The organism is Empedobacter sp. ULE_I140, from assembly GCF_053482575.1.
This window is the reverse complement of sequence record NZ_JBQMTX010000001.1, coordinates 115,343-173,013: the sequence shown is the minus strand read 5'-3', so window position 1 is coordinate 173,013 and position 57,671 is coordinate 115,343. Positions and strand designations below refer to the sequence as shown.

Annotated in this window: 53 protein-coding genes and 1 pseudogene (1 of these 54 cut by a window edge); 29 read left to right on the top strand and 25 right to left on the bottom strand. The window is 32.1% G+C overall.

Features of this window, described 5'->3' with window-relative positions:
- Positions 1 to 1,136, top strand: the 3' portion of a protein-coding gene (locus tag ACTS9J_RS00795) for a hydroxymethylglutaryl-CoA synthase family protein (RefSeq protein ID WP_448352703.1). 190 nt of this gene lie to the left of the window's left edge; the window shows 1,136 of its 1,326 coding nt (coding positions 191-1,326); its start codon lies off the left edge, out of view; its stop codon occupies positions 1,134 to 1,136.
- A gap of 34 nt (positions 1,137 to 1,170) precedes the next feature.
- Here ACTS9J_RS00795 and ACTS9J_RS00790 read toward each other — a convergent pair whose 3' ends face one another.
- Positions 1,171 to 2,595, bottom strand: a complete 1,425-nt coding sequence (locus tag ACTS9J_RS00790) for an MATE family efflux transporter (RefSeq protein WP_448352702.1) — start codon at positions 2,593 to 2,595, stop codon at positions 1,171 to 1,173.
- A 199-nt stretch (positions 2,596 to 2,794) separates the two neighbouring features.
- On the opposite strand from ACTS9J_RS00790, the gene ACTS9J_RS00785 reads away from it, so the two are divergent.
- From ACTS9J_RS00785 to ACTS9J_RS00770, 4 genes are all read left to right on the top strand, one after another.
- A complete protein-coding gene (locus ACTS9J_RS00785; RefSeq protein WP_291068818.1) occupies positions 2,795 to 4,909 on the top strand; it encodes a prolyl oligopeptidase family serine peptidase in 2,115 nt (704 codons plus the stop codon).
- Between the two features lie 83 nt (positions 4,910 to 4,992).
- Positions 4,993 to 5,838 (top strand): hypothetical protein, encoded by an 846-nt coding sequence (locus ACTS9J_RS00780; protein WP_448352701.1) that lies wholly within the window; start codon positions 4,993 to 4,995, stop codon positions 5,836 to 5,838.
- 72 nt (positions 5,839 to 5,910) lie between these two features.
- Complete coding sequence (locus tag ACTS9J_RS00775; RefSeq protein WP_448352700.1) at positions 5,911 to 6,831, top strand: hypothetical protein; 921 nt, start codon at positions 5,911 to 5,913, stop codon at positions 6,829 to 6,831.
- Between the two features lie 10 nt (positions 6,832 to 6,841).
- Entirely contained in the window at positions 6,842 to 7,891 is a 1,050-nt protein-coding gene (locus tag ACTS9J_RS00770) for an NAD(P)-dependent alcohol dehydrogenase (protein WP_286486698.1), read from the top strand.
- Between the two features lie 62 nt (positions 7,892 to 7,953).
- On the opposite strand, the gene ACTS9J_RS00765 is transcribed toward ACTS9J_RS00770, so the two are convergent.
- Both ACTS9J_RS00765 and ACTS9J_RS00760 read right to left on the bottom strand, forming a co-directional pair.
- A complete protein-coding gene (locus ACTS9J_RS00765; protein ID WP_180905617.1) occupies positions 7,954 to 8,175 on the bottom strand; it encodes a hypothetical protein in 222 nt (73 codons plus the stop codon).
- Between the two features lie 30 nt (positions 8,176 to 8,205).
- A complete protein-coding gene (locus ACTS9J_RS00760) occupies positions 8,206 to 8,463 on the bottom strand; it encodes a hypothetical protein (protein WP_286495840.1) in 258 nt (85 codons plus the stop codon).
- Between the two features lie 306 nt (positions 8,464 to 8,769).
- On the opposite strand from ACTS9J_RS00760, the gene ACTS9J_RS00755 reads away from it, so the two are divergent.
- Positions 8,770 to 9,852 (top strand): hypothetical protein, encoded by a 1,083-nt coding sequence (locus ACTS9J_RS00755; protein ID WP_286495841.1) that lies wholly within the window; start codon positions 8,770 to 8,772, stop codon positions 9,850 to 9,852.
- Positions 9,836 to 10,465 carry a hypothetical protein gene (locus ACTS9J_RS00750; RefSeq protein ID WP_180905620.1) on the top strand — a complete coding sequence of 210 codons (630 nt, stop codon included), beginning with the start codon at positions 9,836 to 9,838 and terminating at the stop codon, positions 10,463 to 10,465. Before ACTS9J_RS00755 ends, ACTS9J_RS00750 begins: the two co-directional genes overlap by 17 nt.
- On the opposite strand, the gene ACTS9J_RS00745 is transcribed toward ACTS9J_RS00750, so the two are convergent.
- The 3 genes from ACTS9J_RS00745 to ACTS9J_RS00735 all read right to left on the bottom strand — a co-directional run bounded on the left by ACTS9J_RS00745 (position 10,405) and on the right by ACTS9J_RS00735 (position 12,871).
- Positions 10,405 to 10,962, bottom strand: a complete 558-nt coding sequence (locus ACTS9J_RS00745; RefSeq protein ID WP_280049495.1) for a 5-formyltetrahydrofolate cyclo-ligase — start codon at positions 10,960 to 10,962, stop codon at positions 10,405 to 10,407. The two genes, ACTS9J_RS00750 and ACTS9J_RS00745, sit on opposite strands and share 61 nt — an antisense overlap.
- A 371-nt stretch (positions 10,963 to 11,333) precedes the next feature.
- Positions 11,334 to 11,564, bottom strand: coding sequence for a ferredoxin (locus ACTS9J_RS00740; RefSeq protein WP_038336269.1), 231 nt, complete (start codon positions 11,562 to 11,564; stop codon positions 11,334 to 11,336).
- A 14-nt stretch (positions 11,565 to 11,578) separates the two neighbouring features.
- A complete protein-coding gene (locus tag ACTS9J_RS00735; protein ID WP_280035167.1) occupies positions 11,579 to 12,871 on the bottom strand; it encodes a peptidase U32 family protein in 1,293 nt (430 codons plus the stop codon).
- A 153-nt stretch (positions 12,872 to 13,024) separates the two neighbouring features.
- Here ACTS9J_RS00735 and ACTS9J_RS00730 point away from each other — a divergent pair, with 153 nt between their 5' ends.
- Both ACTS9J_RS00730 and ACTS9J_RS00725 read left to right on the top strand, forming a co-directional pair.
- Positions 13,025 to 13,366 carry a DUF4377 domain-containing protein gene (locus ACTS9J_RS00730; RefSeq protein WP_219034657.1) on the top strand — a complete coding sequence of 114 codons (342 nt, stop codon included), beginning with the start codon at positions 13,025 to 13,027 and terminating at the stop codon, positions 13,364 to 13,366.
- Between the two features lie 39 nt (positions 13,367 to 13,405).
- Complete coding sequence (locus tag ACTS9J_RS00725; protein WP_280035170.1) at positions 13,406 to 14,179, top strand: TrmH family RNA methyltransferase; 774 nt, start codon at positions 13,406 to 13,408, stop codon at positions 14,177 to 14,179.
- A 60-nt stretch (positions 14,180 to 14,239) separates the two neighbouring features.
- Here ACTS9J_RS00725 and ACTS9J_RS00720 read toward each other — a convergent pair whose 3' ends face one another.
- From ACTS9J_RS00720 to ACTS9J_RS00700, 5 genes are read right to left on the bottom strand one after another with little or no spacing between them, the layout of a single operon-like run.
- Complete coding sequence (locus tag ACTS9J_RS00720) at positions 14,240 to 15,154, bottom strand: hypothetical protein (RefSeq protein WP_448352699.1); 915 nt, start codon at positions 15,152 to 15,154, stop codon at positions 14,240 to 14,242.
- Between the two features lie 29 nt (positions 15,155 to 15,183).
- Positions 15,184 to 15,657 (bottom strand): ribonuclease HI, encoded by a 474-nt coding sequence (gene rnhA, locus ACTS9J_RS00715; protein ID WP_038336544.1) that lies wholly within the window; start codon positions 15,655 to 15,657, stop codon positions 15,184 to 15,186.
- Between the two features lie 3 nt (positions 15,658 to 15,660).
- The gene (locus tag ACTS9J_RS00710; protein WP_448352698.1) at positions 15,661 to 17,511 is read right to left on the bottom strand and encodes a M1 family metallopeptidase; all 1,851 of its coding nucleotides are present in this window, start codon (positions 17,509 to 17,511) and stop codon (positions 15,661 to 15,663) included.
- On the bottom strand, positions 17,508 to 18,254 hold the full coding sequence (locus tag ACTS9J_RS00705) for a lysophospholipid acyltransferase family protein (protein WP_416411136.1): 747 nt from the start codon (positions 18,252 to 18,254) through the stop codon (positions 17,508 to 17,510). Before ACTS9J_RS00705 ends, ACTS9J_RS00710 begins: the two co-directional genes overlap by 4 nt.
- Before the next feature lie 55 nt (positions 18,255 to 18,309).
- Positions 18,310 to 19,935: an alpha/beta fold hydrolase gene (locus ACTS9J_RS00700; protein WP_448352697.1), complete on the bottom strand. Its 1,626-nt coding sequence runs from the start codon at positions 19,933 to 19,935 to the stop codon at positions 18,310 to 18,312.
- 166 nt (positions 19,936 to 20,101) lie between these two features.
- Between ACTS9J_RS00700 and pgi the strand changes: the two genes are divergently transcribed.
- On the top strand, positions 20,102 to 21,754 hold the full coding sequence (pgi, locus tag ACTS9J_RS00695) for a glucose-6-phosphate isomerase (RefSeq protein ID WP_448352696.1): 1,653 nt from the start codon (positions 20,102 to 20,104) through the stop codon (positions 21,752 to 21,754).
- Between the two features lie 46 nt (positions 21,755 to 21,800).
- Here the strand turns inward: pgi and ACTS9J_RS00690 are convergent, their stop codons facing one another.
- The 8 genes from ACTS9J_RS00690 to ACTS9J_RS00655 all read right to left on the bottom strand — a co-directional run bounded on the left by ACTS9J_RS00690 (position 21,801) and on the right by ACTS9J_RS00655 (position 29,265).
- Complete coding sequence (locus ACTS9J_RS00690; protein WP_416402561.1) at positions 21,801 to 23,039, bottom strand: MFS transporter; 1,239 nt, start codon at positions 23,037 to 23,039, stop codon at positions 21,801 to 21,803.
- Positions 23,039 to 24,772: a thiamine pyrophosphate-dependent enzyme gene (locus tag ACTS9J_RS00685; protein ID WP_448352695.1), complete on the bottom strand. Its 1,734-nt coding sequence runs from the start codon at positions 24,770 to 24,772 to the stop codon at positions 23,039 to 23,041. The genes ACTS9J_RS00690 and ACTS9J_RS00685 overlap by 1 nt, the downstream gene beginning before the upstream one ends.
- 234 nt (positions 24,773 to 25,006) lie before the next feature.
- Positions 25,007 to 25,528: a plastocyanin/azurin family copper-binding protein gene (locus ACTS9J_RS00680; protein ID WP_180905630.1), complete on the bottom strand. Its 522-nt coding sequence runs from the start codon at positions 25,526 to 25,528 to the stop codon at positions 25,007 to 25,009.
- Positions 25,529 to 25,624: 96 nt separating this feature from the next.
- A complete protein-coding gene (locus ACTS9J_RS00675) occupies positions 25,625 to 26,272 on the bottom strand; it encodes a 7-carboxy-7-deazaguanine synthase QueE (protein ID WP_052217917.1) in 648 nt (215 codons plus the stop codon).
- A gap of 4 nt (positions 26,273 to 26,276) precedes the next feature.
- Positions 26,277 to 27,152 carry a bifunctional 5,10-methylenetetrahydrofolate dehydrogenase/5,10-methenyltetrahydrofolate cyclohydrolase gene (locus tag ACTS9J_RS00670; protein WP_286501724.1) on the bottom strand — a complete coding sequence of 292 codons (876 nt, stop codon included), beginning with the start codon at positions 27,150 to 27,152 and terminating at the stop codon, positions 26,277 to 26,279.
- 116 nt (positions 27,153 to 27,268) lie between these two features.
- Positions 27,269 to 27,724 carry a hypothetical protein gene (locus ACTS9J_RS00665; protein WP_448352694.1) on the bottom strand — a complete coding sequence of 152 codons (456 nt, stop codon included), beginning with the start codon at positions 27,722 to 27,724 and terminating at the stop codon, positions 27,269 to 27,271.
- Positions 27,725 to 27,848: 124 nt separating this feature from the next.
- On the bottom strand, positions 27,849 to 28,262 hold the full coding sequence (locus ACTS9J_RS00660) for a hypothetical protein (protein WP_038336563.1): 414 nt from the start codon (positions 28,260 to 28,262) through the stop codon (positions 27,849 to 27,851).
- A gap of 1 nt (position 28,263) precedes the next feature.
- Positions 28,264 to 29,265 carry an NAD(P)H-dependent glycerol-3-phosphate dehydrogenase gene (locus ACTS9J_RS00655; RefSeq protein ID WP_038336564.1) on the bottom strand — a complete coding sequence of 334 codons (1,002 nt, stop codon included), beginning with the start codon at positions 29,263 to 29,265 and terminating at the stop codon, positions 28,264 to 28,266.
- Positions 29,266 to 29,361: 96 nt separating this feature from the next.
- Here ACTS9J_RS00655 and ACTS9J_RS00650 point away from each other — a divergent pair, with 96 nt between their 5' ends.
- The 8 genes and pseudogenes from ACTS9J_RS00650 to ACTS9J_RS00615 all read left to right on the top strand — a co-directional run bounded on the left by ACTS9J_RS00650 (position 29,362) and on the right by ACTS9J_RS00615 (position 38,177).
- Positions 29,362 to 30,780 (top strand): lipopolysaccharide biosynthesis protein, encoded by a 1,419-nt coding sequence (locus ACTS9J_RS00650; protein ID WP_125349197.1) that lies wholly within the window; start codon positions 29,362 to 29,364, stop codon positions 30,778 to 30,780.
- A gap of 2 nt (positions 30,781 to 30,782) precedes the next feature.
- Positions 30,783 to 31,217 carry a dUTP diphosphatase gene (gene dut / locus ACTS9J_RS00645; protein WP_038336568.1) on the top strand — a complete coding sequence of 145 codons (435 nt, stop codon included), beginning with the start codon at positions 30,783 to 30,785 and terminating at the stop codon, positions 31,215 to 31,217.
- Positions 31,218 to 31,310: 93 nt separating this feature from the next.
- Positions 31,311 to 32,333, top strand: coding sequence for a sugar phosphate nucleotidyltransferase (locus ACTS9J_RS00640; RefSeq protein ID WP_448352693.1), 1,023 nt, complete (start codon positions 31,311 to 31,313; stop codon positions 32,331 to 32,333).
- Between the two features lie 6 nt (positions 32,334 to 32,339).
- A complete protein-coding gene (locus tag ACTS9J_RS00635) occupies positions 32,340 to 33,128 on the top strand; it encodes a DUF4292 domain-containing protein (RefSeq protein ID WP_312208027.1) in 789 nt (262 codons plus the stop codon).
- Positions 33,128 to 34,795, top strand: coding sequence for a peptidoglycan DD-metalloendopeptidase family protein (locus tag ACTS9J_RS00630; protein WP_448352692.1), 1,668 nt, complete (start codon positions 33,128 to 33,130; stop codon positions 34,793 to 34,795). The genes ACTS9J_RS00635 and ACTS9J_RS00630 overlap by 1 nt, the downstream gene beginning before the upstream one ends.
- A 37-nt stretch (positions 34,796 to 34,832) precedes the next feature.
- Positions 34,833 to 35,015: a twin-arginine translocase TatA/TatE family subunit gene (gene tatA / locus ACTS9J_RS00625; RefSeq protein WP_038336575.1), complete on the top strand. Its 183-nt coding sequence runs from the start codon at positions 34,833 to 34,835 to the stop codon at positions 35,013 to 35,015.
- Between the two features lie 81 nt (positions 35,016 to 35,096).
- Complete coding sequence (locus ACTS9J_RS00620) at positions 35,097 to 35,708, top strand: DUF4254 domain-containing protein (protein ID WP_114998393.1); 612 nt, start codon at positions 35,097 to 35,099, stop codon at positions 35,706 to 35,708.
- A gap of 267 nt (positions 35,709 to 35,975) precedes the next feature.
- Positions 35,976 to 38,177, top strand: a pseudogene (locus ACTS9J_RS00615) (M1 family metallopeptidase).
- 91 nt (positions 38,178 to 38,268) lie between these two features.
- Here the strand turns inward: ACTS9J_RS00615 and ACTS9J_RS00610 are convergent.
- On the bottom strand, positions 38,269 to 40,407 hold the full coding sequence (locus tag ACTS9J_RS00610; protein ID WP_291046197.1) for a S9 family peptidase: 2,139 nt from the start codon (positions 40,405 to 40,407) through the stop codon (positions 38,269 to 38,271).
- A 9-nt stretch (positions 40,408 to 40,416) separates the two neighbouring features.
- Positions 40,417 to 40,764, bottom strand: a complete 348-nt coding sequence (locus ACTS9J_RS00605) for an arsenate reductase family protein (protein WP_038334703.1) — start codon at positions 40,762 to 40,764, stop codon at positions 40,417 to 40,419.
- A gap of 110 nt (positions 40,765 to 40,874) precedes the next feature.
- Here ACTS9J_RS00605 and rluF point away from each other — a divergent pair, with 110 nt between their 5' ends.
- The 3 genes from rluF to ACTS9J_RS00590 all read left to right on the top strand — a co-directional run bounded on the left by rluF (position 40,875) and on the right by ACTS9J_RS00590 (position 45,155).
- Positions 40,875 to 41,789, top strand: a complete 915-nt coding sequence (rluF, locus tag ACTS9J_RS00600; protein WP_448352691.1) for a 23S rRNA pseudouridine(2604) synthase RluF — start codon at positions 40,875 to 40,877, stop codon at positions 41,787 to 41,789.
- Positions 41,790 to 41,903: 114 nt separating this feature from the next.
- Positions 41,904 to 44,348 (top strand): alpha/beta hydrolase family protein, encoded by a 2,445-nt coding sequence (locus ACTS9J_RS00595; protein WP_291046205.1) that lies wholly within the window; start codon positions 41,904 to 41,906, stop codon positions 44,346 to 44,348.
- Positions 44,349 to 44,432: 84 nt separating this feature from the next.
- The gene (locus tag ACTS9J_RS00590) at positions 44,433 to 45,155 is read left to right on the top strand and encodes a GLPGLI family protein (RefSeq protein WP_114998385.1); all 723 of its coding nucleotides are present in this window, start codon (positions 44,433 to 44,435) and stop codon (positions 45,153 to 45,155) included.
- 54 nt (positions 45,156 to 45,209) lie between these two features.
- On the opposite strand, the gene ACTS9J_RS00585 is transcribed toward ACTS9J_RS00590, so the two are convergent.
- The 3 genes from ACTS9J_RS00585 to ACTS9J_RS00575 are packed head-to-tail and all read right to left on the bottom strand — an operon-like array spanning position 45,210 to position 48,031.
- A complete protein-coding gene (locus ACTS9J_RS00585) occupies positions 45,210 to 46,154 on the bottom strand; it encodes a pseudouridine synthase (RefSeq protein ID WP_038334708.1) in 945 nt (314 codons plus the stop codon).
- Positions 46,155 to 46,164: 10 nt separating this feature from the next.
- A complete protein-coding gene (locus ACTS9J_RS00580) occupies positions 46,165 to 47,088 on the bottom strand; it encodes a UbiA family prenyltransferase (RefSeq protein ID WP_114998383.1) in 924 nt (307 codons plus the stop codon).
- 25 nt (positions 47,089 to 47,113) lie between these two features.
- On the bottom strand, positions 47,114 to 48,031 hold the full coding sequence (locus ACTS9J_RS00575) for a mevalonate kinase family protein (RefSeq protein ID WP_280049240.1): 918 nt from the start codon (positions 48,029 to 48,031) through the stop codon (positions 47,114 to 47,116).
- 243 nt (positions 48,032 to 48,274) lie between these two features.
- Here ACTS9J_RS00575 and ACTS9J_RS00570 point away from each other — a divergent pair, with 243 nt between their 5' ends.
- The 8 genes from ACTS9J_RS00570 (at position 48,275) to rfbD (ending at position 56,131) form a co-directional block, all read left to right on the top strand.
- Complete coding sequence (locus ACTS9J_RS00570; RefSeq protein WP_291046213.1) at positions 48,275 to 48,931, top strand: CBS domain-containing protein; 657 nt, start codon at positions 48,275 to 48,277, stop codon at positions 48,929 to 48,931.
- Positions 48,931 to 49,815: an NAD kinase gene (locus ACTS9J_RS00565; RefSeq protein ID WP_280049239.1), complete on the top strand. Its 885-nt coding sequence runs from the start codon at positions 48,931 to 48,933 to the stop codon at positions 49,813 to 49,815. Before ACTS9J_RS00570 ends, ACTS9J_RS00565 begins: the two co-directional genes overlap by 1 nt.
- 118 nt (positions 49,816 to 49,933) lie before the next feature.
- Positions 49,934 to 50,731 (top strand): type IX secretion system protein PorG, encoded by a 798-nt coding sequence (gene porG, locus ACTS9J_RS00560; RefSeq protein WP_448352690.1) that lies wholly within the window; start codon positions 49,934 to 49,936, stop codon positions 50,729 to 50,731.
- Positions 50,732 to 50,738: 7 nt separating this feature from the next.
- Positions 50,739 to 51,488 (top strand): isoprenyl transferase, encoded by a 750-nt coding sequence (locus ACTS9J_RS00555; protein WP_448352689.1) that lies wholly within the window; start codon positions 50,739 to 50,741, stop codon positions 51,486 to 51,488.
- A gap of 20 nt (positions 51,489 to 51,508) precedes the next feature.
- The gene (bamA, locus tag ACTS9J_RS00550; protein ID WP_448352688.1) at positions 51,509 to 54,031 is read left to right on the top strand and encodes an outer membrane protein assembly factor BamA; all 2,523 of its coding nucleotides are present in this window, start codon (positions 51,509 to 51,511) and stop codon (positions 54,029 to 54,031) included.
- 61 nt (positions 54,032 to 54,092) lie between these two features.
- Positions 54,093 to 54,680 (top strand): OmpH family outer membrane protein, encoded by a 588-nt coding sequence (locus ACTS9J_RS00545; RefSeq protein WP_286495463.1) that lies wholly within the window; start codon positions 54,093 to 54,095, stop codon positions 54,678 to 54,680.
- 26 nt (positions 54,681 to 54,706) lie between these two features.
- Positions 54,707 to 55,222: an OmpH family outer membrane protein gene (locus ACTS9J_RS00540; RefSeq protein WP_114998374.1), complete on the top strand. Its 516-nt coding sequence runs from the start codon at positions 54,707 to 54,709 to the stop codon at positions 55,220 to 55,222.
- A gap of 54 nt (positions 55,223 to 55,276) precedes the next feature.
- Complete coding sequence (gene rfbD / locus ACTS9J_RS00535; RefSeq protein WP_038334743.1) at positions 55,277 to 56,131, top strand: dTDP-4-dehydrorhamnose reductase; 855 nt, start codon at positions 55,277 to 55,279, stop codon at positions 56,129 to 56,131.
- Positions 56,132 to 56,199: 68 nt separating this feature from the next.
- Here rfbD and serS read toward each other — a convergent pair whose 3' ends face one another.
- On the bottom strand, positions 56,200 to 57,468 hold the full coding sequence (serS, locus tag ACTS9J_RS00530) for a serine--tRNA ligase (RefSeq protein WP_038334750.1): 1,269 nt from the start codon (positions 57,466 to 57,468) through the stop codon (positions 56,200 to 56,202).
- Positions 57,469 to 57,671: the final 203 nt, after the last annotated feature.

Here is a 57,671-nt window from a genome sequence, read left to right as displayed (position 1 = left end):
CAGATTTTAATGTTAATCCAAATGAAATCGGACGAATTTATTTAGGAACAGAAAGTGCTTTGGATGGGGCAAAACCAACGGCAACTTACGCGGTTCAGTTAGTGGAATCTGTTTTGGCAAGTCAATTTGGAGAACGTCCTTTCAAACACACAGATGTTGTGGATATGACGTTTGCGTGCGTGGGTGGAGTAGATGCGATGCACAATTCTATCGATTATGTTCGTGTAAATCCAGCTAAAAAGGCGATTGTAATTGCAGCCGATTATGCAAAATATGGTTTAGAATCTACGGGAGAATATACGCAAGGTGCTGGTGCAGTAGCGATGTTAATTTCTAACCAACCAGATTTGATTGCGTTTGATAACAATTGGGGAATTGGCATGGAATCTGTTTTTGATTTCTTCAAGCCTCATCAAGCAACTTCTGATGCAACAATTTTGAATGCTTTAGGAACTACAAAATCTGAAATCGAAATCTTTTCTGATGAACCAGTTTTCGAAGGTCAATATTCTAACGAATGTTATAAAAACAGAGTTAGAGAAGCTTATTTTGATTTTAAAGAAAAAGCTGCTGTTGGAGATAAATTGTACGAAAATTGGCGATATATTGCTTTTCACTTGCCTTATGCATTTCAAGGAAAAAGAATGTTTTCGGATGTTTTTGCGTTAGAAAATGGTCAAGATAATTCGAATGAGAACTTGAAAATTGTTTCAAAATCGGATGAATATAAAGCCTTAATCAAAGAAAAAGTAGAACCAACTCAACGTGCTTCTTCAGAGATCGGAAATATGTACACAGCTTCTGTTTTCACGGCATTTTTATCAGCTTTACAAGTGAGTGCTGATAATGATGAAGAGTTGAATGGAAAAACTGTTGGATTTATTGCATATGGTTCTGGATCTAAATCTAAAGTTTTTCAAGGACAAATTGGTGAAGGTTGGAAGAATGTGATGAATAAAATGGATTTGTTCAATTATTTGAATCAAAGAGAAGCGATTTCTTTTGAACAATACCAAGATCTCCACAATAAAAATCTGAAAAGATCTATTAATGATTCGAAAGGATTTGCTTTAGATCGCATTGAAACTGAAATTCCAGATTTGAAAGGAGCGAGATATTATACTTACAAAGGATAGAAACATAAAAAAATCGCTCATTTGAGCGATTTTTTTATACTATTTTCTGCTTCCATTTCCCTCGTTTAAAGAGAATAAATGCTAAAATTGCAATAAACGTTTCCGAAACAGGAATTGCTATAAAAACGCCTTCTTCTTTTAGGTTGAAATGATACGTTAACACATACGCTAATGGAATTTGGAATAACCAAAATCCAACAAAATTGATAATCGTTGGCGTCATTGTATCGCCCGCGCCGTTAAAAGCATTCATCATTACCATTCCAATTCCGTATAATAAAAAACCAGTTGCCAAAATGTACATTCCTTCTTTTGCAACAAGTTTGATATGCGCTTCCGTTGTAAAAATTGAAACTAAATAATTACTTAATCCATAGAATATAACACTTACAATCAACATGTAGATGATATTAAATTTCATGGTCATAAGGACTGATTTTTCTGCTTTTTCGGGATCTTTATTTCCTAAGTTTTGACCAACTAAAGTTGCCGCAGCATTACTCAATCCCCAAGCAGGTAACATAAAAAACATCATCAGTCGTAAAGCTGTTTGATAACCAGAAGACGCAATTTCTCCACCAGATTGAGCAACAATTCGCGCAAGAATAATCCAACTACAACTTGCAATAATATATTGTACAATAGCAGGAACTGCAATTTTTACAATATTGATAATTAGTTTAGATTTTGGAACGAAATAACTCCATTTGATTTGAATTAATGAATCTTTTTTCGTTAAACCATACAATTGATAAACCACACCACCACTTCTACCAATTGCAGTAGCTAAGGCTGCTCCTTCTAATCCCATTTCAGGAAAAAAGAACCATCCGCGAACAAGAATTGGACACAGAATAATATTTATTCCGTTAGCTAACCACAAACTTTTCATCGCAATTGCTGCATTTCCAGCTCCGCGAAAAATTCCGTTAATCAAGAATAATAACACAATTGATAAACAACTTGCCATCATTATTTTAGTAAAATTCTTCCCGTATTCTGCGGCTTGTTCAGATGATCCCATCCAAATCAATAAATCTTTGGCGAATATAAATCCGAAAATACTCAACAGAATTGTAATGATTATCGATAATAAAATTGCTTGCGAAGCACTTTCCGAAGCTTTTTCGGGTTTCTTTTCTCCAATTCTTCGTGCAATAATGGCAGTTGCAGCCATACTTATTCCTATTGAAATCGAATAAACAATTGTTAATAAAGATTCTGTAAGACCAACGGTTTGTATGGCGAAAGCGCTTTCTTTTAAATGTCCTACAAAATATAAATCGACCAATGCAAAGACAGATTCCATCACCATTTCGAACATCATCGGAATTGCTAATAGAAATACTGATTTTTTGATTGGTAATGCGGTTAAATCTAAGTTTTCGCTTGAAAAAGATTGTTTAATCAACGAAAAAATAGACCCAATTTTGGCTGTTAAAGACTTTTCTACAGTCATTTTTTTTTGGTTTTTCTAATTAAAAATACTTGATAAATTTTTAAATCAAAATGAATTTAACGTTAAGTTGCCGCGAAGTTTTAAGTATTCATTTTAATTAAAATCTGAGAGGATTTTGCGCAAATTTAAATCATTTTTTTCAATACCAATTTATCTTTTTGATTTTATTATCTTTACCAAAACAGCTATTAGAAAAGAAATGAAAAAAACTGCTTTTATTTTATTTAATGTTGCGCTTATGGTAGGAGTGAATGCACAGAGTTATAAGAAAAAGTATCCAGATACAAAAAAAATTGATCATGTTGATACGTATTTTGGAGAAAATGTACAAGATCCATATCGTTGGTTGGAAGACGATTTGTCTGAGGATACTAAGAAATGGGTGATCGAACAAAATAAAGCAACTTATGCTTATTTGAATGAAATTCCATTACGTACACAATTGAAAAAATCTTTGACGGATATCTGGAATTACGAGAAAATTTCGACGCCTTTTAAAGAAGGAGATTATACGTATTACTACAAAAATGATGGTTTACAACAACACTCAGTTTTGTACCGTAAATTAGGTGAAAACGGAACAGAAGAAGTTTTTTTAGATCCGAATAAATTCTCAAAAGATGGTTCTGTTTCTTTAGCAGATGTTAGTTTTTCTAAAGATGGAAGCTTAGTCGCATATTCTATTTCAGAAGGTGGATCGGATTGGAGAAAAGTAATTGTTCTTAACGCAAAAGATAAAACTCAAGTTGGAGAAACATTGATTGATGTTAAATTCTCTGGAACAGCTTGGAAAGGAAACGACGGTTTTTATTATTCTTCTTATGATAAACCAAAAGGATCTGAATTATCAGAAAAAACAGATCAACACAAATTATATTACCACAAATTAGGAACGGCTCAGAAAAAAGATCAATTGATTTTTGGAGGAGCAGAAACACCTCGTCGCTATGTTGGTGCTTATTTGACGGATGATGAGCGTTTCTTAATTATTACAGCTGCGAATACAACAACAGGAAATGAGTTGTATTATCAAGATTTGTCTCAAGCAAATAGCCCAATCAAAACGATTGTGAACAACTTTGATACAAATACTTCTGTGATTGATAATGATGGGGAAACTTTCTACATTTTTACAAATAACAAAGCTCCAAACAATAAAGTAGTTAAAGCCGCTATTTCTGATTTGAGCGAAGCTGCTTGGAAAACAGTTATTCCAGAAACTGAAAATGTATTATCTGTTTCTACAGGAGGAGGTTATTTATTTGCTAAATACTTAAAAGATGCAATTTCGGTTGTAGAGCAATACAAATATGATGGATCAAAAGTTCGTCAAATTACATTGCCTGGAGTTGGTTCTGCATCAGGATTTGGAGGGAAAAAATCAGAGAAAGAAATCTATTTCGGATTTTCAAATTATATCACACCATCTACAAGCTACAAATACAATGTAGAAACAGGTTCTTCGGATGTTTACATTAAACCAAATGTGAAATTTAATTCAGATGATTACATTTCTGAACAAGTTTTTTATACGTCAAAAGATGGAACAAAAGTTCCGATGATTATTACGTATAAAAAAGGATTGAAGAAAAATGGTAAAAATCCTACAATCGTTTACGGATACGGCGGATTCAATATTAGTTTAACGCCAGGATTTAGTCCGGCAACTGCTGCTTGGATTGAAAATGGTGGAGTTTATGCTGTTCCAAACCTACGTGGAGGTGGAGAATATGGTAAAAAATGGCACGATGGAGGGCGTCAATTCAATAAATTAAATGTTTTTAATGATTTCATTGCTGCTGCAGAATACTTACAGAAAAACAATTACACTTCACCAGATTTTACTGCATTATCAGGAGGATCTAACGGAGGTTTATTAGTTGGAGCAACAGAAACAATTAATCCAAAAATAGCAAAAGTAGCATTGCCTGCAGTTGGTGTTTTAGATATGTTACGTTATCATACATTTACTGCTGGTGCAGGTTGGGGCTATGATTATGGAACAGCTGATGATAGTAAAGAAATGTTCGAGTATTTGAAAGGATATTCACCAGTTCACAACGTAAAAGAAGGAACATGTTATCCTGCAACATTAGTCACAACAGGAGATCATGATGATCGTGTAGTTCCTGCGCATTCGTATAAGTTTGCGGCTAATTTACAAGCGAAACAAGCGTGTGATAATCCAGTTTTAATCAGAATTGAAACAAAAGCTGGTCACGGAGCAGGTCGTTCGACAGAAGTTGTGATCAATGAAACAGCTGATAAATATGCATTCACTTTGTGGAACATGGGAATCAAAAAATTGAAATAAAAGATTTTTTAATTCAGTCAATAAAACCAAAATCCATCTGATTATTCAGGTGGATTTTTTAATTTTATCCAAAATATTATTGAATGAAAAAATTATTAACACTATTTATTTTATGCTCTACTCTTTCTTTTGGACAGTATATTAAAAAAGCAACTTTAGTTTTATCAGACGGAAAAAAAATGGAAGTTGAAGATGTTTTTTATGGAGATAAAGTTTATGAATATAAACTTAAAATGAATAAGTCTTCTAATCAAGCAATAATAAAAGAAGATGTTTCTGAAATTATTTTTGATTCTATTGATTTTATTAATAAAGTGGATCAAAATACTTATACCGAAATAAAGGATAAATATTATGAAAATGATTTGCCTGAAGGTATTTATGAAACAATTGAAGATTTTTATAAAAAAATTCCTTCCTCAACAAAAAAGGTTGTTGGAAGAGAAGAAGGTCAAAAATATTATGATAATCCAAAAGACTTAATGGCTTTTAAATATGTTGGAAGTGATGATATTTTAAGAAATACTTTTGCAGTTGTTTACAAAGGAAATCTTTACTTAAGCATAAAAGCATCTAATAAAAACGAAGCGAAGGAAATGAAAGGTGGTTTTATGATAGATTATTCAAAAAACTATTTCTTAAAAGTAAAGTTTGCAAATTCAGATTATTTTTACAGCGAAATATCTGCTATTCCTTCAGGTGAAGCAATTACAAAAATGGCTGTAGGAAGTTATTATGGAGCACCTTATAGGTTAAAATATATTTTGTATCCTTTTATTTTATTAAATAATGAACAAAAATTTTATGCTGTAAAAAACTGTAAGAGATTTAATGAATATTTTGAAAATAAATTGAATAAAAGGATTCCTTGTGAAAAGGATAATGATTTTTTAGATGATGTAAGAAAACTGATGATTTCGCAAGAATAAACAATTATAATAACCCTAAAATCCATCTGATTATTCAGGTGGATTTTTTAATTTTATCCAAAATATAATCGAATGAAAAAATTATTTACTCTACTTGCCTTATGTTCTACTTTTGCTTTTGGACAATATATATCAAAAGCGAAAATAACTTCTAAAAGCACAAATAATTCTTTTGAAATAAGAGATGTAAAATACATTAATGATGGAAAAGGATTACAATTCAAAACAGATTTATCAAAAAATACTTTCGCGGTAGTTAGAGTAAAAGATTTCGATTTGGTTTATGATTCTGAAAATTTGTCTAAAAATATTCCTGAAATAAAAGGTGTGTTTAGCAAAGAATTTTTTAGTTATCCTGATGGAGTTTATATGACTAAAGACGATTTTGTTTCCAAGAATGTAGAAAGTAAAGCATTTGAAATGAAACCAAATCTTTATGCAGACTTGTTTGAACAATCGGCAGATTTGGTTAATTTTTATGATACAAAAGGAAAATTTCCTGAATTTCAACAACGAGATTATTTTGCAATTGTACGAAATGGAGATGTTTATTTTAATGTAAAAGAGATAAAAAAGATTGCAAAAGATAAAAAAATCTTGTTAGCGAAAGAGATTCCAAACTTTGCTTATGTTAGAGTAAAAGCAGGATCAGATCATCATTTGTACATGGAACTGCCAAAATCACAACAAAATAATGGCTATTTAATGATGTTTGGAATTGCTGGAGCAATTGCTTCGACTGTTTTAGATACGAAGGACGTTCCAGAAGGTTATTCAGAAAATTATATCAATCTTGTGAAAGAAGGAATTATAACTTTTAATACAAATGATTATAAAGGAATTATTTTTGATACAAAAAATAAAGAATTTGAAATACTATCGAAATGTTCTGATTTAAATAGTTATGTGACGAAATATAATTCAGAGTTTAATTTAGATTGTAAGGCAGATTATTCTATAGATAAACAAAGAGAAATATTAAATAACCTTTAATAAATATAAAATGAGTACAAAAACATATGCAGCGTTTAACGAAACTGATCCATTAGCGCCACACACAATAGAACGTAGACATTTACATGCGAAAGATATTTTTATCGATATCGAGTATTGTGGGGTTTGTCACAGCGATATTCACACAGCGAAAGGAGATTGGGGAAAACCAAATTATCCGGTTGTTCCTGGACACGAAATCATTGGTCGAGTAAAAGAAGTAGGTTCTGAAGTGACGAAATTCAAAGTTGGAGATTTGGTTGGAGTAGGTTGTATGGTAGAGTCTTGTCAACATTGTCATTCTTGCGACGAAGGTTTGGAGCAGTATTGTGAAAATGGTTTTACAGGAACGTATAATTCTAAAAACTCGAAACATGGCGGAATCACTTACGGTGGTTATTCAGAAAATATTGTGGTAGAAGAAGATTTTGTGCTTCACGTACCCGAAAATATCGATGTAAAAGCTGCTGCGCCATTGTTGTGTGCGGGAATTACAACTTGGTCACCTTTGCGTCATTGGAATGTAAAAGCGGGCGATAAAGTTGGTGTAATCGGTCTTGGAGGTTTGGGACATATGGGTGTTAAATTTGCAAAAGCAATGGGTGCACATGTGGTAATGATTACAACTTCTGAGTCGAAAGGTGAAGATGCAAAGAAACTTGGGGCTGATGAGGTTTTGATTTCGAAAGATGCAACGCAAATGAAAGCTCACGCAAATTCATTCGATTTTTTATTGAATACAATTCCTGTGAAACACGATGTTAATCCATATTTACAATTATTAAAATTAGATAAAACAATGTGTATGGTGGGAGCTATTGAACCTTTAGATGCTGTTCACGGAGGTTTATTGATTATGAAACGTCGTAATTTGGCAGGATCTTTAATTGGAGGAATCAAGGAAACACAAGAGATGTTAGATTTTTGTGGAGAACACAATATTGTGTCTGATGTAGAAATGATCGATATTCAAAACATTAATACAGCATACGAACGAATGATGAAATCGGATGTGAAATATCGTTTTGTGATTGATATTAAATCATTGAAAGAATCTTAATTTAGATATAAAAACAAAAAAATCCGCTCATTAAGCGGATTTTTTTATTGAGTTTTCAAGTTCTATTTCGCAACAGAATCTTTTGTTGTTTCTGCTGGATTTACAGTTTTCGAAGAATCTACCGTAACTCCTTCTACAGAATCTGCCGCAGGAATTTCAGCTTTTTCAACACTTACAGAATCCTCAGCAACTGTTGTTGGTTCTCCAATACTTTTTGCCTCTTGTTTACAAGAAATTGCTGTGAAAGAAATCGCTGCAAAAGCGAATAACGCTAATTTTTTCATTTGATTTTTTTGTTTAATCTATTCTACAAATTATTTTTTCTCTGTTGTTGTAGTCGTAGTTGTTTCAACTTTTACAGGAGTTTCTTTTACAACTGCCGAATCTTTGATAACAACAGAATCTTTTCCTACAGAGTCAATTTTTACAGAATCTTCGATTGTTGTAATCGTGTCATTTTTTACTTCTGTTTCAGTTTTTGTTTCTTTCGATCCAAATAAATTACAAGATGTTAGACCAAATGAAGTTCCGATTACTCCTAATACGATTACGTTTAATGCTAATTTTTTCATAACTTTAATTTTTGATATGTTTAATTGATTTTTTTTTCTTGATTTTTTCAATCATTTTGTTGAACCAAAGTTAAGCAGACATCAAAGTTTTTTGAAGTAAAATAGTTGTAAGATGATTGTAATCCAATCATCTAATATTCAACAAATGTTTTACAACAAAAGAAATCATTTAACAAAGCATTAATAAAGAAATACAACTCAACATATCAAAAAAATTATTTTATTTGTAGTTGTATTAAAAGAAAATTTGTAAAATCGAAATTATTTTACAAAATATTGAAAACCAACTTTATAAATTTTATTTTTTTGAGCAAATTTACAGATATAGAAATTTTCGAAATTCTGAAAAAAACGATTTCAAATCGATTTTTGGAAGAAAATTCTGCTCAATCCGAAAATATCTCCGATTGGAAGGGGCAAGAAATTACATCTTTTCAAGACGATTTATTCAATAAAACCAGATCTACTGTTAGTGAAAAATGGTTTTATACGTATTTTAAGTCAGATTTTAAGAAACTTCCGCGTATTGATATGCTCAATCTTTTGGCACAATATTGTGGATATAAAAATTGGGCACACTTTCTTAATGTTCAGAAAATCGAACATTTTGGTCCAAATAAGACTGAAGAATCGACGATTGAAGCAACAGAAAACGAAAATTTTTCATCAGAACATATAATTCCAGAAGAATCTGAAGTAGAGATTCCAGCAGAAGTTAAACCATCAACAGAAAAAGAAATAATTCCGGTAAAAGAGAAAGTTGCTAAAACAAAACCTAAGCTAAAATTGATTTCGATAATAGCAGCAGCAGTTGTTTTGTTGAGCGGAATTGGAGCAACTATTTATTATTCAATTTTTGGTCAGCGAGAATATGAATTTTGTTTTGTAGATTCGGATAGACAAGCTGCAATTACCAATTCTGTTGAGGTTACAATTATTAGAGATGGTTTTACGCCACTTTATTTATCAACGAAAACAGGTTGTATCAAATTCGAATCGCAAAAAGATACAATCAAGATGTTTGTGAGTTCACCTTATTATAAACAAGATACGTTTAAGGTTAATTTGCATCAATATAATCAGCCAGAAAAGCTTTTGTTAGAGCCAGATGATTATAAAATTATGCTGTATTATTATTCGAATTCAGCAAAAGATCTGAAACAACGAATTTCTAAGCTAAATCAAATGATTGCGGATGATGCGTTGATTTATCAAGTGTATGACAATGATTTTTTTGGTGTAGAGATTCTTTCGAAACAACAATATATCAATTTAGTTACAATGCCTACGACATCGTTAAAGAATTTTTCTTTGATCGAATCGGAAAGGAAAAATGGAAAAATTGTGAAATTAAAATTTAAAATCCAGCAAGATGAGAACGATAAGTAAAATAGTTCAGTTTAGCATGATATTGCTGATGAGTGTTTGGATGATATTTTCGTGCAAAGACGATAAATATAAAGGAGATTATAACCCAGAAGCGATAAAAGGTTACAAAAACGAAGCATCGACAGTAAGTAATAAAATGGATTCGGTAGAAGCTGTAAATTTTATTGCAAAACAAAAATTGCGCGAGTTTTTCGAGCTTTCGGCGCTGGCATCTAATACCAATGATACGGTTGTTGATAGTTTGTTGAGAGATCAATTGTTATCTTATTTTCCTAAAAAAGATACGACCGAAATATTTTCGTTATTGAGAGAACTTCGTTCGAAAAAAGTAACATTTACTTCCGTTTCTAAATTTGCAATTTTACCAAAAGATTCAATTACACCAGACTCTATTAAGCGAATTGCGTATACAATTAATTATTTCAATTCGGATAAAAAGTTAATCGAAACCAATAATCATGTTGGGGTATTTGTGTTAAAACAAGAGCCGATCAAATTTCAACGAGAGTTTAAATTCTATTTTAGAACGTTAAATGATAAAAAAGACTCGATTCAGAAAGATTCAATTCCGTCTGGAGTAATACAGAAATCAAGAGGAAAATCGCCGAAATAAGCGTCTTCAATATATTCGATAGGTCTAAAATAAGTTAGACCTATTTTTTTTGAATCAGCTCTACATCTTGCCAAAAACTTATCATAATATCCTCCTCCGTAACCTACACGATTTCCTTTTTTATCGGCAACAAACATTGGAATAAAAATAACATCAATAGCTTTAGAATCAATTTCTGAATACTGAATAGGTTCTGGAATTTGAAGTGAATTTAATACCGTTTCGAAACCTTTTTCTACTTTACAATTAATCATATCATCGCCAATAACCAAAGGCAAAACCACCTCTTTTTGTTGTTGAAATAGCCAATTTATGATTGGATAAGTATTGATTTCGTTATTTTTTTCGATAGGTAAGAAAATATGAAAAGTCTGATCTGTAGAAAAATCTAATTGTTTAATGTGTTCGAAAATTTGATCACTCAAGTTATTCACTTCTTCTTTAGTGAATGATTTTCTCAACGTTCGATAATATTTTCTAGCTTCAGATTTTGTCATTTCTTCGTAGTTTGATACGAAGTTAAGAAATTATCAAAGTAAAAAAGTAGAGAGTAATAAATTCCAATTAATTTAGAAAAACTAAAACAAAAATAAAACAAGCGATTGCCATAAATAGTAATAAGTTTACCGGTTTTACTTTCATTTTACTGAATAAAGACTTTTTGTAAGTTTTGTGAATTCTTTTCGGTTTAGACATTTTATAGTTTATTTGTTTTCTATATAGATGCAAATATGTATAAAAGGTTGCTTATAAAAAAAAAGGGAAACCGTAAATATCTTTTATGAATTTGTATATTAATTAAATAAAATTAAAAAAATAAAAAGTCCATCAAAATTTTGATGGACTTTTATATAGCTAATGTTTTAACCTAAATTTCTTTTACTGTAATTATATTTACAGGGCAAGCTTTGGCAGCACGTTCGCAATTATCTGCGATAGAATGATCAGGGTCTTTCAACGTGTGGAAACCTTTTTTATCAATTGCTTTTAATAAAACAGATTTACCATCTTTTTTTGACATTCTGAATCGTTCTGGTGCTAACTCATAACAATAGTTGCATCCGATGCATTTATCGCGTTGTAACGTAATAATGACCATTGATAACTATTTTTTTAATGAGAATAAGCGCCTTCTTCAACACTATTTTGTTGCGTTCCTGGCTCTTCTACTTTTACTAATTTGTATAATTTATCAGATGGACGAATTCTAAATTCCATCGGAATTGTAATCGAATCACCTTTTTTAGCTGTATCAGATTTTACATCTTCCACCATCATTTCTGTTACCACCATTTCTTTGGCTCCAGTTGTTGGTCCTGTAACTAAAATTAAATCTCCAATTTTCAAATCATAGGCATCAATTACAAATTGACCAATACTTGGTTTTGGGAAGAAATGAACTCCTTTTCCGATATAAACTTTTTTCTGAGTTGCCATAGAACCTGGAACAGCAGACCATTCTCCTAATTTTTGACCTAAATAATATCCAGACCAAAAACCACGATTATAAACAGTTTGCAATAATCCCATCCAGTAATCCACTTTTTCTTTTGAATATGTTTTATCCGCAATAGAATCAATCGCTTCTCTATACGCACGAATTACAGTTGCAACGTATTCTGGAGCACGTCCACGACCTTCAATTTTCAATACTTTTACACCAGCATCAACCACTTCATCCAAAAATTCCATTGTACAAAGGTCTTTTGGCGACATCATGTATTCGTTATCTAATTCGATTTCGAAACCAGATTCTTGGTCGATTACCGTATATTTTTTACGACAGTTTTGTTTACAAGCTCCACGATTTGCAGAAGAATTGTGCGAATGTAAGCTCAAGTAACATTTACCTGAAACAGCCATACACAATGCTCCGTGACCGAAAATTTCGATTTCAACTAAATTTCCACTCGGTCCACGAACATCATCTTTGATAATCTGTTCACAAATCTTTTTCACTTGTTTCAAACTCAATTCACGCGACAATACCATTGTATCAGCAAACATTGCATAGAATTTTACTGTTTCGATATTCGTAACGTTAATTTGTGTCGAAATATGAATCTCAATCCCAATTTGTCTTGCATAAGCAATAACAGATTGATCCATCGCAATAACAGCCGTAATATTTGCTTCTTTTGCTCTGTCCAATAAGTTTTTGATTAAAGATAAATCGTGATCGTATATAATTGTATTTAAAGTAAGGTAAGAACGCACACCTTTTTCTTCACAACGTCTTACGATTTCTGGTAAATCGTCCATTGTAAAGTTTATTGATGCTCTCGCACGCATATTCAACTGCTCAACTCCGAAATATACAGAATCAGCTCCATTATCTAAAGCCGCTTGTAACGATTCGAAATTCCCAGCAGGAGCCATCAACTCCATTTTTCCATCTTTGGTCATACGAAAATTCTGATTTTAAGGTGCAAAGGTACAACAAAAAATACAAGTGATTAAGTTATTTATAATCAAGTTAAATTTTTGAGAATGAATTTACTTTGAAGTTTAAGTTAGTTTTTAGCATAATATTTGTTGTCAAACAATAAATGATATTCCATGAAAAAAATTATTTTATCAAGTATTTTAAGTATCGGTTTATTTGCCTCTTGTGCTTCAACTAAAGAATTGAAACAAGGAGAAGAATTGTTAACAGTTGCTCCAGAAACAAGAGAATGTACCGCAGGAGTTGCAAAAATGCAATGTATGATGGTAAAAGAAGCAAATGCAGCTGAATGGCAATATTTTTATAATCAGATTGAAGGATTTAAGCATGAACCAGGTTATGAATATCAAATTATTGTTTCAAAATCTGAAATTGAAAATCCACCAGCAGATGCATCTTCATTAAAATATAAGTTAGTAAAAGTTGTAAGTAAAAAATTAGCAACAATGAAATAATTTGAATCTACTTCAAAGAATTTCGAGTAATTTTGTAAAATGTTAATAGAAAGTCTTCAAAATCCAAGGATTAAAAACTTGCTGAAATTGCAAGAAAAATCGAGAGAACGTAAAAATCAAGGTTTATTTATTGTGGAAGGAACACAAGAAAATGAATTAGCTGTAAAAGGTGGTTACGAAGCGGTTGAAATTTATATTTGCGAAGATATTTATAACAAATCAATTGATTTTGGACAGGCAAAAGTATTTACAATTACCAAACAAGTTTTTGAAAAGCTTGCGTATAGAAAATCGACAGGCGGAATTATCGGTGCCTATAAAACGAAATCTTCGACATTAACGGATTTACAATTACCAGAAAATGCGTTGGTTGTTGTTTTGGAAGCTGTAGAAAAACCAGGGAATCTTGGTGCAGTTTTACGAACTGGAGATGGAGCAAAAGTAGATGCTGTAATTGTTTGTGATGAAACAGTTGATTTTTTCAATCCGAATGTGATTCGTTCTTCGGTTGGAACATTGTTTACCAATCAAATTACATCAGCAAGTAAAGAGGATGTTTTGGATTTCTTAAAGTCGAAAAATATTCAAGTTGTTTCAACATTTTTGAAAGATGAAACAAAGAATTTATACGAGGCTAATTTTACAAAATCATCTGCGATTATTTTAGGAACTGAAGCAACAGGACTTTCGGACTTTTGGGCTGATCATTCAGATTTGTTGATTAAAATTCCGATGTTAGGTTTTGTAGATTCGCTAAATGTGAGTAACGCAGCAGCGATTTGTGTTTACGAAGCTGTGAGACAAAGACAATAAGAGATAACTTAAAAAAATAAAAGCCACTTCTTTCGAAGTGGCTTTTATTTTTTTAAGTTATCAACCAAATTTTTTCATGCGCTTTGCAGCCTCATTCAACCAAGGTTGATAATTACAGTGTTTTTGTATCGCTTGATAAATTCCGTTGCTATTCGGATCTTTTGGATCAAGTTCATAGATTAATGAATTAATAAATCCGTTTTTTATCGATTGACTTTTGATGTTTTCCAATAAAGTATCTGGGGAAAGACCTTGATATAATTTTTCTTGTAAGTTTGTTAAGACAATATTACGGTAACTCTGATACGTTCTATAATACTCGTCATTATCTAAATCAATTTCGTCTAATTCTGTCAAAAAATTAACGGGTAATTGTTGTGAAGCAGGATTGTAGTAAGTGTACGAATCCTTGTATATGTACAACAAATTGATAAAATCGTAATTTAAATTCGTTTTTTCTGTTTTGATGAACGAAGAATTAACTTCTAATTTTTCTAAATTTTCGAAAACTTTTTGATGAAACTTTTTGATTTGATTTTTGAAATCTGGCGGAGCAAGTTTAAATAATTCGGTATGTTCAGTTAAGAATTTATCCGTTTTAAAACTTTTGTCAACCAAATAATTGTTTCGATTTTTTCCTATTCCAGAGAATTTGAAATTATTCTCCAAATGTTTTAAATCTGTATTTAGAATCAAACTATCACCTGGAATCAAATAAATTGTAAACTCTTCGCGCTCGATAGAAAGTGTTTTGTAGCCTTCGTCAACTAACTGAAGAGTATCCGAAAAGTTTCCATCAAAATCTAAAGCAAAAGCTTTTTCACGATTATTCAATAATAGATAAATGCTATCTGTTTGCGCATTTGCGATTCGTCCACTAAAGTAGACAAGTTCACCTTTTTCTTTTTTAGGCGAACAACTGTAAATTGTAATTAAAAGTAGTAGGAGAAATCTCCACAACGTCTTCATTTTCATTTTTCTCTCTGCCTCACAAAAGTAGAAAATTATTCTTCGTTTTGATGAATTTCGAAGTAAGAATCTATCTTAAAATTTTCTGGTTTATTTGCTGCCGCAACCGCCAATTTATCAGCTTCTTCGTTCCAATGATGTCCAGCATGACCTTTTATCCATTGAAATTTTACGCGATGAATTTTATAAACCTCTAAAAATCTTTTCCACAAATCAGCATTCTTCTTTCCTTTGAAATTCTTTTGCACCCAACCAAAAACCCAACGTTTTTCCACAGCATCTACCACATATTTAGAATCCGTCACAATAGTAATCTCCGTGTTGGTGAACTTTAGCGTTTCCAAAGCCGTAATAACTGCCAACAATTCCATTCGATTATTGGTTGTTAGTCGAAAACCTTGAGAAATTTCTTTTTTGACTTTTTTCTCGGTTTCCAACAAAATACAACCAAATCCTCCTGGACCAGGATTTCCCAACGACGAACCGTCTGTATATGCTACAATCGCCATGTTTTATGGTTTGTAATTTAACATTGTATCAATTGTTTGACGCGCAACAAAATGATAATTTGGACGCGCATCTTTATAAATATTCTTCGCTAAATCCAATTGATTAGATTCTTTTAAAGCTAAATATAAAGGCTCTAAAAATTTACGACGACCAACATTTACCAAGAATTCTTTTGCATTTGTATTAACTTTATCGTAGTGCATTAAAAATGCTTTTTCGTACCAAGCACATTCAATTTCTGGATTTTTTGAATTTGTAAAATCATAAATAGCATCCAAATAAGCTAAATCTTCTTTCGTGTTTTTAGTCGTATCAATTTGACGAATAAAATGAACCCATTCGTTTGTAGATCTCGTAGATATCGCCACTTTTTTCGGAGCAACTTTATTTCGCCCGTTTTTAATATCTTGCTGTAACTGTGCTTCTGCTAAATCGAATAATTTTGAAGTAGGTTTTTTCAAATCTTTTGGCCAACCTGTGTTATAAATCCATTCTTGAACAAAAGAATCGTCTCCATTTGTCAAATTAGTTTTCAAATACTCCACAAATTTTTCTGTCGTCATCGTTTGGAAAGCGTGCGAAGAAAAATATTGATTCAAGAATTTATCAAATTTTTTACGACCATATTTATCTTCTAACATTTTCAAAAATAAATAACCTTTATCGTACGGAACATCAGAAAAAGCATCATCAGGATTTGCACCTTTCATGTTCACTTTTAATGAAGTATATTTTTCTGGAATATTTTTCATCGACGTTTCCAAATCTTGAAAACCGATTACCGAAATCATATCTGCATAATCTTTTCCTTCTAATTCTTCCATAATTCTACGTTCGAAATAAACTGTAAATCCTTCATTTACCCAGAAATCATCCCAAGTAGAATTCGTTACTAAATTTCCAGACCAAGAATGCGCCAATTCGTGGGCAATCAAATTCGTCATCGAACGATCACCTACAATTGCAGTTGGTGTTGCGAATGTTAAACGCGGATTTTCCATTCCACCAAAAGGAAACGAAGGTGGTAAAACCAATACATCAAATTGTTCCCAAGGATATTTTCCGTACAATTTCTCGGCAGCCGTTACCATTTTTCCCATGTCGGCAAATTCCCACGCAGCAGCTTTCAATAAGCCAGGTTCTGCATAAACTCCCGTTCTGTTATCGATTGGTTGATATTGTACATCACCAACAGCCAAAGCAATCAAATAAGGTGCAATTGGTTGAGGCATTTTGAACGTGTAAACACCTTCTGCATTTTTCTCTTTCGGATTGATTGCACTCATCAAAGGCAACAAATCTTTTGGCGTTTTTACTTTTGCATCATACGTTAAGCGAACACTTGGTGTATCCTGAATTGGAATCCAAGAACGCGTTAAAATCGCTTGTCCTTGCGACAATAAAAACGGATGCTTTTTATCGTGAGTTTGTTGTGCATTTAACCATTGTAAGGCATTTGCGTCTGGAGAAGTTTTGTAGAAAACTTTTACAATTGTATCATTTGGCGTAACATCAATGATTAAGGCTTGACCTTTAATAGAATCTTTTTCACCTAATTTGTATGTTGTTTTTTTTCCATTCGCTAATAAAACTGAATCAATTATTAGTTTTTCGGTATCTAAAATCAATTGTTTTGCTTGATTATTTTCGAATGTATAAGCCGCCGAACCTTTGATTTGATGCGTATCGAAATCAGTTTCGATATCTAAACTCAAATGTTTGATGCGTGCTTGATCTAAATCAGCAAAAGTTTGATTATCCTTTGCTTCAGTTTCTGTGGTAGAAGTGATTTGTTTATTGCAACTAACCGCCGTTAAAGCCGTTCCTAATGCGATATAAACTAAATTTTTCATTGTTCTAAATCTTTTAAAATCATGTTGTAAGCAGCTTCTTTCAAAGCAACTTTATCGTTTTTTACATTCAAATCTTTCGTTTCGAAAGTCGCCACTAATCGAACTTTTATTTTCCCTGGATATCCTCGAAACCAATTGAATGGAAACATTTTATTAACACCATGAATCGCCAAAACAGCCAAAGGTGTTTGTGTTTCAATAGCAATGTTAAACGCTCCATCTTTGAAAGGATCCAAATAAATTTTGAATTCTTTGTCGTTTGTAACGCCGCCTTCAGGAAAAATAAAAATACTCAGATTTTTGTCTAACTTTTTCTTTGCTTCGGGATAAACAAGTGCTTTACTACGTGCACTTTTTCGGTCGACAGGGATACAAATTCGTTCGAATATTCGTCCAAAGATAGGGATTTTGAGTAACTCTGCCTTGCCTACAAATACGATTGGATGATGTTTTAGAATAGTCAACATCAACATAATATCCATCACCGAAGTATGATTAGCTATAAAAACATAATTTTCTTTCGGATCGAGTGGAACAAGTTTTTTGTAATCTATTCTAAATCCTGTTCCATACAAAACAAATTTTCCCCAATATCTTATAAATGGGTAGATGTAAGGAAATGTTTTATCGAAGTTTGCTAAAGGTAATACGATAAAAACACCAATTGTTAGGACATAAATTGCGGCTAATAAAATCATCCAAATGCGCCAAATAAGGACGAAGAAACCTGTGATGTATTTCATTGAGTTGGTTTAGTTGGGTAAAGATATGGAGAAAATGAAAACTAAACCTATGTTCCTATTTTTTCAAAAACTTCAAAATGGCTTCATTTAATACTTTTGGTTGCTCGAAAGGAACATAATGTGTCGAATTTGGAATAATCAATAACTCTGCTTTTGAAATATTTTGTTGAATTTCTTTTGTATGATTTTCGATTACTTCATCTTTTTCTCCAGCAATGACCAATACAGGATTTTGAATTTTATTTAAATCATTTTTTGGGATATTTGGTTCATTTAACATCAATTTGATTAAGCGTAAATTCGCGTTTTCGGAAGGTTTATTTGCTAAACTTTTCAAATTCTCAATCAGTTCTTTGCTTACTCCATTTGGGTTAAGAACAGCACCAATTATTATAATTTTATTAACTAATTCAGAATGTTGAACGTTAAAAATTAAAGCTGTATTTCCACCATCACTCCAACCAACAAGATTGACTTTCTTTAGATTAAGTTTTTGAATGACTTGAAATAAATCGTTTGCAAATTCTTCGTAAGTGTATGGAGTATTTGTCAAATCGGTACTTCTTCCTTGCCCACGCGTATCAACAACAATTACTCGATAATGCTTGGCAAAAAATGGAATTTGTTGATAAAAATCTTCTATACTTCCATTATTTCCATGTAGAAATATCAAAGGCTCACCTTGTCCATATTCTTCATAATAAATTTTCGCATCATTTATATCAATATATTTTCCTGACTTATTTTTTCCATAAATCGACTTTTTAGCACTCTCTTTATGTTGATAATATGAAATTAATTCTTTCGTTTTTGCATCAATTTCTTCAGGCTTTTCCTCATTTATAGTCAATTTATCTTTTGAATATAAAATATCTAAGTTAGCTATAAAAACCCCTGCAGAAGCTTCCCAATTACCTTGACTTTGATATCTAAACAACAAGTCTTTTGCTAAAGATTTTTTAGCAGAAACACCAAAAACAAAATCTTCTTGAGCAAGCTTTTTATAATCAACTAATTGTAGTGTCACAGCTATTTTATCCACATTTTTGAATCGAAATTTATATGGTGTTAAATCAATTTTTTGCCATCCAGTTGTAGATGTTTTATAAATAATATTTTCATCTAAAAGCGATTCTGTTGGCAAACCATTTTTAACAACGTAAATATTAACTTTTAACGTGATTTCTTCATATTTGGAACTTGGAATAATATGAAAATTAAATGCATTTAGTTTTGTATTTGGGTAAATTTCAAAAATATTTCCTTGTTCAATTGTTGGTACATTTTGATTAAACATTTTAGAAAAAGTAAGCATTGGACGAGTTTTTTGACCAATAATTTTCTCTTTCATTTTTTCTGTTTTAAGCGTAACTTCTGACAATGAAATTGATTTTTCATTCAAGATTATAATTGAATTCTGTTGAACTTCTTCTATAGATTTTGAAATTTCATCATAACCTAATGCATCAAAAATTAATTGACTTTTAGATAGATTTTCTGGAATTTCGATAGAAAAGTTACCATTTTCATCTGTAATTGCTCCAACTTCTGAATTTTTTATTCCAATCGAACAATATGAAATTGGCAAATTATTACTGTCTTTTACACTTCCTTTTAATTTAATTTGAGCTTGAAGAATTGTACAAATTGTTACGATTAATATAAAAAAATAGTTGCGCATATTTTATTGTTTTGGTTATAAGACGAATTGTTTTTAAAAAGGTTACATGAGAAGATTGATAATTATTTCTTAAATTTTTGTTTCCTACAACGTTATCGTGACAACATTGATTTTGAGATGAAGTTGAAATGATTAAATTTGTTAAGGAAAGAATACTAAAAATATTATGGCTTTAAATACAATCAATCCAACAACTACAAAGGCTTGGAATGCTTTAGAACAACATTTTCAAACGATTCAGCATACATCAATCAAAGAATTATTTGCTCAAAATGCAAATCGTTTTGAAAAATTTTCAATTCAATATCCTTCATTATTAGTAGATTATTCAAAAAATAGAATTAATGCAGAAACGATTCAACTTTTGGTTGATTTGGCGAAAGAAATGGATGTTGATACGGCAATTCAGCAAATGTTTGAAGGAGATGTCATCAACGTGACAGAAAAACGAGCTGTTTTGCATACAGCTTTACGTAATCGCTCTAATGAAGAAGTTTTGGTTGACGGAAAAGATGTGATGCCTCAAATTAATGAGGTGTTAGATCAGATGAAATCTTTTTCGGAAAAAGTAATTTCGGGTGAATGGAAAGGTTTTTCAGGAAAAGAAATTACAGACGTTGTCAACATTGGAATTGGAGGTTCTGACCTTGGACCTGTGATGGTGACGGAAGCGTTGAAACATTATAAAACTCGTTTGAATATTCATTTTGTTTCGAATATTGATGGAACGCATTTAGCAGAAACTTTTAAAGAAATAAATCCAGAAACAACCTTATTTATTGTTGCTTCAAAAACATTTACAACGCAAGAAACGATGACAAATGCTTTTTCAGCAAAAGAATGGTTTTTGAATTCTGATGCTCAAGAAGCTGATGTAGCGAAACATTTTGTGGCGTTATCGACAAATGCAGAAGGTGTTGCTAATTTCGGAATTGATACGGCAAATATGTTCCAATTTTGGGATTGGGTTGGTGGTCGTTATTCATTGTGGAGTGCGATTGGTTTGAGCATTGCTTTGGCAGTAGGTTTCGATAATTTCGAAGAATTGTTAGAGGGAGCGCATGAAATGGATGTGCATTTCAAAACAGAAACTTTAGATCAAAATATACCAGTAGTTTTGGCGCTTTTAGGAATTTGGTACAACAACTTCTTTGGTGCAGATTCGGTTGCTTTGTTACCTTATGAACAATATTTATCGCGCTTTGCAGCATATTTTCAGCAAGGAGATATGGAAAGTAATGGTAAATATGTTGGTCGTGATGGAAAAAAAGTAGATTATGAAACGGGACCAATTATTTGGGGAGAACCAGGAACAAATGGACAACATGCTTTTTATCAATTAATCCATCAAGGAACAAAATTAATTCCAGCCGATTTTATTGCAGGAGCTAATTCGTTGAATGTTTTAGGCGACCATCATGCAAAATTATTATCAAACTTTTTTGCTCAAACAGAAGCTTTAGCTTTTGGAAAAGATGAAGAAACGGTTGTTGCTGAATTAGAAAAAGCAGGGAAATCGAAAGAAGAAATTGATTTCTTAACTGCTTTCAAAATTTTTGAAGGAAATCGTCCTACAAACTCAATTTTATATCAAGTATTGACTCCAAAAGTTTTAGGAAATTTAATTGCGATGTACGAACACAAAATTTTTGTGCAAGGTGTTATTTGGAATATTTTCTCTTTTGATCAATGGGGAGTAGAGTTAGGAAAACAATTAGCAAATGTGATTTTACCAGAGTTAGAAAATGATGAACAAGTTACTTCTCATGATGCTTCTACAAATGGATTAATCAATGCTTATAAATATTGGAGAAAATAATTTATCAATATAATTACTAAAAAATCCGCTCAATGAGCGGATTTTTTTATGAATTTTTGTGACCAGTTTCTTTTAAAAATAAGGTTAGAATAATGGCAATAAATATTCCAATGATCCAAAACCAAATTGCTTGATGATAATGTACAGTTTTATCTGTAACATTTACAATTTCGTTTCCATATAATTTAGCAAAAACAGGATTAACTAGAGAAGTTACACCAAATGTCAAAAAGTTTTGAACTCCAGTTGCAGAGCCTTTTACATAATCTGGATTAGCTTCTTTGATAACCGAATATGGGATCATTGCGACTCCAGAGAAAAGCCCAAAAATGAAAAATGTAACTTTTATTGGAATTAAATCTGAAAGATAAATGAGTTGTAAAAACATCAGGATCATTCCGATACAACCAAAAAGAATAACAGGTTTTCTTTTTCCTATTTTATCCGTTATATAACCCATTAATGGACATCCAACTACCCAGCCTAGTGACGCCATAGCAGCAGTCATAGCAGCATTGTGAGCATCAAAACCTAAGTCTAATTTGAAAAAAGGAACAGCCCAAGTCATGGCAAAAATTGTTGTCGGTATAAATAATAATCCAGAAATAATACCAGTTAACCAAGAATTTGGATTGCTGAAAATAATTTTGAAAGGTTCAATAAAAGAGGTTTGTTTACTTTTTTCGATCTCTTCTTCAGACGATTTTGGAGTTATGAACAGCATTGCTACAGCTGGAATTATACATAAAACTCCAGCAATTATCCAAAATGTTTTATATCCAAAACCATTTTCTAATAATGGCGCAACCACAAATTGTCCTGCCGCTCCACCAAGCATTCCTATACATTGAGAGAAGCCTATTGCTGTTGCTAAAGATTTTGATGAGAATCCTTTGGTTGCTAAATAGACACAACCAGGAAAAGCAAATGCGCTACCTGCTCCTTGTAATAATCTGCCTATTGTTCCAGCGAATTGGGAGGAAGCGATAAATAAAATACATCCTATTCCGAGTATAAAACATCCTGCAAACATCGAATATCTTGCACCAAATTTGTCTAAAAATATTCCAGCAATTAAAGCGAATATCGAATAGGTGTAATAATATGTTCCAATGAGAGAAACTAAATTTTCTTTAGAAATGTTGTAATTCTGAGCCAAATCTGTGATCATTAATGAAGGCGCAGAACGAGTTGCGTAATCAATGAAATAAAAGATTAAGCCTAAAACCCATGCAATGATGAAAAGTTTTTTACTTGATTGTGTGATAGATGATGGTTGATTCATTATAAATCTTTTAAATGTTTATAATTGGATTTAATCGTTTCCATTACCTCATTCATTTTTCCACCTAACATTAGTTTCGCCATAGATTTTGTCATTCCAATCATTTGATCAAGATCTACTTTTGGAGGCATTGCTAAAGCGTTTGGATTTGTAAATACATTTAATAAATACGGTCCATTATACGCAAAAGCTCTTCCGATTGCATCAGGTAAATCATCAGGATTTTTAACCGATTCGCTTTCTATTCCCATTGCTTTTCCAATCAAAGTAAAGTCAGGATTTTCCATATCTGTTTCATTGTCAGTTAAACCAGCAACTTCCATTTCCAATTTAACCATTCCTAATGTTCTATTATTAAAAATAATTAGTTTAACAGGTAGATTATATTGTTTGATGGTTGCTAAATCTCCTAATAACATTGAAATTCCACCATCACCACACATCGCAATAATTTGTCTGTCAGGATATGCCATTTGTGCACCAATCGCTTGAGGCATTGCATTTGCCATAGAACCATGATTAAAAGATCCTAACATTTTCCTTTCCCCCGTACCCGTTATATAACGTGCTCCCCAAACACAACACATTCCTGTATCAACTGTAAAAATAGCATCTTTTGTAGCTAACTCATCTAATAAATAAGCTGCATATTCGGGTTGAATGGCATTTTCTTTTCCTTTTTCATGAACAAATGTCATTTTGCTTTCAAGAACTTTCTTGTACATTTCTAATTGACTATCCAAAAAATCTTTGTCTTGCTTAGGTTCTAATAACTCAATTAATTCGTTAATTGTTTCTTTTGCATTTCCGACTAATCCTAAATCAATTTTAGCTCTTCGTCCAAGTTTAGAGCCATCTGAATCAATTTGAATGATTTTTTTATCTGTTGGAATAAAATCTTTATAAGGAAAATCGGTACCAATCAAAATAATTAAATCAGCTTTGTGCATAGCATGATAAGCAGATGGTTGACCAAGTAATCCTGTCATTCCTATTTCATTTGGATTATTGGGTTGAATACTCATTTTTCCTTTGAACGAATATCCAACTGGAGCATGCAAATGACGAGAAAGTTTTATAACTTCTTCATTTGCTTGAGATGCGCCAATTCCACAGAATAAGGTAATATTATTAGCATCATTTATAATAGAAGCAGCTTCTCTTAATTCAGTTTTATTTGGAGTAATAATAGGTTGATTGAAATAGAAATTCGAGGTATAATTACTTTCAACGGCTTCCATTTCTGCAATATCTCCTGGAAGTCCAATAATTGCAACATCTTTTTTTGAAATAGCATGTTGTATTGCTGTTTGTACCATTCTAGGAACTTGTTCTGCTCGAGTAATAATTTGATTATAACAACTACAATCATCAAAAAGTTTAATAGTATTCGTTTCCTGAAAATAATCTGTACCAAATTCTATTGTAGGCAGAGTAGAGGCAATTACAACTAAAGGAGTTCTTGATTTATGCGCTTCATAAACTCCGTTAATCAAATGTACATGACCAGGACCAGAACTTCCAGCGCAACATCCAATCCCATTCAATTCTGATTCGGCAGTAGCAGCTATTGCTCCAGCTTCTTCATGTCTTACATGAACCCAATCAATTTTGTCACTTTGTTTAACTGCAATATTAAAAAAATTGAGACTATCACCAGTTACTGCATAAACACGTTTTATATTCGCTTTTTCTAGTAATTCTACAATTTGATGTGCTACATTCTTTCCCATAATAAAGTATTTTTTTGATTGTGACTAACAAGTTATGAAATTATAGAATGAAAATATTTGGAATAAGTGTTAAATATTTGAACAATAAATTTTTGTAAAATAAAAAAGCCTGTTAAGAAACAGGCTTAAAATTAACACATGAGGACAAAATTTACTCTACTAAATCTTATACGTACATGAATATTTCAATATTTGTGCCAAAACTATATTCGACATAAAAAATAATTGCACAATCTATTTAACCGCTTTTATTTTTCCATTCATTGTGGCAAAATGACCAGGGAAAGAACATAAGAAATCGTATGTACCTTCTTCTAAAGTAAATTTGATTTGATCATTTTCTTTACCACCTAACAATTTTGTGTGCGCAATAATTTCTGATTGTAATTCTGTCGGAATATAATCTGTCGCCTTAGCAGAAGCCGCTGTATTTGCAAAAGCAGAAGCATCAGAACCTGGTTTTAACAAAATAAAATTATGTCCCATTGCTTCTTTTGACATTTCACCAGCATTCATTAAGATTAAAGTTACTTCTTCACCAGCTTTTACTGTAAATTCAGTTTTATCGTAGCGCATATCATCACTCGCTTTCAAAACAATATGATTGTTTGTAGCAGGCGTAGCTGTAGAAGTTTCAGCATCTTCTGATGGAGCTGTACTATAATCTATTTCTGGTTGAGTTGATTCATCTTTCTTAGAACCTCCGCAGCTCATCATCAAAATTGCCGCGAAACTCATCAAAGCTATTTTTTTCATTATTTCAATTTTTTGTTTGATATAAAAATAATGAAATTCAGTAACTTAAAAAAGTTTACTCAGTCTAAATAGAACTGATTTTAAACAGATAAATATCTAAGGAATATCCAAATATTTGTGTGTTTGTAAAGAATAACGCCATTTCGGATTTTCTTTTACATATTCCACAATCAATGGAAGATTTTTGTCGCGTTTGCTCCATTCTGTTTGTAAGAAAAGTGTACAATCTTTTCCAACACGAGCAGCTTGTTCTTCAGCAAATTGAAAATCGTGATTATTGAACACAATACATTTCAATTCATTTGCAGCTTCGCAAACTTCGTCTAACGGCAACATTAATTTTTTTGGAGAAAGACAAACCCAATCAATTTCTCCACTCAACGGATAAGCACCCGAAGTTTCGATGTGAATTCTTGCACCTTTTTCGTGTAGTTTTTTTGTCAAATAAGTCAAATCCCACATCAAAGGTTCTCCTCCTGTAATGATGATTGTTTTGGCTTGAGAAGTTGCCAAGTCTACCAATTCATCAACGTTAGTTAAGGGATGCTTTTCAGCATCCCAACTATCTTTTACATCGCACCAATGGCAACCAACATCACAACCTCCTAATCGAATAAAATAAGAAGCCACACCTGTGTACATTCCCTCACCTTGAATTGTGTAAAAATGCTCCATTACAGGCAATAATTTCCCTTCTTGTATCAATTGTTGTTCTTCTGCAGTTGTTGATGCAATGTGTATCATAATTTTATTTTTTGTTGTTGTATGCCAACAATGTGTTTTTTAATAACATAGCGCGTGTCATAGGTCCAACTCCTCCTGGAACAGGCGTTATCCACGATGCTTTTTCTTTTACATTATCAAAATCTACATCACCAGCTAATCTAAATCCTCGAGGATTAGTTTCGTCATTAACGCGTGTAATTCCTACGTCAACGATAACCGCTCCATCTTTTACCATATCAGCTTTTAAGAAACCAGGAACACCTAATGCAGTGATCACAATATCAGCTTCTTTTGTAAATTGTTCTAAATTTTGCGTTTTTGAATGAGTTAATGTAACTGTACTGTTTCCAGGATTTCCGTTTTTACTCATCAAAATACTCATTGGGCGACCAACGATGCGAGAACGACCAATCACAACTGTATGTTTACCAGTTGTATCAATGTTGTAACGCTCTAACATTTCCATAATTCCGTAAGGTGTAGCAGGTAAAAATGTTTCCATTTCTAATGCCATTTTACCAAAATTCATTGGATGAAAACCATCTACATCTTTCTTAGGATCAATTGCATTGATAACTGCTTCTTGATCGATGTGTTTTGGTAATGGCAATTGCACGATAAATCCGTCTAATGTATCATCATTGTTCCATTTTTCAATTTCTGCAATCAAATCTTCTTGAGAAATTGTATCAGGCAAACGTAATTCTGAAGACTCGAAACCTACAAAATGACAATCCTTGATTTTATTGTCAACATAGGTTTGAGAAGCACCATTACTTCCTACTAAAATTGCACCCAAATGTGGTACACGAACTCCTTGGTCCTTGTAATTCTGCACCAGCTCCTTGATCTCTTGTTTGATCTCTTTTGCCAGTTTAATACCGTCTAAAATTTGCATTGTTTTGTTGTGTTTGCGCAAAGATACGGACAAATTGGAAAATAAATCATTAAGTTTTGAGTTGATGATTTTTTGATTAAATAGAAAAACCACTTCGTTGTGAAGTGGTTTTAGCATTACTGATATTTTTTCTGCGCTTCTTTTAAGTAATTAAAAACTTGTGTTGTTTTCATTTTTTTGGAATTTGTATTAAAAATAAACATTCCAGTTTCGACATTGAAATAATAATCTTTTTCTCCATTTTTCAATTGAAACCATTCCAATAAACCATTTGTAAGATTAACACCAATCCAATTGATTTGTGAAGTTTTGAGGTCGAAAATAAAATTATCGTTCGGATTATTTGTGGTGATATAATGTATTTTGTCGTCCAAAACATATAAAACACCACTTCCTTGAAACGCTTTCATTTTTAAGAATTTTGATTGTAGATTTCCAAAGTTATAACGCAAAACTGCTTTAAATTCTACATTTGGAGGAACTTGTGTTAACAAAGCATTTTGTTTCTTTTCGCGTGATTTACTTGCCCAAAAAGTTATTCCAAGAAGTAGTGCAAATGGAGAAAAAAACAAAATAATGATGATAGTAATGAAAGAATGTTATCCATAGTAGGTTGATTTAGGTTGTGTTAAGATACAAAAAAAAAGCTGTTAGTTTTCTAACAGCTTTTTTGAAATTTTATAAAGTTTGATTTTATTACAAATTACTCATTTTTTCTTCTACAACTTTTCGTTCTTGTACAATCAAATGATCTTCTTCTGTCGGAAATTGAAAAATTCCAGAATTGATGCTTTCAATGCGTTTCAAGACTTCGTAAGATGCTTTTGCTTTTGTAAAATCTTCTCGATTGAGATAAATACGAATCGCTTTCATAAACGTCAAAATATTTTTCTTTTTCAATTCATCTGCCAACAAAAATTGATCGCGTTCTTCGTTTGCTTCCAATAAAGTCGACAAATTATTATCATCAATTTTGTAATACGATTGTAACATTTGATTGAAAATAATCAAAAAACCTTCATCTGCATTTCCAACTTCTAACGAAATGATTCGAGCCAATGTTTTGTTTAATTCTTGAATATATTTTGAAATAAAATCTTGTTTAATCATCTTAATCTAATTTTTTAGACAACTTTTCGAAAGTTTTTTTTGCGTTTTTATCTTCGTATAAAATCTTATGAACAGCGTTGATAATTGGCGCTTTTATTTGGTATTGCTCATTCATAATTGCCACACCTTTTGTCGCATAGTAACCTTCGGCAACCATATTCATCTCCAAAATAGCAGATTTTACGGTGTAACCTTTTCCAATCATATTTCCGAACATTCGATTTCGTGAAAAGAACGAATATCCTGTTACTAACAAATCGCCTAAATAAGCCGAATCGTTAATTTTACGCTTCATTGGACTTGCAGTTTTTAAAATATGATTCATTTCTCGAATCGCATTACTCATCAAAACTGCTTGGAAATTATCTCCATAACCCAAACCATGCGCTATACCTGCTGCAATCGCGTAAATATTTTTCAATACCGCGCCAAATTCAGTTCCGTAAATATCGTTTGAAAGTTTCGTTTTGATAAAATCACATGCTAAACAATCCGCAACAACTTGTGCTTTGTTTTCGTCTTGCGCCGCAATTGTTAAATAAGAAAGACGCTCCAAAGCAACTTCCTCAGCGTGACAAGGACCACTTACAATTCCTAATTGTTCTTCTTTTACATCGAATTTATCAAACAAATATTGTCCAACCAATTGATAATGATCTGGAATAATTCCTTTGATTGATGTTACTACAAATTTATCTGTCAACGGAACAGTTAATTTACTTAAACAATCGGCAACGTAAATAGATGGCACAACCAAAAAGATTATATCCGAATTCATGACAACTTCGTTGATATCCGTTGAAATTTTAAGCTTTTCTGACTTAAATTCGACATCAGTTAAATAATTTGGATTGTGTCTATTTCGCTCCAAATATCCTTTTACGTATTCATCTTTTACCCACCAGTTGAAAGTTTCAAGGTTTTTATTCAGCATTTTTGCAATCGCAGTTGCCCAGCTTCCATTCCCTATTAATCCAACTTTACGATTAGATAACTCTATCATAATATATGTATTGAATAGACAAAGTTAATTAATTTGTAGCTTAGGTATTTTGAATTTTACGAAAAGAAACTCAATTTTGTAAAAATTTTAACGACTTTGTATAAAAAGCTTTTTAGTGAGACCATTATCTACGGTATTGGCTCTATATTGCCGAGGGTAATTATTTTAGCATTGAATTTTTTTATTATCAAGCAAGTTGATAATTCAGATTTTGCAATGTTTTCTCAATTATATTCTGCGGTTTCTTTCCTGAATGTCATTTTAACATTTGGTTTCGAGACTGCATTTTTCCGTTATGCAACCGAAGAAGGAATGTATCAAAAAGTGTTGAATACAGCTTTTTGGTTTATGGTGATGAGTTCTACTGCAATGCTCGTTTTAGTTTTTCTTTTTTTACAACCTCTGGCAGATTCTGCAAATTATAGCGATCACCCAGAATATATTTTGTGGTTTGCGTGGATTGCTTTTTTTGATGCAATTTGTGTGATCCCTTTTGCAGTTCTACGTTTTAAAAATCGACCAATATTATATACAACAATTCGCGTAATTCAGAATGTTTTTCAAGCAGTTTTGACAATTGGTTTGTTGTATTATGTTTCGAAAGATTTTATGCTAGGTTTAGGTTTTGATAATGCGATTTCCTATCCTTTTATAGCGAATTTATTAGCGAGTATTTTAGGATTTGTATTATTAATAGGCGTTGTACGTCATGTTCAATTCAAATTTGATCAATCACTTTTCAAACAAATGTTTTTGTACGGTTATCCGATTATGATTGCTGGTTTGGGGTATATTTTAAATGAAAATTTCGATAAATTAGTTCAACGACAATTAATAGATCCAGCAGCAGCGGGTTCTTATGGCGCTTGTTACAAATTAGCAACATTAATGACGCTTTTCGTAACAGCTTATCGAATGGGAATAGAACCATTTTTCTTTAAAGTTGCCAAAAAAGGAGATGCAAAACAGACATACGCGAATATTTTGTTCTTTTTCAGTATCATTTGTAATATTGTAATTCTTGGAATTTTAGCAAATATTGACTGGATTAAGAAAATATTTGTTCCAAATTCAACGTATTGGAATGCTTTAGATATTGTCCCAATTATTTTAATTGCGAATTTATTTTTCGGAATTTATTATAACCTTTCAACATGGTACAAAGTAACGGATAGAACAAGTATCGGAACTATAATTTCATTGGTTGGTGGTGCGATTACTATTATTTTGAATGTTTTTTTATTGCCAAAATATGGTTTTATGGTTTCTGCCTGGACAACTTTATTGGCGTATGGTGTAATGATGGTGATTTCGTACATTTGGGGTCAGAAAGTTTATCCGATTCCGTATAAAGTCAATAAAATTGTACTTTACATGGGAATTGCAATTGCTTTAGCATGTACAAATTATTACATTCTCGATTCTAATTTGATTATTGGTAATCTGATTCTTATCGTGTACATTGCGTTTATTGCGTTTGCGGAAAAAAATACACTTAAAAAACTAAGAAAATAAAGATGAAAGTAAAAGTTATCAACATCTCGAAACACGCTTTACCAGAATATAAAACAGCTTTATCGGCTGGAATGGATTTAACAGCTAACATTGATGCACCAATCGAATTAAAACCTTTGGAAAGAAGATTAATTCCAACAGGATTGAGCATCGAATTACCAGCAGGTTACGAAGCACAAGTTCGTCCTCGTAGTGGAATGGCGTTAAAATATGGTTTAACTTGTTTGAATTCTCCTGGAACAATTGATGCAGATTATCGTGGAGAAATCGGTGTTATTTTAGCTAATGTTTCAAACGAAGCCGTTACAATCAACGATGGGGAGCGTATTGCACAATTAGTGATCGCGAAACACGAAACGGTTGAGTGGGAAGAATCTAACGCTTTAAATGAAACTGAACGCGGAGCTGGAGGTTTCGGAAGTACAGGAAAACAATAATTTTTTTGTCATTCTGAGCTTGTCGAAGAATCTAAAAAAGAAGTAATTCAATTATAAAATATCAATCTAACAAAAAATATTTTTAGAAATAAAATGAAAATTATTATCCCAATGGCAGGACGTGGTTCACGTTTACGCCCTCATACATTAACAACACCAAAACCATTAATTCCAATTGCAGGAAAACCAATCGTGCATCGTTTGGTAGAAGATATTGCGAAGGTTTGTTCAGAAAAAATTGACGAAATTGCTTTTGTAATTGGTGATTTTGGAGCTGAGGTTGAAGCTGATTTAATTGCAATTGCAGAAAAATTAGGAGCAAAAGGAACAATTTGTCATCAATTGGAGCCGCTTGGAACAGCGCATTCTATTTGGATGGCAAAAGAAGCTTTGGATGGACCAACGGTTGTGGCGTATGCAGACACATTATTTCGTGCAGATTTCAAATTAGATATGGAATCGGATGGCGTTGTTTGGGTAAAACAGGTCGATAATCCTTCGGCTTTTGGCGTTGTGATATTAGATGATAACAGTGTTATTACAGATTTCGTTGAAAAACCAAAAGAATTTGTTTCGGATTTGGCGATTATTGGGATTTACTTTTTCCGTGATGGACAAAAGTTATATAAAGAAATTGAATATTTATTAGAAAATGATATTCAAAAAGGTGGAGAATATCAATTGACAGATGCATTAGAAAATATGCGTGCTGCAGGTGATAAATTTACGCTTGGAAAAGTGGACGAATGGATGGATTGTGGTAATAAAGCGGTTACAGTTGACACCAATACACGTGTGTTGAATCTGGATAAAGAAGATTTCAAAACGATTCATTCTTCTGCAAAAATTGACAATTCATTAATCATTGAACCATGTTTTATTGGAGAAAATGTCGTGATTAAAAATTCGAAAATCGGACCTTTTGTTTCATTAGGAAATGGAACGGTTGTTGAAAACTCGAATATTGATAACAGTTTGATTCAAGAAAATTCAATCATCAGTAATGCAAATCTTACAGATACAATGATCGGAAACAATGCCAAATATTATGGTGTTTCGCGTAGTATTAGTTTAGGAGATTACTCCGAATTGGACTTCAAATCATACGAAGCTTAAAAAATTATGATCAAAAAATTAACGTATATCTTTTGTTTAGGAGTTCTTGCAACAGCTTGTAACACTCAGAAAGTGGCAAAAGTAGATAAAGATAATACAGAAGTTGTTTCGGCTTCTTCAAAAATTATTCAGCAAACCTTATCAAAAAAATCATCATTCAAAGATTTGACGATTAAGGCAAAAGTTTCAGCAGATTTGGGAGATGTAAATGCTACAATTGCTGTGGAAAATGGACAAAAGATATGGGTTAATGCAACAAAATTTGGATTTACAGGTGCTCGCGCATTGATTACGCCTGATGGTTTTTCAGCTTTCGAAAAGTTAGGTGGAACATATTATGAAGGAGATTTTTCTATCGCAAATAAATTATTAAAAGTTGACTTTATCGATTATCAAAAATTACAAAATTTGATGTTAGGAAAAGTTTTCGTTGATCTAAATCCTACAGATTATACAGCTACTTTTACAGATAATCAATATACGATTACATATAATAAAAATCAAGCGATTGCGACTTCTCCAAAAGAAGGCGAATATATACAAACATATGTTTTTGATAATGGTTTCCGATTGAAAGAAGCACATCTGAAAGATCCAAAACGAAAAATGGAAGTTGATTTGGCTTACGACAATTGGGTAAAAGCTGGAGCAGAGGAATTTCCGAAAAATGTTAAAATTATTATAAAAGAGAAAAAAACGCGTCAAATAGACTTGGAATATAATAGTTTTACGTTTCAGGAAACGAACACACCGTTCTCAATTCCAGATGGGTATAAGAAAAAAGAAATAAAATAATGAAGTTTGTTTTATCAACTGTACTTTTAACGTTGTCATTATCAGTGTTTGCGCAGGTTCCGTACAATAAAGCGAACTTACAAAAACAGAATGCTCAGCTTAAAAAAGAGATTATAAACTTAAACAAACAACTCGAGGTTAATAAGCAAAATTCGAAGTTAAATGTTGATTTTGTGCAGAATTTGACGAAAAAAATTCAGGTACAAACAAAATTAGTTAACAACTTATCGAAAGAAAAACGCTTTATCGAGGACGAAATTTATTTAACTCAATTAGAGATTAATAAACTTTCGCGCGAGTTGGTTGAGCTAAAAAAAGACTACAAACAGGTTTTGGTTCGAGCATATAAGAACAAATCTGTTGAAAATAAATTACTTTTTGTGCTTTCTTCTAAAAGTTTGGGAGAAGCATATCGTCGTATCAAATATTTAGAAAAATATTCGGCTTTTCAATTAGGACAAGCAAATGAAATTATCGGTAAACAAACTGATATTCAGACGAAAAAAGCAAAAAAAGAAAAAGCGAAAGACGAAAAAGAAAAAGTACTTTCTCAGCAAACTTTGTTTAGTCAAAATCTTGAAAAAGAACGATTAACAAAAGAGAAAGCGGTCGAAGAATTCCGTAAAAACGAAGGTGTTATTGCTGCTGAAATTAATGCAAAAGAAGCACAACAACGCCAAATTGATGCACAGATTAAAGCAATTATTGAAGAAGAGATTCGACAAGCAAAGATTCGTGCAGAAAAAGATTTAAAAGATTGGAACGAAGCTAAACGAGGAAATACAATTGCATCTTATAATGAGTATTTAAGAGATAACCCAAAAGGAGATTATGCGAAATCAGCTCGTACAGCTATTTTAAGAATTGAGAATGATGCCAAAGCATGGAATATTGCACGTTCAGCGCATACAAAACAAGCGTATCAATCTTATTTAAATCATCATCCAACAGGAAGTTTCGTATCTACAGCAAAAACAGAAGTTGCTAAATTTGAACAATTAGAACGCGAAGCTGAAGCAGAACGTCAACGTATCATTGCACAACGTAAAGCAGAAGAGGAAGCTCGTTTGAAAGCTCAAAAAGAAGAAGATGCTCGTAAAATTGCAGCAGCTAAAGCTGAAGCTGAGCGTAAAGCGAAGATAGAAGCTGAGCAGAAAGTTGTTGTAAAAGTGCCAGAAAAAGAACGTGTTGTAAAAGTAGATGCAGTAAAACCAGCTGAGACTTTTGCAGAACGTCCAGATTCTGAAGGTATTTCGGGAGAATTCTCATCAAACAAAGGTCGTCTACCTTGGCCTGTTGATAAAGGAACGGTTGTAAGTAGATTTGGAGCTAATTCTCACCCAGTTTTATCTAATATTACAACGCAAAATAGTGGTGTTGATATTTCAACTTATCGTGGAGCACATGCACGTGCTGTTTACGAAGGAACTGTTCAAGCTGTAATGAGTGTATCTGGAAATGGTAAGGCTGTATTGGTAAGACATGGTTCGTATTATTCAGTTTATACAAACTTATCAAGTGTAAGTGTTTCGAAAGGTGATGATGTAAAACGTGGTCAGTCTTTAGGAATTATCTATACAAGTGGAGATGGAGAAACAATCATGAATTTCCAAGTTTGGAGCGGAACAACAAAACAAAATCCTGCTTCTTGGGTAGCGGGAATGTAATAAATTAATTATATATTTGTATTAAAATCAATTCAGTATGGGATTAGGAGGTAAAGAATGGATCGTAATCGTACTTGTTGTGTTATTATTATTCGGAGGAAAGAAAATTCCTGAATTAATGAAAGGATTAGGTTCTGGATTAAACGAATTCAAGAAAGCAACAAAAGATGATAACAAATCAGAAGCTACTGAAAGTACTTCTGACAAAAAAGAAAATTAAAATATATTTTTAATTAGATAATAGAGCATTGTAGTTGCGTATACAATTACAATGCTTTTATTTTATAAACTAAAACAAAACATGAAATTCACAGATAAAGCTTGGTCTATTTTTAATCAAAGTATCAATGATTATCACAAATATGATGATGTAAATCGTCAAATCGAAAATCCATATAGCGAAGAAGATTTAATCGCTCATTTATTGTACAAAAAAAATTGGATTGATACAGTTCAATGGCATTTAGAAGATATTATTCGTGATCCACAAATTGATCCAGTAGAAGCATTAAGCTTAAAACGTTGGATTGATAAATCAAACCAAGAACGTACAGATATGGTAGAATATGTGGATAGCTGGTTTTTACAACAATATGCGAATGTAGAAGTAAAAGCAGATGCAACTTACAATACAGAATCTCCTGCGTGGGCTGTAGACCGTTTTTCTATTTTATCGCTTAAGGTTTATCACATGAAACAAGAGGTAGAACGTGAGGATGCAACACCGGAGCATAAAGCAGCTTGTCAAGTGAAATTAGATGTTTTGAATCAACAACATCAAGATTTATCAACAGCGATTGAAGAATTGTTGGCTGATTTTGAAGCAGGTAAAAAATACATGAAAGTGTATAAACAAATGAAAATGTATAATGACGAGGATTTGAATCCAGTTCTTTATGCAAACAAGAAATAATTTTCAGAAAAATTAATAAAATATAGAAAACTCATCTTTTTTGGATGAGTTTTTTTATTGCGTACAAATATGTTAATTTCATCTAATCAAAATATTAGAATGAAAAAACTGAAATTTATTACTTGCTTTACCTTATAATCAACCTAAAAATTAACACCAGAAGAATTTAAAAAGCTTCAAACTAAAATTTTAGAATAATTATAAAGTTGAAATTACCTCGTATTGAAAAATATGAGGTAATTTTATAATTACTGTAAAATTTCACACATGAAGAAAAATTATTTCAAACCCTTACTTTTAGGAATAAGTTTATTCTCGATTTCGGTTTTTGGTCAACAAGAAAAACCAAAATACGATTATCAAGAAGCTTTCAAACCATTTTTTTATCAGAATAATGCAACAGAAACTCGTTCGGCGAGTGGAAAACCAGGTCATAATTATTGGCAAAATCGTGCAGATTATAATCTGAATGTTAGTTTGAATGAAGAAAAAAATGAAATTTCGGGAACATCTGAAATTACATATACCAACAATAGTTTTGATGATTTAGACTTTTTGTGGTTACAATTGGATCAAAATTTATTCAAAAAAGAATCTCGAGGAAGTGCTTTATTACCGATTTCTGGAAGCCGTTATGGTGATTCAACTTCTGAATTTGAAGGAGGTTATAAAATTAAATCTGTTCAAATAGACGGAAAAGAAGCGAAATACACTGTTTCGGATACACGCATGCAAATTGATTTGATTAATCATTTGAAAGCTCGTGGAGGAAAAACAAAAATAAAAATCGAATATTCATTTGTTTCACCAGATTATGGAGCCGATAGAATGGGTGTAGAACCAACTAAAAATGGAAAGATTTTTACGATGGCGCAATGGTTTCCTCGCATGGCGGTTTACGATGACATCATGGGATGGAATACATTACCATACTTAGGACCAGGAGAATTTTATCTGGAATATGGAGATGTAACAGCAAATATTACAGTTCCGTCTACGCATTATGTGGTTGGTTCAGGAGAATTATTGAATGAAAACGAAGTCTACTCGAAAGAAGAAGTGAATCGTTGGAACAAAGCAAAAGCGAGTGATAAAACCGTTATTATTCGTTCTGCTGATGAGGTAAACAAAGCGACAAAAGTTGCAAAAGGAACAAAAACGTGGAAATTTAAAATTCAGAATACACGTGATTTTGCTTGGGCTTCATCATCTTCGTTCATCTTAGATGCAGCAAAAATTAATCTTCCAAGTGGTCAAAAATCGTTGGCAATTTCGGCTTATCCAGTAGAAAGTGACGGAAATGATGCTTGGTGAAGATCGACAGAATATACAAAAGCTTCTATTGAGCATTACTCGAAACAATGGTTAGAGTATCCTTATCCAGCGGCGACAAATGTGGCAGGAAATGAGGGTGGAATGGAATATCCTGGGATTGTTTTTTGTCATATGACTTCGAAAGGTGAAGGACTTTGGGGTGTTACAGATCACGAATTTGGACATATTTGGTTCCCGATGATTGTTGGTTCTAATGAGCGTGTTCATGGTTGGATGGACGAAGGTTTTAATACGTTTATCAATGATATTTCGACGAAGAATTTCAACAATGGCGAATATTACAAAAAGCAATCTGCACAACGAATGGCGGGTTATTTATTCAGCGATAATCTTGAGCCTGTAACGACTCAACCAGATAATATGCGCGAAAGAAATATCGGTGCATTGTTGTATTATAAGCCAGGTGCAGGAATGAAAGTTTTGCGTGAAACAATTTTGGGTGAAGAAAAATTCGATAAAGCATTGCGCCAATACATCAAATATTGGGCATATAAACATCCAACGCCAGAAGATTTTTTCCGCACGATGGAAAATGTTTCAGGAGAAGAATTATCTTGGTTTTGGAGAGGTTGGTTTTTGAATAAATGGACAATTGATCAAGGAATTAATAGTGCAAAATATGTAGATGGAGATTACAAAAAAGGCTTGATTTTGAAAGTTGAAAATTTTGGACAATTACCAATGCCAACTACTGTTCAAGTGAACTTTAAAGATGGGACTTCTCAAGAAGTTAAATTACCGATTGAAGTTTGGAAACGTAATACAGAATGGACATTCAAAGTGCCTTCAACAAAAGAAGTTTCGATGATTAAATTGGATCCAAATGGAGCTTTACCAGATATTGATTTGAAGAATAATACATTCAATATGGCGGATGCAAAACCTGTTGAAAAGGTTAATCCAAAAGAATACGAAGGTACATTTACGAATAAACAAATTAATTCAGAATTTGTGTTGAAAGCTGAAAACGATAAATTGAAATTAGTTTTTGGTGGACAAACTATTCCATTAGATTATCAAGGTGATAGTAAATTTGTGAATGAACAAGGCGGTTTGGAGTTGACTTTTGCAAAAGATAAAAAGACATTTTCTGTAGAAGAAGCTGGACAAAAGTTTGAGTTTACAAAGAAGTAAATTTGTTCTAAATTTTCATACTGAACCCGTTTTAGCATCACATCATAAAATATAAAAAACCACTTCATAAGAAGTGGTTTTTTGTTGACTATTATTTTTGAGATGTACCTTCTGGTTTAAGATATAAATCGAAGTAATCTGTAATTTTTTGCATCAAATGAACGCGATCTTTTCCACGAACATTATGCTCATGTCCAGGATAAACAAAATAATCCATTTGCATACCATTTTTCACTGCTTCGCGAATAAAATCAATCGAATGTTGCCAAACAACCACATTATCTTGCGCTCCGTGAATCATCAATAATTTACCTTTTAAGTCTTTTACACGGTTAATTAAATTCGTGTTTTTGAAACCTTCAGGATTATCTTGTGGCGATTCCATGTAACGTTCTGTGTACATAATTTCGTATTGTGTCCAATCTAAAACTGGTCCACCAGCAACACCAACTTTGAAAACATCAGGCTTACGTAACATAAAAGAAGTAGTCATAAATCCACCATAAGACCAACCATGAATTCCCATGCGTTCCGCATCTACGAAAGGCAAAGTTTTCAAGAAATCAACACCTTTCATTTGGTCATTCATTTCTGTAGTTGCTACATTTCCGTGAATCGCTTGTTCAAATTTAAGACCTCTATTCGCCGATCCGCGTCCGTCCATTGTAAATACAACATAACCTTTTTCCGCTAAATGATCGTACCAAAGATTTCCTGTTGCAGGAAAACGATTTGTGATTAATTGCGCGTGAGGACCATTGTATAAATAAACGATAACGGGATATTTTTTCGAAGAATCAAAGTTTGTTGGATAGATTAATTTTCCATACAAATCTGTTCCATCATCTGCTTTTAACGTTACATTTTCAACTTTCGCTGTATTGTAATTTGCCAAAGGATTTTGAGCAGTTAAGATATTTTGTTTGAATTTTCCGTTTGCATCCAATACATCAATTTTACGAGGCGTGTTATCATTACTCCAATTATCAATTGCATATTCTCCGTTCGTTGAAACCGAAACATTGTGCGTTCCAGCATCAGTTGTTATTTTACGCAATTTTCCATTCTCCCAATTCACCGCATATAAATGACGATCTTTCGGAGAATCTTTTGTTGTCATGATTAAGAATTCTTTTTTCTTCGCATTTTCTCCAACAAGATCCGTTACAATCCAATCTCCTTTTGTGATTTGGTTCAATAATTTTCCTTCCGTATTGAATCGGTACAAATGCATAAAACCATCGCGTTGCGACCACCAAACAAACTCGTTATTTTTTCCTGGAATAAAATGTAATTCATTTTGAGGTTCTACATATTTTGTATCATCTTCTTTGAATAATGTTTTAATCAATTTCCCTGAAACTGCATCATATTGATTCAATTCCATGTGCTTTTGATTACGAGAAAGTAAAGCAATATAAATATGTTTTTCGTCTGGCGACCACGTAACCGAAGTTAAATAATGATCTACTTCTGGGTGAGTTTCTAAGAAAGTCGTTTTTTGAGTGGTTGGATTATAAACACCTAACGTAACCGTATGATTTTTTGTTCCAGCAAACGGATATTTGATATTTTTGTTTACAGCAGGTTGTACAGACCAATCGATAATTGGATAATCTGTAACCGCTGTTTGATCCATTCTATAAAATGCAACTAAATTCCCTTTTGGAGAGATGAAAATTCCTTTGTGAATCCCAAACTCATTTTGATGAACCGATTTTCCATTCACGATTTCATATTTTCCGTCTTTGGTAATTTGATGTGTTTTTCCAGATTTATCAACAAAAAATAAATTGTTGTCAATTACATATCCAACTTGATTATTCGTCGCGTCAAATTCTATATTTTCTGCATTTTCAGGTAATTTCAACCAATCGTTTTGTTGACCAGCAGTTGTAATTGTTTTGTAACCTGTTTTTGTAGAAAAATAAGCTTGCTTATCATTGATCCAATTCAAAGAAGGAATTCTTTTATTCTCAAATTGAGAACTTCTAAAAATTGTATCAGTTTTAAGAGATGGAACTTCTTTCTTGATTAAAGCTTCTCCGTATGATGTTTTTACATTTTGCGTGTACGCATTTTGATTCGGAATCCATTGAACTTGATTTAGATTTTCGATACGTAAATTCGTCGATAATCCAAGTACAGCATCTTCCATTGTGACATTCTTTTTCTGAGCAATTAAACTAGCGCTCATTAAAAGTGTAGTCAATAAAATTGTTTTTTTCATGTGTGATTTCTATTTCAAATATTGCCCAAGTGCTTCTAAGTTTTTCTTTTCATTCCCAATAAAAATTTTGTCTCCATCTACCACGACAGGACGTTTTAGGAAAGTATAATCTGATAAAATATAATTTTTGATATCATCTTCAGAAAGCTGTTGATCTTTCAATCCTAATTTTTTGTAATTCTGTGCACGACGTGAAAATAGAGCTTCGTAGTTGCCAGCTAAATTCTTCATTTCTTCTAATTCTTCTGCTGTTATCGCAGTCGATTTTATTTCATGCAAATCAAAACCTGTAAAATCAAACTCTTTCATAATACGTTTGCACGTATCGCAAGTTTTCAAAAAAAATATTTTTTTCATTTCTCAAAATCTTTGGTTTTGTAAAGATAAATAAGTTTCATCGTTTTGCAGAATGATAAAGAATTTTGTCAAAATATATTTCAAATCGATAAAAAACTATCTTTGCAAGTATGGAAGAAACTAATTTTTTGCGTTTAAACAAATATATTAGCGATAGTGGTTTTTGTTCGCGTCGTGAAGCAGATCAATACATCGAAAATCGTTTGGTACAAATTAATGGACGAGTTGCTAAAATTGGGCAATTTGTAGGACCAAATGATGTGGTGACTGTAAAAGGTGTCGAAATAGAACCGCGCGAAAAGGAGCATGCGGTTTATATTATGCTGAATAAACCTGTGGGCGTTACGTGTACAACAGATCCTACAGATCCAGATAATATTATCGATTTTCTTTCGTTTGGAGAACGAATTTTTCCGATTGGTCGTTTAGATAAAGATTCGCAAGGATTGATTTTATTGACAAGCGATGGTGATATTGTGAATAAGATTTTACGTGCTGGAAATAATCACGAAAAAGAATACATTGTAACCGTTGATAAACCAATTACGGATGAATTTTGCGAACGAATGTCGAAAGGTGTTCCGATTCTTAATCAGGTTACGAAGAAATGTAAGATCGAAAAAATAAGTACAAATGTTTTCAAAATTACATTAATCCAAGGTTTGAATAGACAGATTCGCCGTATGTGCGAATATTTTGGATATGGTGTAAAAAAATTAGAACGTGTTCGAATTATGAATCTAACGTTGAATGTTGGAATTGGTCAACACCGAGATTTAACAGTAGAAGAATTAGCAGAAATCAATCGCTTGACGAAAGATTCGGAAAAACACGAAGAAAAGAAACCAGCTTCAAAATCAAAAAAATCATCAGCGAAAAAAACAAAAGAAATTTCTCCAGATTTTAAAGATTCGAAAGGAAAATCAATTAAAAAGTCAGTAAAAAAATCAACAACTCAAGCCAGAGTAGGAAAAAGTAAACCACCTACAAATACGAAAGGAGGTAAATTTGTTAAAAGAAGATAAAATCAAAAGACGAATATTTTTCGTCTTTTTTTATACATTTTAGTCAAAACTAACTTCTATCATGTCATTTTACCAAAGATTCAATATCTTTATAAAGTAAAATCTTAAAAACACATGAAGAAAATTGTTTACTCGTTGCTTTTTATAGCGATGACTTTTGGTGCGTCGGTAAAAGCGCAAGAAAATGTTACTTATCAATTGCCTCCGCAAGAAATTTTACAATTGGCAGACGCGGATATGCCACCCTCAATTAGTACAGATCGCAAGGCAGAAAATGCATTTTTGTCTTATAGAAGTCGTTATAAAACGATTAATGAATTGTCAGAAAAAGAATTACGTTTAGCAGGATTACGAATTAATCCAGTTACAAATATTAATTCACGTGAAACATTCAGTGAGAAAATTACTTATTTTGATCTGAAAACTTCAAAAGAAAAAACGATAGCTGGTTTACCTGCAAAAGGTCGTTTTTCTAATCAATCTTGGAACACTTCTCAATCGAAATTTGCCGTTACAAATACAACAAATAAAGGTGTAGAATTGTGGATTGTTGACGTAAAAACGCAAGCTGCAACAAAAGTTTATGAAGATAAATTAAACGCAAACTTAGGTCGTCCTTTCAATTGGATTTCAGATACAGAATTAATTGTGAATGTAATTCCAGCTTCCAAAAAAGCTTTGATTGATACAAAAGACGCAATTGCGACTGGACCTACAGTTTCTGTTGCTGACGGAAAAGAAGCGCAAAACAGAACCTATCAAGATTTATTACAAAATAAAAATGATGAGTTTAACTTCGAACAATTAGCAATTTCTGAATTAGTAAAAGTAAATATCGAAACAGGTGCAAAATCGAAATGGAAAGACGCTGCGATGTACACAGATATTTCGACTTCTCCAGATGGACAATATGTTTTGGTGAACGAAATCAAAAAACCTTTTTCATATTTAGTAACGTACAATAGTTTTCCTTCAACCAATATTGTGTATGATATCAACGGAAAATTAATAAAAGAAGTTGATCATAAAGAGTTACAAGAAGTTGTTCCGAAAGGATTTTCTTCTACGATTATGGGAAAAAGAGGTTTGAATTGGAGAGCAGATAAACCAAATACTTTATATTGGGTTGAGGCTTTAGATGGTGGTGATGCAAACAAGCCTGCGGAATATCGCGATGCGCTTTATCAAGTAACGGCGCCATTTACAGCGAATAAAGAGTTGTTGGTAAAAGTAAAAGATCGCTATAGAGGAGTGACTTGGGGGAATGATGAGGTTGCGATTGTGAGAGATGCTTGGTATAATACACGTAACGAAAGTAGTTATTTGTTCAATCCGTCAAATCCAAATCAAGAACCGATACGCTTTTTTAGTAGAAACTCGCAAGATGCTTACAATAATCCTGGAAGTTTTGTAACTGAAATGAATGATTATGGTTACAATGTTTTAGCAATTAACAAAGGAAAATTGATGTTAGTTGGAGAAGGAGTTTCTGCGGAAGGAATCTTACCTTTTGTAGATGATTTTGATATCAAAACGCAAAAAACTTCTCGTTTATGGAGAGCACAGAAATCAGATAAACTAGAAGCGATTGCTCGAGTTATCGATCCGAAGAAAGGGATCATTTTAGAACAGATTCAATCGAAAACAGATTATCCAAATTTATATGTTCGTAATATTTTTCAGAAAGGAGGAAAGCCAAAACAAGTAACGTTTACAAAAAATCCTTTTGAGGCAATGAACAAAATTTCGAAAGAATTAATTACGTACAAACGTGCTGATGGTGTAGAATTATCAGGAACTTTATATTTGCCGCCAAATTACGATAAAACGAAAAAGGAAAAGTTGCCAATGTTAATGTGGGCTTACCCTCGTGAGTTCAAAGATGCATCTACGGCTGGTCAGGTTACAACTTCTGAAAATAAATTTACTTCTCCTTCTTACGGAGGTCCTATTTATTGGGCATTGAGAGGATATGCGGTCTTAGATGATGCGGCTTTCCCAATTATTGGAGAAGGAAAAGAGGAGCCAAATGATACGTTCGTTCCTCAATTGGTTGCCAATGCAAAAGCTGCGATTGATGCGGTGGATAAATTAGGTTTTATCGATCGTGAAAGAGTTGCGGTTGGTGGACATTCTTATGGCGCATTTATGACAGCAAATTTATTAACGCATTCTAATTTATTTGCGGCAGGTATCGCACGTTCAGGTGCTTATAACCGTACATTGACGCCTTTTGGATTTCAATCTGAACAACGTAATTATTGGGAAGCTCCAGATGTTTACAACACAATGGCGCCTTTCCAAAATGCAGATAAAATGAAAACACCATTGTTGTTAATTCATGGTGAAGCAGATAATAATACAGGAACTTTCCCGATGCAATCTGAGCGCTATTTCAATGCATTGAAAGGTTTGGGAGCGACAACTCGTTTGGTTTTATTACCAAAAGAATCTCACGGATATGCAGCCAGAGAAAATATTCTTCACATGTTGTGGGAACAAGATCAATGGTTAGAGAAATATGTGAAAAACAAAGGAAAAAATTCTGAAAAGAAATAATTCTCAATATAAGAAAAGCGATTCAATTTTGAATCGCTTTTTTATTGTAAATAATTATTATATTTAGTTCATAATTAATCAACTATGAAATTAAAAGCTTTACTCTTCTTTCTAATGATTTTTTCTCCATTTCTATTTGCTCAAAATTTGTGGAAAGTAGAATATGAAACCTATGATAAAATGTTTTTTGACGAAAAAGATCCTGTTTTTAAGGCAGAATTAGATAAAAACAATTCTACACCAAAATACTATCAATTACTTTTTAATGAAAATCAGTCGTTTTTTTCTGAAATTGTAAGAATTGATAATAGTCAAAATCAATCATCTATGTCGATGAGTACAATTGATGATAATATTTACATCGATTATAAAACTTCACAATATAAGATTGAAGGAAATTATGTGAACAAGAATATTTTAATAATAGATAATTTGCCTAAATACACTTGGACAATTAGTAGAGAATCAAAAGAAATTTTGGGAATTAAAGTAAAAAAAGCAATAACCGAATACAAAGATTCTAAGATAGAAGTTTGGTTTGCGCCAACTTTACAACCAAAAGGAGGACCAATATTTTTCAATGGGTTACCAGGTTTAATTTTAGAATTGAAAGCTGTAACAACAATGAAAGACGAAAGTTATGAAACGATTTTCAGAGCAATTAATATAAAAGAAGCATCTAAAAACGAAGTGATTAAAATTCCATCAAAAGGTCAGAAAATGACACAAATTGAGAAAGATGATTTTGTGAAAGAAGCAAATAAAAAGATGATGGAAGCTTATAATAACAAGGTTTCGAAAGATTAAAACATAAAAAAACCACTTCTTTAGAAGTGGTTTTTAAATTTTATAGCTGAGGTATTATAACATTTTCAAGAAGTTAACTTCTAATTCCGTTAATCTTCTAAAATCACCTCTTTGTAAAGTTTTCTTTGTAAGTCCTGCAAAAGAAACGCGGTCTAACGCTTCTACTTCGTATCCTTTTGTTTCGAAAATACGACGTACAACGCGGTTCCAACCAATATGTAATTCTACACCAACTTCATTTTTCGGTCTACCTTCAATAAAAGAAATTTCGTCAACAACTGCAATTCCTTCAGGAATTAAACGAACACCTTTTTTGATGTCAGCCAAATCATTTGCTGTTAACTTTTTGTCCAATGTAACGTGATATATTTTTTTGATATCATGACTTGGATGTGTTAATTTCTTAGTTAAATAACCATCATTTGTAAACAATAAAACTCCTGTTGTTTGTCTATCCAAGCGTCCTACTGGGAAAATTCTCGCTGTAGTTGCTGTAGACATTAAGTCCATCACAGTTTTACGTCCTTTTTCATCATTTGATGTTGAAATAAAACCTTTTGGTTTATTCAACACAAAATATACATTTTTCTCTGAAGAGATTTTACGACCATCGAAACGAACTTCATCATCGGGTTGTACTTTATAACCCATTTCAGTAATCACTTGACCATTCACTGTAACGATTCCAGTTTTGATCAACTCGTCGGCCTCTCTTCTGGATGCAATCCCTGCATTCGCTACATATTTATTTAAACGAATAGTCCCGTCATCAACTGGTGCTTTTTTCAGTCTTTTAACAAATGGTTTTTCACCTGGTTTGTTAAACGGTTTCTTTGGTCCAAAACTTTTCTTTCCTTCTTCTGATGGTTTTCCACCAAAAGTTGGTTTTCCTTTCCCTGAAGATGGTTTAGAAGAAGAATTTCCTCTTGCTCCACCTTTTCCACGATTGTTCCCGCCTTGGGAATTTCTGTCGTTGGATTGATTTCGTCTGTTATTCATCTGAATTTGATTAATTTATGCGCTGATTAAAATTTTGCGCAATAGTTTGCAAAGTTAAGGGATTTATTTCGATTAATACGATACTAAATACACCCGCAACAATCATTCCCTTAAAAAAATAATGTAAAATCTTATATGCTTGTGTCGATTTTATTCTCCAAATGATAAATAAAATCACTGTGAAAGCGATATTCGCAGCAATAAAAAAGTACTTCATCGCGCCAACATCATTTTTCATAATGATAATAATTCCAATGATTAATTCTGTAATAATTAAACATGAAATCAAAACTTTTGTAAAATCTATTCCATATTTGATTGGAATTGAATCATAATTATAAATCAAATCTGCTTTTTGAGAACTCAAATCTTTTACAATATCAGTAATCAATAATAAAATACTCAAAAAAGTAGCATGTAAAGCCAAATTGAACGTGAAATGATCAAAATAAACCAATAAGGCGAAAAATGGCATGACACGAATAATAACCAAATAAAAGTTTTTGATCAATGCAAATCGATTGATTTTGTGGCTATAAAACCAAACTAGAAATTGATAAATCAAAAAGAAAATGAAAACCTTCCACGAAATTAAGGCTGCAATAATCAATGCTAAAGCATTCAGAACAATGTAAACAGTTAGTTTGAAACCTTGCGAAACTTGTTTCTGAAGATAAACTTGTAAAGGACGTTTGAGTTCGTCTTTTTCTAAATCGTAAAAATTATTGATGATATATCCCGCGGCCACACAAAGTATCGAACAAAGAATAAGCCCGTCCAACTTTGGATTTGTCAACAATTGACGATGACCAACTTCTGGCGCAAAAATAAAAAGTGCAGCAAGGTATTGTGCCAATATTAACACAATTAAATTATAGCCACGAACAACAGAAAATAATGCAAAAACTTTTAAGATTATTTTCTGAACGTTCATTGATTATATTTTTATAAATTATTTTTTAGAATTTGTAAATAACTTCGGTCTGGAAGTCTTTTAAGTAGCTTTTCGCTTTGTCATAATCTTGTGTAAAACCAAGAACATAACCGCCTCCGCCAGAACCACAAAGTTTTAGGTAATACGTATCTGTATCAATTCCAGTTTTCCATGCATTCACCAGTTTTTGAGGAATCATTGGTCTGAAATGCTCATAACCCCAAGCTGACAATTTTTGAAGATTTGAAAAAAGTGGATTGTATTCACCTTTCACAAAGTTTTCGATACATGCGTTGTTGTATTTAATAAATTCTTCTTTCAATGTTTTACGAAAACCCTCTTTTTTCATTTTTTCGAAGAAAATATGAATCATTGGCGCCGTTTCTCCTGGTGTACCCGAATTGATTAAGAAAACAGCTCCTTTTCCGTCTACGTTTGCAGAAGGTAAACCAATTGTCGAGATATCATCTTTTGATTGAATTAATAAAGGAATATTCATGTAACAAATCAAAGGATCAATTCCAGAACTTTTTCCATGAAAATGAGATTCTAAATTTCCGAAAAGAGCTTTTAATTTGCTAATTTTTTCTTTGTTTAGATTTTGATTGATATCAATTTTATTCAAGGCATATTTGTCATAAATAGCTGCAACCAAAGCGCCAGAACTACCTACACCATATCCTTGAGGAATGTTAGAATCGAAGTACATTCCGTTTGCAACATCTTCCGAAAAAGATTTTGTATCAAAAGTATCTGCAAAATTCTCTTCTAAAAATTTCGCATAATTTTTCAAGTGAGCATTTGACTCTTCTGCAATTTCAGAAGGCTCAAATTTTAATGCACCTTGGTAAAAATTATAAGGAATTGTTAATCCTTTCGAGTTTTCAATAATTCCATATTCGCCAAAAAGTAAGATTTTGGCATAAAATAATGGGTTCTTCATTCAATGCTAAAATTGGTACTGCAAAGTTACAAAATTTAAGCCATTCTTTTTTTAATTTGAGGAAGAGTTTTGTTTTAAAAAATTGTAAATCACATTATTTTTTGATTAATAGTAGTTTTTGGAATATATTTTGACTAAATAATTTAGAATAAATTGGTTAAATTTCAATTAATAATCAATGATTTTAACCGAATTAGCATTAAAAATAGAGAATTAATGTATTAAAATATATAAATTTGTGCCATGTATATCACCGAATATCTATCGAATGAGATAAAACCAGGGAAAGTTAATTCTTCTCCAAGTCAGCTTTTAGAAGTTGTGCAAGAGAATAAATTGACGCATTTACCTTTGTTTAAAGGGTTGGATTTTGTTGGAAATATCTCGGAAGAAGATTTGATTGAATTATCAATTGATGATGAAAAAGTAGATTATACTTCGTATTTGGAGAGTTTTTATCTTTCTGAATCGAGTACGCTTTTAGATGCAATTCAGATGATGTATACGAATCAGGCGAATATCTTACCGATTATTAATGAACAATTGCGTTATGTTGGTTTTATTACGGAAACGGATATTATCAACACGTTTGCAAATTTCCCTTTTGTCGCTGCACAAGGCGTTTCGATGTTAGTTTCGATTGCGGAAAAAGACTTGTCGATGACGGCGATTTCTAATATTATAGAAGTGAATAACGGAAAAATATTGGGAATGATGATTGTTGGAAATAAAGAAGATAGCGTTTATGTTTTGCTGAAATTTAGTTCATCAAACTTGTTAACAATTGGTGAAACATTTGAGCGATATGGATATCAAGTGATTCAAAAATTTTATAACGACGAAAAACAAGAACTTCTGCAAAGTCGTTATGCACAATTGTTAAAATACATGAATACCTAATGATAAAAGTTGCACTTTTTGGACAAAAAACAAGTACGTCTTTAACGGATATTATTCCACCATTTATTAATTATTTAATTCAGAACGAAATTGCTTTTTGTGTTGAGCAAAATTTTCTTCAAATCTTAAAAGAAACAACTGATTTTGATACTGATAATGTAGAAACCTATACTTCTCATGATGATTTAGACAAATCGGTTAAATTCTTATTCAGTTTTGGTGGAGACGGAACAATTTTATCAGCAACTACAATTGTTAGGGATTCTAATATTCCAATTATTGGTGTAAATACGGGACGTTTAGGCTTTTTAGCAACAATTAATAAAAGTGTGTTATTGGAGCAAATGGATAGTTTTTTCAATGATGATTATAACATTATTCCACGAACTTTATTAACCGTTAAAAGAAGTGATGGTGTAGAAATTGAAAATAATTTTGCGATTAACGAAGTGACTGTAGTTCGCCGTGAAACAACGAGTATGATTACGGTTGATGCTTATTTAAACAATGAATTTTTAAATTCTTTTTGGTCTGATGGTTTGATTATTTCTACGCCAACAGGTTCTACAGGATATTCGTTAAGTTGTGGTGGACCAATTGTTCATCCGTCTAATCAAAATTTTGTCATTACACCTGTTGCGCCACATAATCTAAATGTGCGTCCATTAGTTGTGTCAGAAAACGAAAAAATTGACTTAAAAATACGCAGTAGAGCTAATGAATATTTCCTTTCGTTAGATTCTCGTAACTTTCCTTTAACAACTGACGTCGAATTGACAATACAAAAAGCTGACTTCAAAATCTTAATCGTTGAAGCTATTGACGCGACTTATTTCACAACTTTGAGAGAAAAAATGCTTTGGGGTTCAGATAAAAGGAATTAAAATTTACAATAAAACTTCTTAATTTTTGTTAAATCAGTTACGTTGAATTGACTTTTGTTTATATTTGTTCGAATTTAAAAGAAGATAAAAAGCAAAAGCCGAAAAAATAACACAACTTATGAGGAGATTATTTTTGTTTGTTTTTATATTATGTTTTTCGCAATTAACTTTTGCGCAAAGACATGAACTCGGAATTTTTGCTGGTGGAGCAAATGTGATTGGAGATGTTGGTAAAGCCAGTTATATCAATCCATTTCCTACTAAAACTGAAGCAGGAGGTAAAATATATTTACCAATTTCAATAGGAGGATTATATCGTTTTAATATAAATCCACAAATGGGTTTTAGAGCAAATATATCTTATTCAAAAGTTGGAGCAAGTGATCATCGTTCGAAAGAATATTATAAATTAAAAAGAAATAAAAATTTTCGAAATAATATTGTAGAAGGATCTTTGATGTTTGAGTATAATTTCTTTAACATCAATGATGATCAAGAAAAAGCGCAATCACCTTATATTTTTGTAGGAGTTGGAGCTTTTTCTGCAAAAGGAAAAGAATATGATTACGATGGAACAAACAACGTGATTATCGAAAAAACAAAATATAATACCGATTTAACAATTCCTTTTGGAGTTGGATATAAAGTAAGATTCAATTACAATTGGATTTTATCATTTGAGACAGGTGTTCGATATACAAATGTTGATTATTTAGATTATAACACTGGAAAATTTACAGATAGATTTATAGAGGCTAAAAAGATAGAGTATGATAAATACAAAAATGATCCAACTCTTTCACAACCTTTAAAAGATTTTTATGACAAAAAAAATTACGGAAATCTATCTTGGTATGTTATAACAGGAATTTCCTTAACCTATAGTTTTGGAAGACCTGCATGTTATTGCGATTAAAAAAAGAATGGAAACTAGTTTAGTAGAACAAATAGATAAAAACAATATACCTAATCACGTTGCAATCATAATGGATGGCAATGGTAGATGGGCAAAGAAGAATGGTAAAGAAAGAACTTTTGGACATAAAAGTGCTTTGGGAGCTGTACGATCTTCAATTGAAACTTGTCGAAAATTAGGTATAAAATATCTTACACTTTACGCATTTTCTACTGAAAATTGGAACCGTCCAAAATTAGAAGTCAATGTTTTAATGACTTTATTAAGTTCTGCAATTAAGGACGAAATAAATGAATTACACAAAAATGGAGTTCGCTTGAATATGATTGGAGATTTATCAAAATTACCCAAAAAAGCATTCAAAGATTTGACTCAAGCAATGGATAAAACAAAAGACAACACAGCTTGTGTTTTGACATTAGCATTAAGTTATGGTTCGAAAGAAGAACTATTACATGCGATGAAATCTATTGCGCAAAAATATAAACACGGAGAAATATCCGACAATGATTTTAATGAAGAATTAGTTCATCAAAACTTATATACACACGATTTACCTATGGTAGATCTTATGATTAGAACAAGTGGCGAAACCAGAATTAGTAATTTCTTGTTGTGGCAAATTGCTTACGCAGAATTATATTTTACAGAGGTTTTGTGGCCTGATTTTAACGAGAAAGAATTTTATAAAGCAATTTTAAATTACCAGAATCGAGAACGTAGATTTGGTAAAATAAGCGAGCAACTAACGAACTAATCGAACTGAAATAGAGGATTATGAAGAAAATTTTTTGGACAATGTGTATGCTTGGAGCTTACATGGCACAAGCGCAAGTCGTAGATTCTACGAAAACCATTGATTCAACACAACAAGATAATTTTGTCTTAGATTATACCAATGCACGAACTTTCAAATTGAAAGATATCGTTGTAACAGGTGACTCTAAATATTCTAAGAATCAAATTATCCGTTATGCAGGTTTTGCTATCGGTGAGGAGATAGAATTACCAGGTACGAAGGTAAATAATGCTGTAAAAAAATTATGGAGATCTAATATTTTCTCTGACATCGACTTGTATGTAGATAAAATAGAAGGTAACGAAGTAACATTAGAGCTTGCCTTGGTTTCAGTTCCTAGTTTAGGAGAAATAAAGATTAACGGTGTGAAGAAATCGCAACGCGAAGATTTAATCAAACAAAATAAATTAAATCCAGGCGTTAAGATTACACAAAGTTTGATCAATACGACAAATAATAAAATCAAAGATTATTATACTGGAAAAGGTTATCCTAATACAACAATTAATGTAGAACGTCAACCAATTGCTGGTAAAGAAGACGAAGAAAACATTACATTGAATGTTAATCGTGGAGAGCGTGTAAAGATCAAGAAAATCATTTTCGAAGGAAATGAAAACTTAACTGCTGCTCGTTTACGTAAAAAAGGGATGAAAAATACCAAACAGAAATCGATTAATATCTTCAAATCATCTAAAATGATTCCTGAAAAATTCCAGGAAGATTTAAAAACTTTGGTTGATGAGTACAAATCTGTTGGTTTTAGAGATGCTAAAGTTGAGTCATACAACATCGAAAAAGTTGATGATAAAAACTTATTAGTTAAAATTAAAGTTAACGAAGGGAAACCATATTTCTTAGGAGATGTAACGTTTTCTGGAAACTCAATTTATACTTCTGAACAGTTACAGCGAATTTTTGGTTACAAAACAGGAGATCATTATGACGCAGTAGGTATCAACAAAAAGATTTCTGGATCAGAAAAAGACGATGATATTTCTACGTTATATATGGATAGAGGGTATTTGTTTGCTCGTGCTATTCCTGTAGAAAAAAGTGTAAAAAATGATACAATCGATCTTGAAATTAAAGTTTTCGAAGGTACACAAGCTACACTTAATAAAGTAACGATTAACGGTAATACAGAAGCACACGATCATATTTTATACCGTGAGTTAAGAACTAAACCAGGAGATTTATTCTCTAAATCGGACATTAAGCGTACGATGATGGAGTTAGCTTCTTTGGGATACTTAGAACCAACGCAAATAGTTCCAGATATTCAACCAAATCAAGATAATAATACAGTTGATGTGGAGTGGAAAGTTGCGCCAAAATCATCTTCTCAAGTAGAATTACAAGGAGGATATGGTGCAGGGACTTTCATTGGTACATTAGGATTAACTTTCGGGAATTTCTCATTAAAGAATTTTTTCAATAAAAAAGCTTGGAAACCAATTCCAATGGGAGATGGACAACAATTATCATTAAGAGCACAAGCTGGTAACGGATATAAAAATTATAGTTTATCATTTGTTGAACCTTGGATTGGAGGAAAACGCCCTACAGCTTTATCAACGTCTTTTTATTATTCGCAATATGATTACCGTGATAATTATGGAGAAAAAGCGAAATTGGATATCTTAGGAGCTTCAGTTGGGTTAACTAAGTTATTAACTTGGCCAGATGATTATTTCCGTTTATCAAACTCAATTTCTTATCAGTTATATAACTTCGATAATTATGCGATGTCTGTTGGTAATATGCAATATGAAAATGGTTCGTCAAACAACTTAAACTACACATTAGGTTTAACACGTAATTCTGCTGGACCAGACCCTATTTTCCCACAATCAGGATCAGAAATTAGTTTATCGTTTACGACAACATTTCCTTATTCAGCTTTTAATAACAAAGACTATACAAACATGTCTGATGTAGAAAAATTCAAATGGTTAGAATATTATAAATTCAAAGCTAAAGCATATTTCTACAAAGAATTAACTGGTAAATTAGTTTTAAAAGCCGGTGGAGAGTTTGGAGTTTTAGGAACATATAACCGTAAAATTGGAACAATTCCTTTCGAACGTTTTTACTTAGGAGGAACAGGTCTTACACAAAATCGTTTCGATGGACGTGAGATTATTTCATTAAGAGGTTACGAAGATGCAACAAATTCTGGTGGACAAACAGGAGATATTACGCCAGAAGGAGGTGGTACGATTTATAATAAATATTCATTAGAATTGCGTTATCCAATCACAATGAGCCAAACAGCTAAAATTTATGCATTAACTTTTGCGGAAGGAGGTAACGTTTGGAACAATACAAGTGAATTTAAACCGTTTGAATTAAAACGTTCTGCAGGGGCAGGTGTTCGTATTTACATGCCAGCATTTGGTTTATTAGGATTCGATTTCGGATATGGATTTGATAAAGGATTTGGACAAACAGAACGCTCAGGATGGCAAACTCACTTTATTATTGGACAACAATTCTAATAAATTGAATAAATTTGCTTAGAACATTTTGGCATAATTTTAGAATTAACACACCACAAATATGAAAAAATGGATTAGTTTTATAGCGTTGTTCTTTGGATTAGCAAGTTTCTCTTTTGCGCAAAGATTTTGTTATGTAGACAGTCAGTATATTTTAGAAAATTTACCAGAATATACATCGTCTCAAAACAAATTAAAATCTCAAACAGAGTCTTGGCAAAAAGAAATTGAGCAAAAACAAGAAAATTTAGCTAAATTACAAGCCGAATTCGAAGCCGAAAAGATTTTATTAACGGCAGAACAGGTGAAAGAGCAAGAGAAAAAGCTAGCTGATGAAGTAGCGGCTGTAAGAATTTTGCAAGATAAACGTTATGGACCAAATGGTGATTTAGTTAATCTGAGAAGATCAATGGTAAAGCCTTTACAAGATCAAATTTATAATGCGACAAAAGAAGTTGCAGATAAAAGAGGATATGGTTTTGTATTTGATAAAGGAAGTGATTTAATCATGATTTATACAGATCCAAAGTTTGACATAAGTAGAGAAGTATTAATGACTTTAAGACCAGAGTTGAAACCAAATAATTCAAAAACATCAACTTCTGGAAATAATAAAACTAGTAATAGTAGCAATAAAACAAGAAAATAAATTTTAAAAAACAAATTAGACTAGAAATGAAACAAATTAGATTGATAGCAGTATTTACAATGATGGTTTTCGGAAGCGTTTTATCTTTCGCTCAAGAAATTGCACATATTGATACGCAAGCAGTAATTGAATCAATGCCAGCTTACAAAAAAGCAGAGGCTGATTTACAAGCATTAGGTAAAAAACACGAAGATGCTATCGCAAAATTACAAGCAGACTATAAAACTTTTATGGAAACTGCTCAAAAAGATTTAGCTGGTAAATCTCAAGAAGAGGCTCAAAAATTAATTGCAGCGAACAAATACCAAGAGAAAGAGCAAGAAATGCAAAAGAAATACGAAACGTATGCAAAAGCTGCTCAAGATGAAATGCAAGCAAAAGAGAAAGCTTTAATGGATCCAATCGAGAAAAGAGTAATGGATGCAATTAATGCTGCTGCTGCAAAAAAAGGAGTTAAATATGTTTTACCTGCAGGTGTTTTAGTTTACAAAGCTGGAGGATACGACTTATTAAATGACGTTAAAAAAGAATTAGGATTATAATTTTAAGATATTAATAATACCTTCAAGCCACTATTTTAGTGGCTTTTTTTATATATGAAAAGAATTTTAGTTACCGGAGCGAATGGTCAGTTAGGTCAATCGATTTTAGAGCAATCAAAAAACTACAAGGAAATTGAATGTTTTTTTGTCACTCGAAATGAATTAGATATTACGAATGAAGAATTAATTAATCATTATTTCGAAGATAAATCATTCGATTTTGTTGTCAATTGTGCAGCTTATACAGCGGTTGATAAAGCTGAAGATGATCAAGAGAATGCTTATTTAGTAAACGCAAAAGCAACAGAATTTTTAGCAAAAATCACGAATCAAAAAGGAATTCCTTTTATTCACGTTTCGACAGATTATGTATTTGATGGAACTGAAGCTCAACCTCGTCTAGAAACAGATCAAACAAATCCTATAGGGGTGTATGGTCAAACAAAATTAGATGGCGAAAATTTAGCATTAGAAAACAATTCTAAAACGATTATTTTACGCACAGCTTGGGTTTATTCTCGATTTGGAAATAATTTCGTTAAAACGATGCTTAGGTTGTTTAATGACAAAGATTCGATCTCTGTTGTAGCAGATCAAATTGGTTCGCCAACAAATGCAATTGATTTGGCTGATGTAATCTTAACGATTATTTTGAAAGATGATTTAACCTATGGAATTTTTAATTATTCGAATGAAGGAAAATGTTCTTGGTTTGAATTTGCGCAAAAAATTAAAGAATTGTCTAATTCAACAATCGAAATTAATCCTGTTCCAACTTCAGCTTATCCGACAAAAGCGAAACGTCCTGCGTATAGTTTATTGGATAAATCGAAAATAAAAGAAGTTTATCAATTTGATATTCCGACTTGGGAAGATAGTTTGAAAAAAGAATTGAAACACCTGATTTAGTTTCAATTTTAATAACATAAAAAAGCTCGAGAAATTCTCGAGCTTTTATTTATCTGACAGATTATTGATTAATCTAAAATCTCAAAACGAGTATAAGGTTGCAACGCTTTCGGAATTTTTACTGTTCCATCAGCTTGTTGGTGATTCTCTAAAATTGAGGCTAAAATACGTGGTAAAGCCAAAGCAGAACCATTTAAACTATGTGCTAATTGAGTTCCGTTTTCATCTTTGTAACGTAATTTCAAACGATTCGCTTGGAAAGTCTCAAAATTAGATACAGATGAAACTTCTAACCATTTTTCTTGCGCTTCAGAGAAAACTTCAAAATCGTATGTAATTGCAGATGTAAATCCTGTATCACCACCACAAAGTCTTAAAATACGGTATGGTAATTCTAAATCTTCTAAAATTCCTTTTACGTGCTCAATCATTCCGTCTAAAGCAGCGTAAGAATTTTCTGGTTTTTCGATACGTACAATCTCAACTTTCTCAAATTGGTGTAAACGATTTAATCCTCTAACATCTTTTCCATAAGAACCCGCTTCACGACGGAAACATGGTGAATATGCAGTCAACGTAATTGGTAAATCTTCTGCTTTTACAATTGTATCACGGTAAATATTCGTCACAGGAACTTCCGCAGTAGGAATCAAGTACAAATCATCTTCTCCAATATAATACATTTGTCCTTCTTTGTCTGGTAACTGTCCAGTTCCATAACCAGAAGCCTCATTCACAACGAAGGGAGGAACAATTTCTGTATAGCCAGCATCAGAATTTTTATCTAAGAAAAATTGTGTTAAAGCACGTTGCAAACGAGCACCTTTTCCTTTGTAAACAGGGAAACCAGCTCCGGTAATTTTAACACCTAATTCAAAATCAATGATGTTAAATTTCTTAGCAACTTCCCAGTGTGGCAAATTGTTTGGTTTTGCAGTTGCATCTCCGTGTTCAAAAACGATTTCATTATCATCAGCATCTTTTCCTGCTTTTACGATTTCGTTCGGAATATTCGGGATTTGATACAAAATATCTTTAACGGATGTTTCGTAAGACGATAATAAATCTTGTAACTCTTTTGATTGAGTTTTTAAATCAACCGTTTTGTTTTTTAATTCATTAGCCTCTTCCGATCTTCCATCTTTAAACAAATTACCAATTTCTTTTGCTAATTTGTTGGATTCAGCTAATACATTATCTAATTCAAATTGTGTTTTACGACGAAGTTCATCCACATTTAAAACTTCATCAACAAGATCTAATTGTTTGAAGTTACGTTTTTTAAGTCCTTCAATTACACGATCTTTGTTTTCTTGAATGTAAGAAACTACTAGCATACTTTTATTAAATTTATACAAATGTATAAATAATTAATTTTTTAGAATAAAGATTAAATGATTTAGGATCAAAAATTAATCAAAATCAATTAATTTTTAAATTTAACTGTCTTCATTAGATAAATAATTGACACAATGTTTTTTACAAAAAATATTCAAAAATTGTAAAACTATTTATAATTGATTAAAAATCAATAGTTTAA

Bases quoted from the DNA above. Each gene is read 5' to 3' on its own strand.
- ACTS9J_RS00790 (WP_448352702.1), bottom strand. From the start codon at position 2,595: ATGACTGTAGAAAAGTCTTTAACAGCCAAAATTGGGTCTATTTTTTCG.
- ACTS9J_RS00785 (WP_291068818.1), top strand. From the start codon at position 2,795: ATGAAAAAAACTGCTTTTATTTTATTTAATGTTGCGCTTATGGTAGGA.
- ACTS9J_RS00780 (WP_448352701.1), top strand. From the start codon at position 4,993: ATGAAAAAATTATTAACACTATTTATTTTATGCTCTACTCTTTCTTTT.
- ACTS9J_RS00775 (WP_448352700.1), top strand. From the start codon at position 5,911: ATGAAAAAATTATTTACTCTACTTGCCTTATGTTCTACTTTTGCTTTT.
- ACTS9J_RS00770 (WP_286486698.1), top strand. From the start codon at position 6,842: ATGAGTACAAAAACATATGCAGCGTTTAACGAAACTGATCCATTAGCG.
- ACTS9J_RS00765 (WP_180905617.1), bottom strand. From the start codon at position 8,175: ATGAAAAAATTAGCGTTATTCGCTTTTGCAGCGATTTCTTTCACAGCA.
- ACTS9J_RS00760 (WP_286495840.1), bottom strand. From the start codon at position 8,463: ATGAAAAAATTAGCATTAAACGTAATCGTATTAGGAGTAATCGGAACT.
- ACTS9J_RS00750 (WP_180905620.1), top strand. From the start codon at position 9,836: ATGAGAACGATAAGTAAAATAGTTCAGTTTAGCATGATATTGCTGATG.
- ACTS9J_RS00745 (WP_280049495.1), bottom strand. From the start codon at position 10,962: ATGACAAAATCTGAAGCTAGAAAATATTATCGAACGTTGAGAAAATCA.
- ACTS9J_RS00740 (WP_038336269.1), bottom strand. From the start codon at position 11,564: ATGGTCATTATTACGTTACAACGCGATAAATGCATCGGATGCAACTAT.
- ACTS9J_RS00735 (WP_280035167.1), bottom strand. From the start codon at position 12,871: ATGACCAAAGATGGAAAAATGGAGTTGATGGCTCCTGCTGGGAATTTC.
- ACTS9J_RS00730 (WP_219034657.1), top strand. From the start codon at position 13,025: ATGAAAAAAATTATTTTATCAAGTATTTTAAGTATCGGTTTATTTGCC.
- ACTS9J_RS00725 (WP_280035170.1), top strand. From the start codon at position 13,406: ATGTTAATAGAAAGTCTTCAAAATCCAAGGATTAAAAACTTGCTGAAA.
- ACTS9J_RS00720 (WP_448352699.1), bottom strand. From the start codon at position 15,154: ATGAAAATGAAGACGTTGTGGAGATTTCTCCTACTACTTTTAATTACA.
- rnhA (WP_038336544.1), bottom strand. From the start codon at position 15,657: ATGGCGATTGTAGCATATACAGACGGTTCGTCGTTGGGAAATCCTGGT.
- ACTS9J_RS00710 (WP_448352698.1), bottom strand. From the start codon at position 17,511: ATGAAAAATTTAGTTTATATCGCATTAGGAACGGCTTTAACGGCGGTT.
- ACTS9J_RS00705 (WP_416411136.1), bottom strand. From the start codon at position 18,254: ATGAAATACATCACAGGTTTCTTCGTCCTTATTTGGCGCATTTGGATG.
- ACTS9J_RS00700 (WP_448352697.1), bottom strand. From the start codon at position 19,935: ATGCGCAACTATTTTTTTATATTAATCGTAACAATTTGTACAATTCTT.
- pgi (WP_448352696.1), top strand. From the start codon at position 20,102: ATGGCTTTAAATACAATCAATCCAACAACTACAAAGGCTTGGAATGCT.
- ACTS9J_RS00690 (WP_416402561.1), bottom strand. From the start codon at position 23,039: ATGAATCAACCATCATCTATCACACAATCAAGTAAAAAACTTTTCATC.
- ACTS9J_RS00685 (WP_448352695.1), bottom strand. From the start codon at position 24,772: ATGGGAAAGAATGTAGCACATCAAATTGTAGAATTACTAGAAAAAGCG.
- ACTS9J_RS00680 (WP_180905630.1), bottom strand. From the start codon at position 25,528: ATGAAAAAAATAGCTTTGATGAGTTTCGCGGCAATTTTGATGATGAGC.
- ACTS9J_RS00675 (WP_052217917.1), bottom strand. From the start codon at position 26,272: ATGATACACATTGCATCAACAACTGCAGAAGAACAACAATTGATACAA.
- ACTS9J_RS00670 (WP_286501724.1), bottom strand. From the start codon at position 27,152: ATGCAAATTTTAGACGGTATTAAACTGGCAAAAGAGATCAAACAAGAG.
- ACTS9J_RS00660 (WP_038336563.1), bottom strand. From the start codon at position 28,262: ATGATTAAACAAGATTTTATTTCAAAATATATTCAAGAATTAAACAAA.
- ACTS9J_RS00655 (WP_038336564.1), bottom strand. From the start codon at position 29,265: ATGATAGAGTTATCTAATCGTAAAGTTGGATTAATAGGGAATGGAAGC.
- dut (WP_038336568.1), top strand. From the start codon at position 30,783: ATGAAAGTAAAAGTTATCAACATCTCGAAACACGCTTTACCAGAATAT.
- ACTS9J_RS00640 (WP_448352693.1), top strand. From the start codon at position 31,311: ATGAAAATTATTATCCCAATGGCAGGACGTGGTTCACGTTTACGCCCT.
- ACTS9J_RS00635 (WP_312208027.1), top strand. From the start codon at position 32,340: ATGATCAAAAAATTAACGTATATCTTTTGTTTAGGAGTTCTTGCAACA.
- ACTS9J_RS00630 (WP_448352692.1), top strand. From the start codon at position 33,128: ATGAAGTTTGTTTTATCAACTGTACTTTTAACGTTGTCATTATCAGTG.
- tatA (WP_038336575.1), top strand. From the start codon at position 34,833: ATGGGATTAGGAGGTAAAGAATGGATCGTAATCGTACTTGTTGTGTTA.
- ACTS9J_RS00620 (WP_114998393.1), top strand. From the start codon at position 35,097: ATGAAATTCACAGATAAAGCTTGGTCTATTTTTAATCAAAGTATCAAT.
- ACTS9J_RS00610 (WP_291046197.1), bottom strand. From the start codon at position 40,407: ATGAAAAAAACAATTTTATTGACTACACTTTTAATGAGCGCTAGTTTA.
- ACTS9J_RS00605 (WP_038334703.1), bottom strand. From the start codon at position 40,764: ATGAAAAAAATATTTTTTTTGAAAACTTGCGATACGTGCAAACGTATT.
- rluF (WP_448352691.1), top strand. From the start codon at position 40,875: ATGGAAGAAACTAATTTTTTGCGTTTAAACAAATATATTAGCGATAGT.
- ACTS9J_RS00595 (WP_291046205.1), top strand. From the start codon at position 41,904: ATGAAGAAAATTGTTTACTCGTTGCTTTTTATAGCGATGACTTTTGGT.
- ACTS9J_RS00590 (WP_114998385.1), top strand. From the start codon at position 44,433: ATGAAATTAAAAGCTTTACTCTTCTTTCTAATGATTTTTTCTCCATTT.
- ACTS9J_RS00585 (WP_038334708.1), bottom strand. From the start codon at position 46,154: ATGAATAACAGACGAAATCAATCCAACGACAGAAATTCCCAAGGCGGG.
- ACTS9J_RS00580 (WP_114998383.1), bottom strand. From the start codon at position 47,088: ATGAACGTTCAGAAAATAATCTTAAAAGTTTTTGCATTATTTTCTGTT.
- ACTS9J_RS00575 (WP_280049240.1), bottom strand. From the start codon at position 48,031: ATGAAGAACCCATTATTTTATGCCAAAATCTTACTTTTTGGCGAATAT.
- ACTS9J_RS00570 (WP_291046213.1), top strand. From the start codon at position 48,275: ATGTATATCACCGAATATCTATCGAATGAGATAAAACCAGGGAAAGTT.
- ACTS9J_RS00565 (WP_280049239.1), top strand. From the start codon at position 48,931: ATGATAAAAGTTGCACTTTTTGGACAAAAAACAAGTACGTCTTTAACG.
- porG (WP_448352690.1), top strand. From the start codon at position 49,934: ATGAGGAGATTATTTTTGTTTGTTTTTATATTATGTTTTTCGCAATTA.
- ACTS9J_RS00555 (WP_448352689.1), top strand. From the start codon at position 50,739: ATGGAAACTAGTTTAGTAGAACAAATAGATAAAAACAATATACCTAAT.
- bamA (WP_448352688.1), top strand. From the start codon at position 51,509: ATGAAGAAAATTTTTTGGACAATGTGTATGCTTGGAGCTTACATGGCA.
- ACTS9J_RS00545 (WP_286495463.1), top strand. From the start codon at position 54,093: ATGAAAAAATGGATTAGTTTTATAGCGTTGTTCTTTGGATTAGCAAGT.
- ACTS9J_RS00540 (WP_114998374.1), top strand. From the start codon at position 54,707: ATGAAACAAATTAGATTGATAGCAGTATTTACAATGATGGTTTTCGGA.
- rfbD (WP_038334743.1), top strand. From the start codon at position 55,277: ATGAAAAGAATTTTAGTTACCGGAGCGAATGGTCAGTTAGGTCAATCG.
- serS (WP_038334750.1), bottom strand. From the start codon at position 57,468: ATGCTAGTAGTTTCTTACATTCAAGAAAACAAAGATCGTGTAATTGAA.